Origin of the sequence: Celeribacter halophilus, from assembly GCF_018860305.1 — a bacterium.
Taxonomy (GTDB): Bacteria; Pseudomonadota; Alphaproteobacteria; order Rhodobacterales; family Rhodobacteraceae; genus Celeribacter; species Celeribacter halophilus_A.
Genome location: NZ_JAHKPE010000037.1, coordinates 1 through 55,961, shown reverse-complemented (window position 1 = coordinate 55,961; position 55,961 = coordinate 1). Strand labels below are relative to the sequence as shown.

General features: G+C 58.0%; 47 protein-coding genes, 2 tRNA genes and 1 riboswitch. Of the genes, 34 read left to right on the top strand and 15 right to left on the bottom strand.

Annotation, left to right across the window (positions count from 1 at the left end):
- The first annotated feature begins 363 nt into the window (after positions 1-363).
- The 7 genes from KO492_RS16935 to KO492_RS16905 all read left to right on the top strand — a co-directional run bounded on the left by KO492_RS16935 (position 364) and on the right by KO492_RS16905 (position 8,181).
- Positions 364-1,707: an ABC transporter substrate-binding protein gene (locus KO492_RS16935; protein WP_216046052.1), complete on the top strand. Its 1,344-nt coding sequence runs from the start codon at positions 364-366 to the stop codon at positions 1,705-1,707.
- A gap of 74 nt (positions 1,708-1,781) precedes the next feature.
- Positions 1,782-3,083: a carbohydrate ABC transporter permease gene (locus tag KO492_RS16930; protein WP_216046051.1), complete on the top strand. Its 1,302-nt coding sequence runs from the start codon at positions 1,782-1,784 to the stop codon at positions 3,081-3,083.
- On the top strand, positions 3,080-3,910 hold the full coding sequence (locus tag KO492_RS16925) for a carbohydrate ABC transporter permease (protein WP_216046050.1): 831 nt from the start codon (positions 3,080-3,082) through the stop codon (positions 3,908-3,910). Before KO492_RS16930 ends, KO492_RS16925 begins: the two co-directional genes overlap by 4 nt.
- Positions 3,910-4,953, top strand: a complete 1,044-nt coding sequence (locus tag KO492_RS16920) for an ABC transporter ATP-binding protein (protein WP_216046049.1) — start codon at positions 3,910-3,912, stop codon at positions 4,951-4,953. Before KO492_RS16925 ends, KO492_RS16920 begins: the two co-directional genes overlap by 1 nt.
- Positions 4,950-6,365 carry a glycerophosphodiester phosphodiesterase gene (locus KO492_RS18900; protein WP_216046048.1) on the top strand — a complete coding sequence of 472 codons (1,416 nt, stop codon included), beginning with the start codon at positions 4,950-4,952 and terminating at the stop codon, positions 6,363-6,365. The genes KO492_RS16920 and KO492_RS18900 overlap by 4 nt, the downstream gene beginning before the upstream one ends.
- Entirely contained in the window at positions 6,362-7,393 is a 1,032-nt protein-coding gene (locus KO492_RS16910; protein ID WP_216046046.1) for a LacI family DNA-binding transcriptional regulator, read from the top strand. The genes KO492_RS18900 and KO492_RS16910 overlap by 4 nt, the downstream gene beginning before the upstream one ends.
- A complete protein-coding gene (locus tag KO492_RS16905) occupies positions 7,390-8,181 on the top strand; it encodes an inositol monophosphatase family protein (protein WP_216046045.1) in 792 nt (263 codons plus the stop codon). The genes KO492_RS16910 and KO492_RS16905 overlap by 4 nt, the downstream gene beginning before the upstream one ends.
- Positions 8,182-8,409: 228 nt before the next feature.
- Here KO492_RS16905 and KO492_RS16900 read toward each other — a convergent pair.
- The 6 genes from KO492_RS16900 to gltX all read right to left on the bottom strand — a co-directional run bounded on the left by KO492_RS16900 (position 8,410) and on the right by gltX (position 15,304).
- Positions 8,410-8,485 (bottom strand) — tRNA-Ala (locus KO492_RS16900).
- Positions 8,486-8,543: 58 nt separating this feature from the next.
- Positions 8,544-9,005, bottom strand: a complete 462-nt coding sequence (gene trxC / locus KO492_RS16895) for a thioredoxin TrxC (protein ID WP_216046044.1) — start codon at positions 9,003-9,005, stop codon at positions 8,544-8,546.
- A gap of 114 nt (positions 9,006-9,119) precedes the next feature.
- Positions 9,120-11,966: an aminomethyl-transferring glycine dehydrogenase gene (gcvP, locus tag KO492_RS16890; RefSeq protein WP_216046043.1), complete on the bottom strand. Its 2,847-nt coding sequence runs from the start codon at positions 11,964-11,966 to the stop codon at positions 9,120-9,122.
- Positions 11,967-12,088: 122 nt separating this feature from the next.
- Positions 12,089-12,460, bottom strand: coding sequence for a glycine cleavage system protein GcvH (gcvH, locus tag KO492_RS16885; RefSeq protein ID WP_252735594.1), 372 nt, complete (start codon positions 12,458-12,460; stop codon positions 12,089-12,091).
- A 24-nt stretch (positions 12,461-12,484) separates the two neighbouring features.
- The gene (gene gcvT / locus KO492_RS16880) at positions 12,485-13,612 is read right to left on the bottom strand and encodes a glycine cleavage system aminomethyltransferase GcvT (protein ID WP_216046042.1); all 1,128 of its coding nucleotides are present in this window, start codon (positions 13,610-13,612) and stop codon (positions 12,485-12,487) included.
- Between the two features lie 155 nt (positions 13,613-13,767).
- Positions 13,768-13,852, bottom strand: a riboswitch (glycine riboswitch).
- Positions 13,853-13,981: 129 nt separating this feature from the next.
- The gene (gene gltX, locus KO492_RS16875; RefSeq protein WP_216046041.1) at positions 13,982-15,304 is read right to left on the bottom strand and encodes a glutamate--tRNA ligase; all 1,323 of its coding nucleotides are present in this window, start codon (positions 15,302-15,304) and stop codon (positions 13,982-13,984) included.
- Positions 15,305-15,385: 81 nt separating this feature from the next.
- Between gltX and KO492_RS16870 the strand changes: the two genes are divergently transcribed.
- From KO492_RS16870 to KO492_RS16860, 3 genes are all read left to right on the top strand, one after another.
- Positions 15,386-15,802 (top strand): metallopeptidase family protein, encoded by a 417-nt coding sequence (locus KO492_RS16870; RefSeq protein WP_066605575.1) that lies wholly within the window; start codon positions 15,386-15,388, stop codon positions 15,800-15,802.
- A 100-nt stretch (positions 15,803-15,902) separates the two neighbouring features.
- Complete coding sequence (locus KO492_RS16865; protein ID WP_216046040.1) at positions 15,903-16,847, top strand: MBL fold metallo-hydrolase; 945 nt, start codon at positions 15,903-15,905, stop codon at positions 16,845-16,847.
- Between the two features lie 270 nt (positions 16,848-17,117).
- Complete coding sequence (locus tag KO492_RS16860; RefSeq protein WP_216046039.1) at positions 17,118-18,071, top strand: 1-phosphofructokinase family hexose kinase; 954 nt, start codon at positions 17,118-17,120, stop codon at positions 18,069-18,071.
- A gap of 32 nt (positions 18,072-18,103) precedes the next feature.
- Here the strand turns inward: KO492_RS16860 and KO492_RS16855 are convergent, their stop codons facing one another.
- On the bottom strand, positions 18,104-19,339 hold the full coding sequence (locus KO492_RS16855) for an Hsp70 family protein (RefSeq protein WP_216046038.1): 1,236 nt from the start codon (positions 19,337-19,339) through the stop codon (positions 18,104-18,106).
- 175 nt (positions 19,340-19,514) lie between these two features.
- The gene (locus KO492_RS16850; RefSeq protein ID WP_216046037.1) at positions 19,515-21,173 is read right to left on the bottom strand and encodes an NAD+ synthase; all 1,659 of its coding nucleotides are present in this window, start codon (positions 21,171-21,173) and stop codon (positions 19,515-19,517) included.
- Between the two features lie 215 nt (positions 21,174-21,388).
- Here KO492_RS16850 and KO492_RS16845 point away from each other — a divergent pair, with 215 nt between their 5' ends.
- From KO492_RS16845 to KO492_RS16805, 9 genes are all read left to right on the top strand, one after another.
- Complete coding sequence (locus tag KO492_RS16845; RefSeq protein WP_216046054.1) at positions 21,389-22,819, top strand: 2-isopropylmalate synthase; 1,431 nt, start codon at positions 21,389-21,391, stop codon at positions 22,817-22,819.
- A gap of 290 nt (positions 22,820-23,109) precedes the next feature.
- On the top strand, positions 23,110-24,687 hold the full coding sequence (locus KO492_RS16840) for a 2-isopropylmalate synthase (RefSeq protein WP_216046036.1): 1,578 nt from the start codon (positions 23,110-23,112) through the stop codon (positions 24,685-24,687).
- Positions 24,688-24,814: 127 nt separating this feature from the next.
- Positions 24,815-25,792 carry a zinc-binding dehydrogenase gene (locus KO492_RS16835; protein WP_216046035.1) on the top strand — a complete coding sequence of 326 codons (978 nt, stop codon included), beginning with the start codon at positions 24,815-24,817 and terminating at the stop codon, positions 25,790-25,792.
- A gap of 227 nt (positions 25,793-26,019) precedes the next feature.
- The gene (locus tag KO492_RS16830; protein WP_066605599.1) at positions 26,020-27,057 is read left to right on the top strand and encodes a rod shape-determining protein; all 1,038 of its coding nucleotides are present in this window, start codon (positions 26,020-26,022) and stop codon (positions 27,055-27,057) included.
- A 50-nt stretch (positions 27,058-27,107) separates the two neighbouring features.
- Positions 27,108-28,037, top strand: coding sequence for a rod shape-determining protein MreC (mreC, locus tag KO492_RS16825; RefSeq protein WP_216046034.1), 930 nt, complete (start codon positions 27,108-27,110; stop codon positions 28,035-28,037).
- Positions 28,030-28,569 carry a rod shape-determining protein MreD gene (locus KO492_RS16820; protein WP_216046033.1) on the top strand — a complete coding sequence of 180 codons (540 nt, stop codon included), beginning with the start codon at positions 28,030-28,032 and terminating at the stop codon, positions 28,567-28,569. The genes mreC and KO492_RS16820 overlap by 8 nt, the downstream gene beginning before the upstream one ends.
- The gene (gene mrdA / locus KO492_RS16815) at positions 28,566-30,491 is read left to right on the top strand and encodes a penicillin-binding protein 2 (RefSeq protein ID WP_216046032.1); all 1,926 of its coding nucleotides are present in this window, start codon (positions 28,566-28,568) and stop codon (positions 30,489-30,491) included. Before KO492_RS16820 ends, mrdA begins: the two co-directional genes overlap by 4 nt.
- Entirely contained in the window at positions 30,488-31,636 is a 1,149-nt protein-coding gene (gene rodA, locus KO492_RS16810) for a rod shape-determining protein RodA (RefSeq protein WP_216046031.1), read from the top strand. The genes mrdA and rodA overlap by 4 nt, the downstream gene beginning before the upstream one ends.
- Complete coding sequence (locus tag KO492_RS16805; protein WP_216046030.1) at positions 31,633-32,565, top strand: 2-hydroxyacid dehydrogenase; 933 nt, start codon at positions 31,633-31,635, stop codon at positions 32,563-32,565. The genes rodA and KO492_RS16805 overlap by 4 nt, the downstream gene beginning before the upstream one ends.
- A gap of 100 nt (positions 32,566-32,665) precedes the next feature.
- On the opposite strand, the gene KO492_RS16800 is transcribed toward KO492_RS16805, so the two are convergent.
- On the bottom strand, positions 32,666-33,454 hold the full coding sequence (locus tag KO492_RS16800; protein WP_216046029.1) for an SseB family protein: 789 nt from the start codon (positions 33,452-33,454) through the stop codon (positions 32,666-32,668).
- A gap of 10 nt (positions 33,455-33,464) precedes the next feature.
- On the bottom strand, positions 33,465-34,043 hold the full coding sequence (locus tag KO492_RS16795) for a uracil-DNA glycosylase family protein (RefSeq protein WP_216046028.1): 579 nt from the start codon (positions 34,041-34,043) through the stop codon (positions 33,465-33,467).
- A gap of 100 nt (positions 34,044-34,143) precedes the next feature.
- Between KO492_RS16795 and KO492_RS16790 the strand changes: the two genes are divergently transcribed.
- From KO492_RS16790 to KO492_RS16765, 6 genes are all read left to right on the top strand, one after another.
- Positions 34,144-34,542 (top strand): ArsR/SmtB family transcription factor, encoded by a 399-nt coding sequence (locus tag KO492_RS16790; protein ID WP_216046027.1) that lies wholly within the window; start codon positions 34,144-34,146, stop codon positions 34,540-34,542.
- Entirely contained in the window at positions 34,535-35,560 is a 1,026-nt protein-coding gene (locus KO492_RS16785) for a permease (RefSeq protein WP_216046026.1), read from the top strand. The genes KO492_RS16790 and KO492_RS16785 overlap by 8 nt, the downstream gene beginning before the upstream one ends.
- A gap of 237 nt (positions 35,561-35,797) precedes the next feature.
- The gene (locus KO492_RS16780) at positions 35,798-37,078 is read left to right on the top strand and encodes a Na+/H+ antiporter NhaA (protein ID WP_216046025.1); all 1,281 of its coding nucleotides are present in this window, start codon (positions 35,798-35,800) and stop codon (positions 37,076-37,078) included.
- A 201-nt stretch (positions 37,079-37,279) separates the two neighbouring features.
- Positions 37,280-37,933: an ABC transporter ATP-binding protein gene (locus KO492_RS16775; RefSeq protein WP_216046024.1), complete on the top strand. Its 654-nt coding sequence runs from the start codon at positions 37,280-37,282 to the stop codon at positions 37,931-37,933.
- Complete coding sequence (locus KO492_RS16770; protein ID WP_216046023.1) at positions 37,917-39,725, top strand: capsule biosynthesis protein; 1,809 nt, start codon at positions 37,917-37,919, stop codon at positions 39,723-39,725. Before KO492_RS16775 ends, KO492_RS16770 begins: the two co-directional genes overlap by 17 nt.
- A gap of 196 nt (positions 39,726-39,921) precedes the next feature.
- A tRNA-Gln gene (locus tag KO492_RS16765) sits at positions 39,922-39,996 on the top strand.
- A 665-nt stretch (positions 39,997-40,661) separates the two neighbouring features.
- On the opposite strand, the gene KO492_RS16760 is transcribed toward KO492_RS16765, so the two are convergent.
- Positions 40,662-41,660, bottom strand: coding sequence for a taurine ABC transporter substrate-binding protein (locus KO492_RS16760; protein WP_216046022.1), 999 nt, complete (start codon positions 41,658-41,660; stop codon positions 40,662-40,664).
- Positions 41,661-41,776: 116 nt separating this feature from the next.
- On the opposite strand from KO492_RS16760, the gene KO492_RS16755 reads away from it, so the two are divergent.
- Positions 41,777-43,156 carry an NAD(P)/FAD-dependent oxidoreductase gene (locus tag KO492_RS16755; RefSeq protein WP_216046021.1) on the top strand — a complete coding sequence of 460 codons (1,380 nt, stop codon included), beginning with the start codon at positions 41,777-41,779 and terminating at the stop codon, positions 43,154-43,156.
- Positions 43,157-43,167: 11 nt separating this feature from the next.
- On the top strand, positions 43,168-43,533 hold the full coding sequence (locus tag KO492_RS16750; RefSeq protein WP_216046020.1) for a cupin domain-containing protein: 366 nt from the start codon (positions 43,168-43,170) through the stop codon (positions 43,531-43,533).
- On the opposite strand, the gene KO492_RS16745 is transcribed toward KO492_RS16750, so the two are convergent.
- The 4 genes from KO492_RS16745 to KO492_RS16730 form a co-directional block, all read right to left on the bottom strand.
- On the bottom strand, positions 43,530-44,261 hold the full coding sequence (locus tag KO492_RS16745; RefSeq protein ID WP_289847595.1) for an IclR family transcriptional regulator: 732 nt from the start codon (positions 44,259-44,261) through the stop codon (positions 43,530-43,532). The two genes, KO492_RS16750 and KO492_RS16745, sit on opposite strands and share 4 nt — an antisense overlap.
- Before the next feature lie 105 nt (positions 44,262-44,366).
- Positions 44,367-44,687 carry a hypothetical protein gene (locus KO492_RS16740; protein ID WP_216046018.1) on the bottom strand — a complete coding sequence of 107 codons (321 nt, stop codon included), beginning with the start codon at positions 44,685-44,687 and terminating at the stop codon, positions 44,367-44,369.
- 550 nt (positions 44,688-45,237) lie between these two features.
- On the bottom strand, positions 45,238-46,686 hold the full coding sequence (locus tag KO492_RS16735; RefSeq protein WP_216046017.1) for a hypothetical protein: 1,449 nt from the start codon (positions 46,684-46,686) through the stop codon (positions 45,238-45,240).
- A gap of 138 nt (positions 46,687-46,824) precedes the next feature.
- On the bottom strand, positions 46,825-49,128 hold the full coding sequence (locus KO492_RS16730) for a hypothetical protein (RefSeq protein WP_216046016.1): 2,304 nt from the start codon (positions 49,126-49,128) through the stop codon (positions 46,825-46,827).
- Positions 49,129-49,569: 441 nt separating this feature from the next.
- Here KO492_RS16730 and KO492_RS16725 point away from each other — a divergent pair, with 441 nt between their 5' ends.
- The 7 genes from KO492_RS16725 to KO492_RS16695 all read left to right on the top strand — a co-directional run.
- Positions 49,570-49,806: a helix-turn-helix domain-containing protein gene (locus tag KO492_RS16725; protein ID WP_216046015.1), complete on the top strand. Its 237-nt coding sequence runs from the start codon at positions 49,570-49,572 to the stop codon at positions 49,804-49,806.
- Positions 49,807-49,990: 184 nt separating this feature from the next.
- Positions 49,991-50,791: a hypothetical protein gene (locus KO492_RS16720; RefSeq protein ID WP_216046014.1), complete on the top strand. Its 801-nt coding sequence runs from the start codon at positions 49,991-49,993 to the stop codon at positions 50,789-50,791.
- Positions 50,788-52,941, top strand: a complete 2,154-nt coding sequence (locus tag KO492_RS16715) for a DDE-type integrase/transposase/recombinase (RefSeq protein WP_216046013.1) — start codon at positions 50,788-50,790, stop codon at positions 52,939-52,941. Before KO492_RS16720 ends, KO492_RS16715 begins: the two co-directional genes overlap by 4 nt.
- Positions 52,938-53,882, top strand: a complete 945-nt coding sequence (locus KO492_RS16710; RefSeq protein ID WP_216046012.1) for an ATP-binding protein — start codon at positions 52,938-52,940, stop codon at positions 53,880-53,882. The genes KO492_RS16715 and KO492_RS16710 overlap by 4 nt, the downstream gene beginning before the upstream one ends.
- Before the next feature lie 9 nt (positions 53,883-53,891).
- Complete coding sequence (locus KO492_RS16705; protein ID WP_216046011.1) at positions 53,892-54,407, top strand: TniQ family protein; 516 nt, start codon at positions 53,892-53,894, stop codon at positions 54,405-54,407.
- A gap of 83 nt (positions 54,408-54,490) precedes the next feature.
- Positions 54,491-55,705, top strand: a complete 1,215-nt coding sequence (locus KO492_RS16700; protein ID WP_216046010.1) for a hypothetical protein — start codon at positions 54,491-54,493, stop codon at positions 55,703-55,705.
- Positions 55,706-55,830: 125 nt separating this feature from the next.
- The coding region (locus KO492_RS16695; RefSeq protein ID WP_216046053.1) for a transposase at positions 55,831-55,961 on the top strand (131 nt) is incomplete at its 3' end.

The following is a 55,961-nucleotide window of genomic DNA, read 5'->3' as shown; positions in this document are numbered from 1 at the left end:
CTTGCCGAAACATTTGGAGTGCAGGTTCCATTTCTGGCGTGAGCTTTATTGGACATAAAGCATTCAGTATACGTCTTCTAGCCAGTCGCCGGTCGCGCAGATTCTAGGGCGACAACGCGGACAACCGTTGATCTCGCGCTCGATGTCATAGATCTTGCCAATCCGGTCGATTGCTTCGCGTGAAATGAAGCTATAGGCCTCCGGCAAACTCGGGGCAATTCATGCGACAACAAGCGCCCATGATGTATCTTGTTTTACAAAATCGTCACGCATCTCTCAAACCACTGTTACAGATTTCGCCAAGTCTATGCACACGTGTGCAAATTCCGAGGCACATCCCATAGTGTTTGGAGAAATCGACCCATGAAACAAATGACGTGCGCCCTTGCGCTGGTCTCCGCCATGGCCGCAACGCCAGCTCTGACCGAAGACATTACCATCACAGTCTGGGCCGGCGGGTCCAATGACAGTGATCATTACCGCATTGATAACATCAAAATTGCCGCCGACCTTCTGTCCCGCGAAGCCGCCATCCGTGGCGATGAGTTGAACATCACCGTCGAAGGCAAACGCGACTTCGACGGTTGGGACGGGTTCAAACAGGCCGTGACGCTCGGCGCCGAAGCTGGCAATGCACCCAATATTGTAGTGACCTCGCATCTGGACATCGCCCCTTGGGCCAGCGCGGGATATATCGTGCCAGTCGAGGATTACGTTGATCTGGACGCATGGCCCTTGAACAACGTCTATTCCAACCTCATGGAAATCGCCGCTTTTGACGGGATGCAATGGGGCGTGCCGCAAGACGCCGAAAGCCGCCCGTTCTTCTTCTGGAAAGAAACCATGAAGAAGCTCGGCTATACTGATGACGACATGGATGCCATGGCCGCCCGCGTTGAATCTGGTGAATACACGCTGCGCGACATGCTCGCAGACGCCAAGAAGGCCGTGGACATGGGCCTCGTCGAAGAGGGCTACGGTTTCTATCCCCGCGTCTCCAACGGTCCGGACTATGCACAATTCTATCAATCCTTCGGTGGCGAGCTGATGGACCCTGAAACGGGCAAACTGGTGTTTGACCGCACCGCTATGACCGAGATGTATCAGTTCTTCGTCGATGCCGTTGAAGCGGGCGTGACACGCAAGAACCACATCGGCACCGAATGGGACCAATGGTATTCCGAAGTCGCCAGCGGCAAGGCAGCGTTCTGGCATGGCGGCACGTGGCACTATGGCCGCTACACCGGCAAGGAAGGCAACGACGACTTCTTCGGCACCATCGGCTTTACCCTTATCCCCGCAGGCAATGAGGCGGGGCGTGCCAACACGATCACCCATCCGCTGGTCTATCTTGTGACCGATCAGGAAGACGATCGCGCCGAAGAGATTGCCGCGCAGCTTGTGGCCATCGCCTCCGAACCGCGCCTGAACACGCTGCACGCCATTGAATCCTCGCACCTTGCCATCGGAAAAGCGGAAGCGGCGCTCGACCTTTACGCGGGCGACCGCTGGGCCTCTGAAGCAACAGAGGTTCTGCTGCCCCACGCCAACGCCCAACCGAACCACCCGTCCTACGGCGCCTTCTCCGAGGCGATGTTCAAAGGGCTCGAAGCGGCATGGACAGGCGTCCAGTCGCCTGAAGAGGCCGTGGCCGAAGTCGAAGCGCAGCTCACCGCCACACTCGGTGACGAGTTGATCATCCGCTAACCCGCGCGACGATCCCCTCGCGGCGGCGCGCCTTTCCCGCGTGCCGCCGCTCCCATTCAATCACGAGGTGCGACATGAACCGACAGACCCTTTTGGGCTTGGGCTTTCTCAGCCCCGCGCTCTTGGCGGTGGTGATGTTCTTTTTGCTGCCGGTCGTTCTGACCGTGGTGTTTGCCTTCACGAACATGAGCACCTCCACCGGAATTCTGGGCGGTGAATACCAGATTAGCGAAAGCGACCTGCGCCGTCTGCCTACGGCGGGTGTGCGCGAGGAAGCCGTCGAGATGCTGGCGGGGGCCGGCTATGCCGTGCGCGCAGATACGCTGGCGCTGTTTGCCGCAGAGTTCGGGGACAAGCGTGCGCAAGAGCTTGAGGCGCTCCACGGTGGGGACAGCTTTAAAGACAGGCGGGCGATGGAACGCGCGCTCAAAGACCTGCGCCGCGACCCGATCCGCTCCGTGCGCGAGCGCAAGACCGCAGCCGAATTGTTCCGCATCTCGATCCTCGGTCAGCGTTTCCCGACAGAGGCCGCATTTGTCGAGGCAATCACCGCGCTTGGCATCCCCGAAGCCGATCAAGCCGCGCTGACCGAAGCCGCCTATACCGGCTGGACCTTTACCACGCAAAATTTCGAACTGCTTTGGGAGCTTCCCGCCACATGGCGCTATGCGCTGAACTCGGCGCTCTATGTGGTTCTCACACTGGCGTTCAATGTCGGTTTCGGCCTGTTTCTGGCGCTCTCAACCTTTTACCTGCCGACACGCACGGCGCAGACCTTTCGCGCCATCTGGTTCCTGCCACGCATCCTCCCGCCTGTTCTCTATGTGCTGATGTGGCAATGGCTGACGTGGGATCAAGGGTTCATCTCCGCCATTCTGCGTCCTTTCGGCATCGAGCCGATCAACTGGATGCGCCACACGGCCACGCACGCGTGGACCTTTATCGTGCTGATCAACGGATGCGTCGGCGCTTCACTGGGGATGATCCTGTTTTCATCGTCACTGCGCGCGATCCCCGAAACGCAACTTTTTGCCGCGCAGGTCGACGGGGCCAACCGCTGGCAACAGGTGCGCTTTGTGCTGCTGCCACAGATGCGCTGGCCGATCCTGTTCATCACCTCCTATCAAACCCTCTCGCTGCTGACCTCGTTTGAATACATCCTGCTGGCCACCGATGGCGGGCCGGGTCGTCAGACCGAAGTCTGGGCGCTCGCGGCCTATCACACAGCCCTGTCGAACTACGGCGGCAATCTCGAATACGGGCTGGGCGCGGCCTATGCGCTGGCGCTGGTGATCATCGGCATCCTGCTCTCCGCGCTCTACCTGCGGTTCTTCAACTTCCGCGACCTCGTCGCCAAACCGAGGATAGAACAATGACCACATCGCTCAAGGACAACTGGCTGCTGATCCTCGCGCTGTCGCTGATCTCGGCACCGCTTGTCATCATGTATGGTTTCCAACTGATCGACAGCGTGTCGCGTCCCGCACCGGGAGGGATCATCCCGCAAGAATGGGAGCTTACGAACTGGCGTTTCCTGTGGGAGCGGATCGACAGTGCGCGCCCGTCAATCTGGCGGGTGACTCTGAACACTTTCGTCTTTGCCGCCGCCACCGCCCTGCTGGTCTGCGCCTTCTCCACCACAGCGGCCTATGCGCTCTCGCGCCTGAACTTCCCCGCGCGGCGGTTCTTTCTGGCGGGGCTAATCATGTTGCACGCCTTCCCGACGATCACACTCATCATCGCGATCTTCATCGTGCTGCAATTCCTCGGCCTCTATGACAGCCTGATCGGCGTCATCCTCGTGAAGGCCGCTCTGGAACTGCCCTTCGGCATCTGGATCATGAAAGGTTTCTATGACTCCGTGCCATGGGAAATCGAGATGGCAGGGGTGCAGGACGGCGCGTCGCGCTTCCGCGTCTGGCGGGAGTTGATCCTGCCGCAAGTCAAACCGGGCCTCTCGGCGCTTCTCATCTTCTCTTTCCTCGCGGGCTGGTCGGAATTCATCCTGCCGCTCGTGCTGGCCCCCGGTGCGGATGCGCAGGTGCTGGCCACCTATATGAACGCGGTCATCGCGGATGACACACGCCCCGACTACGGGCTCTTCAAGGCGATCGGCATGTTCTACGCATTGCCCGTGATCGCCGTTTACCTGCTGTTCCAGAAACGGCTCATGAACATTTATGGCGGAGGCACGAAAGGCTGATGCGGATCGAACTGCAAAACTTTACCAAACGCTTCGGTGACACGACCGTCATCGAGGATATGTCGCTCTCGGTCGACTCGGGCGAGATGATTGCACTGCTGGGCCCGTCAGGCTGCGGAAAGTCCACGACGCTCTTTGCCATCAGCGGCATCCACCGGATCGACGGCGGCACGCTGCACTTTGGCGACCGCGACGTGACCCGCCTGCCGCCACAGGACCGGCCCGTGGGCGTGGTGTTCCAGAACTACGCGCTTTATCCGCATATGAGCGTGGCCGAAAACATCGGGTTTCCGCTCAGGGTGCAAAAGTTGAGCGCTGCGGAAATCAAGCGCCGCGTGGGGGAGATGGCGGAACTTGTCCAAATCGGCAATCTGTTGAAGCGCAAACCGCAACAACTCTCGGGCGGACAACAGCAACGTGTGGCCTTGGCCCGTGCGCTGGTGCGCAAACCCGACGTGTTGCTCCTCGACGAGCCGCTTGCCAACCTCGACGCCAAGCTACGCCTTGAAATGCGTTCGGAAATCCGCCGCCTCCAGCGCGAGACAGGCATCACCGCGATCCTCGTGACCCATGACCAGATCGAAGCCATGTCCATGTGTGACCGCATCGCCTTGATGAAAGACGGGCGCATCGAACAGATCAGCACCCCCGCCGAGATGTATGAACGCCCCGCCTCGCGCTATGTCGCGGGCTTCCTCGGCAATCCGCCAATCAGCTTTGTACAAGCCGAAGCCAACGGGCGGCTGGCATTTGGCAACAATACGTTGCCCCTGCCCACGGGCATCATGGCGCAAGGGGCGATCACCCTCGGCATCCGCCCCGAACATTTCGGCCCGCAGCACCAAGGCCCCGCCGTGAGCGGACAAGTGAGTTTCATCGAACCACAGGGCCGCGAAGACCTGATCGACGTGACTTTGCCCGACAGCCAGCGCCTGCGTGCTATCGTCCCTGCAGGTCATGACGTTGCCTTGGGTCAAACGGTCAACTGGCAGGTTGATCTCTCCCGCATCCACCTGTTTGACGCCGAAGGGGTACGCCTGTGACCGCATCAGACTGGACCCGCCCCGCACGCCCCTACGCCATCGCCCACCGTGGAGCCGCCGCCTATGCGCCCGACAACACGTTAGAGGCCTTCCGCATCGCCAGTCGCATCGGCGCGGATATGTGGGAGGTCGATATTCGTGTGACCTCCGATGGCGAAATCATTGCCTTTCACGACAAAATCCTTTCGGACGGGCGCAAGATCATCGACACGCCCTTTGCCGATATCCTCGCCCACACCACCGCCGAACACCGCCCCTGCCCGCGGCTGCGCGATGTGGTGGCGGAGGCGGCCAAGCTGGGCGCGGGAATTTACGCCGATATCAAGGACACAAATGCCACCCTGCCGACCCTGCACATGCTGCAAGAGCACGGCATCACCCGCGCGATCCTCGGGGCCTTTGATCCGCAAGCGGCGCAAATATTGGCTGAGGCAAACAGCCCCTACCCACGTTCCGTGCTTGTGCCCTTAGGGGCCGAGCCGTTCTCCTATGCGAAAGGGGCCGATGTGATCCACCTGTGTTGGGAACGGATGGAACGCCCGCAAGACACCTTGACGGATGAGCTATTCGAGCGTGCCTTTGCCAATGGTCAAACCATCGCTATCTGGCATGAGGAAGACCCCGAACGTATGGCCGCAATCCGCACGCGCCCGGTGATCGGCATCTGTTCCGACCGGCCCGAACTGGTCAACCAACCCGGACGCGGACTGCCGTTCCAGACGGTCTGCCATCGCGGGGCGAACAAGATTGCGCCCGAAAACACTCTGCCCGCCTTTGAATGCGCCTTGGCGGCGGGGTTTGACTATATCGAATGCGACCTGCAAGAGACCGCAGATGGCGAGATCGTCATCCACCACGACCCGACACTGGAACGCACCACAAACGGTCACGGTCCCATCACCGCGCACACGCTCGGCGCTCTACGCGACCTCGACGCAGGCCACTGGTTCAGCCCGCATTTCACGGGCACCAAAATCCCGACGCTGGCGGAGGTGTTTGCTCTGCTGAACCGCTACAACGGGCAAGCCTATCTGGAGTTGAAATCCGCACCACCTGCGCCGGCCTGGCAAGCGGTCTGCGATGCAGGTCTGCAAGAGCGCGTGTTCTTCTGGTCGTTCAATCACGCAGCGCTCAAAGAGTTGCGCGCACGCGCACCGACCGCGCGGATCATGGCACGGCGGCAGGATTATGCGACATTGCAAGAGACGCTCGACGACCTCGCGCCCCAGATCGTGGAATTCATATTGCCCGAAGGCACCGAAGATTTCGCTGCCGTGCGTGACGCTGGGGCACAAGTCATGGTCGCCGCGATGGAGGGGGATCCATCTACATTGGCGCAGGTCATCGCCGCCGCCCCCGATCTTGCCAATGTGGACCATCCCTATGCATTGGCCCGACAGGTGCGCGCATGACAGAGCGCCGTCCCCCTGAACACCGTCGCCCCACCTCGCATGACGTGGCCCGTCTGGCCGGAGTGTCCCGCTCGGCTGTGTCGCGCTGTTTCACACCGGGAGCGAGTATCTCGGAAGAAACCCGAAACCGGATCATGTCAGCTGCGACAGAATTAGGCTATCGCGCCAATGCGTTGGCCCGAAACCTCAAATCACAACAATCGCAACTGGTTGCGATTCTCGCTTCGCGTCTGGACACGCCCTTCCGCGCGCGTCAGGTGAAACATCTATCACGAGCACTGATTGCAGAGGGATTCCGCCCGCTGCTCCTTACCGCCGATCACAGAGATGATCTGGAGCCGCTTCTCTCCTCCATGCTCGATTACAATCTGGCGGGGATGATCGTGACCTCCGACACACCGCCCGTCGCCGTAGTTGACGAATGTAAACGGTTGCGCGTGCCCTTGGTGCTCATCAACCGCAACCCCGAACCCGATGGCGGCGACCGTATCCAGCTTGATACCCGTGCAGCCGCCGAGACAGTCTTTGACATGCTCTACACAGCCGGCGCGCGGCGCTTTGCCGTGCTGCGCCCCGAGGACCGGACCTATACGGTGATGGGGCGGGTCAGCGCCTTTTGCGAACTGGTGCGCTCCAAGGGGTTAAACTGTCATCAACTGTCCTGCGACACCCAGTCCTACGCGGCAGGACGCGCCTCCATCCGTCAACATGCCGAGCTTATACAAGGGTGTGACGGGCTGTTTGGCACCACCGATTTGCTCGCCTGCGGAGCGCTGGACGGGTTGAAACACGACCTTGCCCTACGCGTGCCCGAAGATATACGCGTCGTCGGCTTTGATGATATAGAACAGGCGAGTTGGGCCCCCTATGATCTGAGCACCGTGCGTCAGGATGCGGGCGCCCAAGCCGAGCTGGCTGTCGCCATGATGCGGGCGCGGCTACAAGCCCCCGACGCCCCGATACGACGGGAACACCCGCCACTGCAGCCGATCCTGCGCGGCACCACCGGAAAGACCGAGACAAGATGACTATACACGACCGACTGTCCTTTGCCGAAAACCTCGCCCGCGGAGCAGGCGAGCTTGCCACCACCATGCGCACCGCCCGTGGAGGGTTGGACGTGCAAGCCAAAGGGCCGCAGGATTTCGTGACTGCCGCCGATCTGGCCGTTGAAAAACTAATCCGCACGCGCATCGCTGCACAGTTCCCCGAGGATGCTGTTATCGGTGAGGAAGGCGGGCGGCACGGCAACACTGCCGCCGGTGCGGTCTGGATCATTGACCCAATCGACGGGACAACGAATTTCATGCGTGGCCTGCCCGATTGGGCGGTCTCCATCGCTTGCGCCATTGACGGGGAAATCGTGCTGGGCGTGATCTGCGCGCCCGACTATAGGCAGACGCTTGTCGGACATTTGTCCGACAAGCCCGAAGCGCGCAAAAACGGCAAGGTTTTGAAAACATCTTCGGATGGCTTGGCAAAAAATGCGCTGGTTGCCGTCGGCTGGTCCCCGCGCACAGACTTCAAGGAACATGCTGACTTGTTGGAGGCAATCATCTCCAAAGGCGGGGAATACCGCCGCTCAGGAGCCGCAACAATTGGCCTGATCGGCGTCGCCTCCGGTTCTGTGGACGCCTATTTCGAGCGCCAGTTGAACCTGTGGGACGCCGCAGCCGGAATCGCGATTATCCGTGCGGCAGGCGGCGTTGTGGAGGCGCCTGCGTTCACTCCTGAGCTCAAAACTCCGGCTCCCTTTGTGGCACTAGCCCGTGCGGATCATGAGTTGGCGGATTTTTTGCGCTTAGCTGTTGTTTAGGAGTGAAAACGTTGCGCCCAATTAACGCCCGTCCAACAAGCGGCGCTTTGTGTCTGATTTATTTCTTTGTGCCGGCGCATAATAATGCCTGACAACAAAGACCTTCCGCGAAAAGTCAGAGACGGAGCGCGTTTGTTCTGAACCTGCAAAACTGCCACCACACCTTGTATTTCAGAACATACTTGACCCTAAGATGAACTCTTATGGTCCAATAACAAAACGGGAAAATGGTGGAGTTGATCGGGATCGAACCGACGACCTCGTCATTGCGAACGACGCGCTCTCCCAACTGAGCTACAACCCCACGCTGGTGCAAGATTTGAAAGTTTCGGGCCGAAAAGTCAAGCGGCCCGAAACAGGTTTCAGGCGGGCATTTTGCCGTTTTGCTCGACAAAGGCCACAATGTCGCGGGCCGGACGTGCGCCTGCGATGCGCGCGACTTCCTTACCGCCTTGATAGAGGATCAGCGCGGGAATGCCGCGGATGCCGTTTTTCATCGACACGGTCGGATGGTCCTCGGTGTTGATCTTGGCAAAGCGCGCGCGGCCTTTGAGGTCTTGCGCGGCCTTGGCGAATTCCGGTGCCATCATCCGGCACGGGCCGCACCACGGAGCCCAGAAATCAACGAGAACCGGCAGATCATCTTTGGTCGACAAAGCCTTCAGCCCTTTCGGGTCAAGCTCTGCCACTTTGCCTGACATCAAAGGCTCGCCACAGGTGCCGCATTTCGGACCGGCAGAGAGCTTTGCCACGGGCACGCGATTCACCTGACCACAGGTCGGGCAAGCGAGTTTGACATCCGTTTTATCAAGAGTAGCGACCATTGCGGTGGCCTCCCATTCACATTCGTATTGCAGAATATATGTGCCCGAATGGCCTCCAGTTCAAGAGGTCAGAATGACGCTCTTTCCGCAAACACCTTCGGACACACTCTCCCGCTATTCTGCCGCTTCGACATAGTGTTCCGGCGGCGGACAGAGGCAGATCAGGTTGCGATCACCATAAGCGTTGTCCACCCGTCCCACAGGCGGCCAGTATTTGTCCACGCGGAAGGCCCCCGGCGGGAAACAGCCCTGCTCACGCGGATAGGGCCGGTCCCACTCTGCCACCAGATCGCCCACCGTATGCGGCGCGAGTTTCAGCGGGTTGATGTCCTCGGGGAGTTCCCCGCTTTCGATCTGCGCGATCTCGGACCGGATCGACAGCATCGCCTCGCAGAACCGGTCAAGCTCCGCCTTGGTCTCGCTTTCCGTCGGCTCGATCATCAAGGTGCCGGGCACGGGGAAAGACATGGTCGGTGCATGGAAACCACTGTCAATCAGCCGCTTGGCGATATCGTCCACGGAGACACCTGTGGTCTTCTCGAAAGCACGCGGGTCCACAATGCACTCATGCGCCACACGCCCCTGTTTGCCCTTGTAAAGCACAGGGAAGGCCTCATCGAGACGGGCGGCGATATAATTGGCGTTGAGGATTGCCACCTTCGTCGCCTGCGTCAGCCCTGCGCCGCCCATGAGCATGCAATAGGCCCATGAAATCGGCAGGATCGAGGCCGAGCCGTATTGTGCACCGGACACAGGGCCGACCTCGCCCGATCCGTCGGGCGCGCCGGGCAGGAACCGTGCAAGATGCGCTTTGACGCCGATGGGGCCCATGCCCGGACCGCCGCCGCCATGAGGGATGCAGAAGGTCTTGTGCAGATTGAGGTGGCTCACGTCGGAGCCGATCTCGCCGGGTTTCGCCAGCCCGACCAGCGCGTTCAAATTCGCCCCGTCGAGATAGACCTGACCACCATAGTCATGGGTGATCTTGCAGACCTCTTTCACCGTCTCCTCGAATACCCCGTGGGTGGAGGGATAGGTGATCATACAGGCGGCGAGCTTGTCGCCTGCCGCTTCGGCTTTGGCGCGGAAATCTTCCAGATCAATGTCGCCATTCTCCGCCGACTTCACCACCACGACCTTGAGCCCCACCATCTGCGCAGAGGCCGGATTGGTGCCATGGGCCGACATGGGGATGAGGCAGATATTGCGCCCGCCCTGCCCGTTTGCGCGGTGATAGCCCATGATGGTCAGAAGTCCGGCATATTCGCCCTGCGCACCGGAATTGGGCTGCATCGACATGGCGTCATAGCCGGTGATCTCGCAAAGCTTCGCGCTCAGGTCCTCGATCATGTAGCGATAGCCTTCGGACTGGTCCACAGGAGCATAGGGGTGGATCGCATTGAACTCCGGCCATGTGATCGGCATCATCTCAACAGCCGCGTTGAGCTTCATCGTGCAGGAGCCGAGCGGGATCATCGCCCGATCCAGCGCCAGATCACGGTCCGCCAACCGCCGCATATAGCGCATCATCTCGCCTTCCGCGCGGTTCATGCCGAAAATCGGATGGGTGAGATAATCACTCTCGCGCAAAAGCGTTTCGGGGAAACCGAGACCGGGGAAGCCCTCCGGCACCTTCGCCTCATGCCCGAAGGCGCGCCAGACCTTTGTGATGACCTCGTCATCCGCCATTTCATCCATCGAAATGCCGATCCGGTTCTTACCCACCTTGCGCAGGTTGATCCCCTCGGCCACGGCGGAACGCAGGATCACGCCCTGCATCGCGCCAACCTCAACCGTGATCGTGTCAAAGAACGCATCCGGCGAGACTTTGAACCCTTCGGCCTTGAGCCCCTCGGTCAGTTTCACCGCCTTGGCGTGGATTTGTTCACCGATTGCGCGCAGCCCCTGCGGCCCGTGGAACACCGCATAAAACGACGCCATAACCGCCAGCAAGGCCTGCGCCGTGCAGACATTGGAGGTGGCTTTCTCACGCCGGATATGCTGTTCGCGGGTCTGAAGGCTCAGGCGATAGGCGCGGTTGCCGTTGGCATCGACAGAGACACCGACAATCCGGCCCGGCATGGCGCGTTTCATCGCATCCTTGCAGGACATGAAGGCCGCGTGCGGGCCGCCAAAACCCATAGGCACGCCAAAGCGTTGCGCCGAGCCAACCGCGATATCGGCATCCATCGCGCCCGGATCCTTGAGCATTGTCAGCGCCATGAGGTCCGTCGCCATGATCGCGACTGCCTTGGCGGCGTGCAGCGCGGCGATCTGGTCGGTGAAGTCCGAGACATGGCCGTAGGTGCCCGGATATTGGAAAATCGCACCAAAGACATCTTCCGGCTCCAGCGCCGCCGGATCACCGATGACAATCTCGATGCCCAGAGGGGCCGCGCGGGTTTTCATTACTTCGATATTCTGCGGATGGCAGTTCTCATCCACAAAGAACCGTGCCCCTTTCGACTTCGACACACGTTTCGCCATAGTCATCGCCTCGGCGCAGGCGGTGGCCTCGTCCAGAAGCGAAGCATTGGCGACCGGCAGCCCTGTCAGGTCGCTGACCATCGTCTGGAAGTTCAACAAGGCCTCCAGACGCCCCTGCGCAATCTCCGGCTGGTAGGGCGTGTAGGCCGTATACCATGCGGGGTTTTCAAGGATGTTGCGCTGGATCGCGGGCGGCGTGGCCGTGCCGTAAAACCCCTGACCGATGAGCGAGGTCATCACGAGATTGCGCTTGGCCACCTTGCGAATATGGCCCAGCACCTCATGCTCCGTCATCGGCGCCCAGTTCAAAGGCTCCATCTGCCGGATGCCCATCGGCACGGTCTCGTCGATCAGCGCATCCAGAGAGGACACGCCGACCACGTCGAGCATCTCCTCCATCTCCGCCGGAGAGGGGCCGATGTGGCGGCGGTTGGCAAAATCATAGGGATTATAGGATGAGGGTGTATAGGCCACGATTGCGTTCCTTGACGCGTGTCCACACAAGGGTAAGGCGGGCTTGTGCGGACACGCTATGCGACGGTTGAACAGTTGGGACGTTTCGAGAAAATCTTGCCTCACGCTTTTCCCGAAAGGCGTTAGCCGATGTAGGCTTTGTATTCCGCTTCGGACATGAAATCGTCGAGCGCGGACATATCCTCGATCTTCATTTTGAAGAACCACGCATCCCCCAAGGGATCTTCGCCCACCTTGCCCGGATCTTCGGTCAAAGGTTCGTTCACCTCGACGATCTCGCCATCCAGCGGCGCCAGAATGTCGGAGGCGGCCTTGACGCTCTCGATCACCACGACCTCGTCGTCTTTCGACACGGTCGCGCCTTCGTCCGGCAGTTCGACGAACACCACATCGCCCAGTTGTTCTGCGGCGTGTTCCGTGATGCCGACGACGACCAGATCGTCCTCGACGCGGAGCCATTCGTGTTCTTCGGTAAATTTGATATCAGCGGCCATTTCAGTGGTCCCTTTAGATCAGTATCAGCGTTTGTAAGTTGAAGGGCGGAAGGGCATCGGCGCCACCGTAACCGGCAGGCGTTTGCCCCGCAATTCTGCGAAAACTTCGGTATCATAGGCGCAATAGTCAACCGGCAGGTAGCCCATCGCCACAGGGCGGGCGACCGAAGGGCCGAAGCCGCCGGAGGTGATCTCCCCGATCTGCACGTCACTCTCTGCCGTGGCGAACAGCGGCGTGCCTTCGCGCATCGGCGCACGACCTTGGGGCAACAGACCTACACGTTTGCGCGCGGCTCCCTTGTCCAACTCGCTCAGGATACGCTCCGCGCCGGGAAAGCCCCCTGCCCGTGCGCCGCCTGTGCGCCGGACCTTCTGGATTGCCCATGCGATATTGCCTTCGACCGGTGTGGTGGTCGTGTCTATGTCATGACCATAAAGGCACAGCCCCGCCTCAAGCCGCAGACTGTCGCGCGCGCCAAGGCCGATAGGTTCAACCTCCTCCATCGCCACAAGCGCTTCGGCAATTTCCGCAGCGCGGGCGGCAGGGATCGAGACCTCGAACCCGTCCTCCCCCGTATAGCCGGAGCGCGAAATCCACCATTCGTCCTGACCGACCTTGAGCCGCACACTGTTCATGAATTTCAAATCCGCGACCTGAGGCACCAGACGGGCCAAGGCCGCCTCCGCCATCGGCCCTTGCAACGCCAGAAGCGCGCGGTCGGTGATCTCCTGCACCGTCACATGATCCGGCAGGTTTGCACGCAGATGGGCAATGTCCTCCGCCTTGCAGGCCGCATTGACCACAAGGAACAACCCCTCCCCCGTGTTCGAGATCATCAGATCGTCAAGAATACCGCCCGCGTCATTGGTGAAAATCCCGTAGCGCTGCCGCGAAGGTTTCAGGCCCAGCACATCAACCGGCACGAGAGCCTCCAGCGCAAGGGACAAGGCGTCGTGGCCCTCCTTGGAGGTCAGCATCACCTGCCCCATATGCGACACATCAAACAATCCGGCCTGAGCACGGGTGTGCAGGTGCTCTTTCATCACGCCCAGTGGATATTGCACAGGCATTTCGTAGCCCGCGAAGGGAACCATCTTGGCCCCGTGCGTGAGGTGGAAGTCATAAAGCGGCGTGCGCAAAAGTTCGGTCATCAACGAGCCTCCAAGGTTTCTCGCCCGACGCAAACACGCCCGGCATCACAAGGCGGGTTCCCCCGCTGGATGCCCCCTCTGTCTTGGTGCCTGAGATCGTTATCCCTTCGGCGGAGGTCCGGCCCGATGGGCCAACCCCTCTCTCCAGAGTGTTTGACCGTGCGAAGGTCCGTTTACCTGAGAGTTTCCCGGGGCGGTTGCTCCTTCGGTAGGGGTGGCCCCTTCTCCCGACGCACGATGTTGAGGCGACGTTAGTGGAGCTGTGGATTCGGGGCAAGGGAGAAAGTTTCCTATCGGAAACCTAAGACGAAAAAACCGCCGCACGGAGATTCCGGCGACGGTTTTCTGTTAATTTTTGAACAAGTCAGATTAAAGAGAGGGCTTTTTCTGCAAAAGCGGCAGAACGTGGGACATATCCGGTCCGCGTTCCATGCCGGTCACAGCCTTGCGTAGCGGCATAAACAAGCCTTTGCCCTTTCGACCCGTCGCTTCTTTCACCGCACTGGTCCACTCTTTCCAGCTCTCGGCGGTATAGGGCGGCTCCGGCAACATGGCGAAGGCTTGCGCCACAAACTCTTTGTCCTCGTCCGCCACCAACGGTGTCGCACCGTCGCGGAACAACTCCCACCAGCCTTTCATATCGGCTTTCACGGTGATGTTCTCGCGCACAACGGTCCAGAACGGTTCCGCAATCTCGGCAGGAACGCCCAGCGCGGCCACATCGTCAGCCACATCCGCGAAGGGTTTGGTGTGGTTGATCTGCGAGGTCAGGGCGAACAGGTCCTGCGTATCGAATTTCGTCGGCGCGGACCCGAAGGTGGAGAGATCGAACCCTTCGATCAACTCTTCCATAGAGGTGCGCAATTCAACCGGCTGGCTGGAGCCCAGACGCGCCATCAGCGACAAAAGCGCCATCGGCTCGACGCCCTGTTCGCGCAGATCGCGCAAAGACAGCGTGCCGAGACGTTTCGACAGCGCCTCGCCTTGCGGTCCGGTCAGAAGCGAGTGGTGGGCGAAGGTCGGCACCGTGCCGCCCAGCGCTTCGATGATCTGGATTTGCGTGGCCGTGTTGGTCACATGGTCGGAACCGCGCACAATATGGGTCACACCATAGTCCACATCGTCGCAGACAGAGGCGAGCGTGTAGAGGAACTGGCCATCGGCACGGATCAGCACCGGATCGGAAACGGAGGCGGCATCAATCGAGATGTCACCCAGAATACCGTCAGTCCATTCGATGCGTTTCTGATCCAGCTTGAACCGCCAGACCCCGTCGCCCCGCTCGGCGCGCAGGGCGTCTTTTTCGGCGTCGGTCAGCTCCAGAGCGGCGCGGTCATAGACCGGCGGCTTGCCCATGTTGAGCAGTTTCTTGCGCTTGAGGTCCAGTTCTGTCGGCGTCTCGAACGCCTCATAGAAGCGGCCTTTGGCGCGCAATTCATCGGCGGCGGCACGGTAGCGATCCAGACGCGTGGACTGTTTCTCAAGCCGGTCCCAAGTGAAGCCCAGCCATTCGAGATCTTCCAGAATCCCGTCGGCATATTCCTGAGTCGAGCGTTCCTGATCCGTGTCGTCGAGGCGCAGAATGAACTGCCCTCCGGCCTTTCGGGTAATCAGATAGTTGAACAGCGCAGTGCGCAGGTTGCCGACATGAATAAAGCCCGTGGGCGAAGGCGCGAAACGTGTGACGATCATCGTAGGTCTCCTGTTGCGCTTCCTCTTTCATATCGTGACCGAAGAGTCCATATCGGAGCAAGCCCCAACCGGAGTTCTATGATGACATCACCCCTTCTTGATGCAACCGCGCCCGATCTCGACCTAATCGAGGACATCGCCCGCGCCACAATGGCGGATCTTCCGCCGGCTTTCAAAGTGCTGGCCGCGAATGTCGCGCTGACTGTGATGGATTTCGCGCCGGAAGATTTGCTGGCCGAGATCGGCATTGCCGACCCGTTCGAACTCACGGGGCTTTATACAGGCATCCCGATGACCGAGAAATCCACGATGGATCAGGCCACTGCGCCGGACACAATCTGGCTGTTCCGCAGGCCCATTCTCGATGAATGGTGTATGCGTGGGACTGTGACGCTGCAACAGATGGTGGCCCATGTCACCGTGCATGAGCTGGCGCATCATTTCGGCTGGTCGGATGACGACATCGCCACGATCGACAAGTGGTGGGAATACGACTGATCCGTGAGGTCGGTCAGGCATCTGCGATCTGACGAAAATGTCATGCGATCTTTTCCCTTCCCGTGCTATCCTTGGTGACAACAACATCGGGAGATCACAGATGAAAATTACAGCACAACCGTCCAGCCCCTACCTGTCACGTCGCCACCTTCTTTTGGGGGCCGCCGCCCTACCCGTCGCTTCCAGCCTGCCTTTTGGCGCATCGGCAGAGGCGCCGATAATGGGGGCTTCGCTTGCGCCCTATCGCCGTTTTGCGCTCGGAAATTTCGAGGTCACGACGCTTTTGGCAGGCACCCGCACCGTCGCGGAGCCGCACAAGATCTTCGGGCTGAACGCCACGGATGAGGATTTCGCCGCCGCCTCCGAAGCCGCCTTCATCCCCGCAGATGCGGCCCAGTTTTTCTTCACCCCCACGCTGATCAACACCGGCGCGGAACTGATCCTGTTCGATACAGGGCTGAACCCCGCAGGCATCACCGCCGCGCTGGAGGCTGCAGGCTATACCGCCGATCAGGTGGATCGCGTGGTGATCACCCACATGCATGGCGACCACATCGGTGGCATCTATGACGGCACGCCGACCTTTGCCAATGCGGCCTATTCCACGGGCTCTGTTGAAATGGGCCATTGGGAAAGCACCGGCAACGAAGGGTTCGAAGCGAAAATCCGTCCCCTTCAGGAACAGTTCGACCTGCTCAAAGGCGGCTCCGAAGTCGCCCCCGGCATCACCGCGATGGAAGCCTTCGGCCACACGCCCGGCCATATGGCGTTCCACATTGAAAGCGAAGGAGAGCGCCTGATCCTTGCGGTCGATTTTGCCAATCACTACGTCTATTCGCTCGCCCATCCCGATTGGGAGGTCAGCTTTGACGCCGACAAAGCCGCCGCCGCACAAACCCGCCGTAAGATGCTCGACATGATGGCTGCGGATCGCGTGCCCTTCATCGGCTACCACATGCCCTTCCCCGCCATCGGCTATGTCCGCGCCGTTGACAGCAGTTTTGAATATGTGCCCGCGAGCTATCAGATGATGATCGAAAGCTGACGGAACGCCGTCACGGATTTACTTTCGACGGCCTCACTCATCACGGTCGCAGCCCCTCCGCTGCGGCCGTTTTCATGTCCCGAACATGCAACATGCCGCCTCAGCCGCGCAAATTCTGCCTGAACCGCCGTTCCAGCCGATGAATTTCCATGCCAATTCTGAAAAATCTTCACAGATCCGGCGTTGATCCTGACCTTGATCAAAGTTGTTATCGCTACCGCATGTAAGCTAGGCTCCGGATTGACTCGCTGGCGAACGGGATACACGCACATGACACATATTCTGACAATCACGCTGAATCCGACGGTGGATATTTCAACCGCTACGGCTCGTGTCGAGGCAGGACCGAAACTGCGATGTCAGACGCCGGAGGCCGATCCGGGCGGCGGCGGGATCAATGTGTCTCGCGCGATCAAGTTTCTGGGCGGCGACAGCACGGCGTTTATCGCGGTGGGTGGCGAGACGGGAGCACAGCTTTTGCGGCTTCTGGCTGAAGAGCGCGTGCGCTTCACCGCGTTTTCCGTCAATGGCGGGGCAACGCGGCAATCCATGGCGGTCACAGAGGAAGATACCGGCAAGCAATACCGTTTCGTGATGCCGGGGCCGCATTGGGATCAGGAAATGGTCGAGGAATCCCTCAACGCCATCGCACAGGCCGCGCCGTCCAGCGGAGTGGTCGTGCTCTCCGGTTCCCAACCGCCCGGCGTGCCGCTGGATTACACGGCCCGCCTGTCCCGCAGGCTTGAGGCCAAAGGCGTGCAGCTTTTCGTTGACACCTCCGGCCAGCCTTTGCGCGAACTGGTGAAACATCCGGCCAACCCTTCTGTGCTGCGCATGGATGATGTCGAGGCCGAGGATGTGGTGGGCCATGCCCTGCCCTCCCGCGCCGCGACAGCCGATTTTGCCTCCGATCTGGTGGCGAAAGGCGTGGCGCAGACGGTCATCGTAGCGCGCGGCTCGGACGGGTCCACACTGGCCAATGCCGAAGGGCGCTGGCATGCCTCACGCGCCATTGATCCCGCCGAGGTAGTCTCCGCCGTTGGTGCAGGGGACAGTTTCGTGGGCGCTTTCTCTCTGGCGCTCACGCGCGGCGAAGAGATGCAGCAAGCCCTGTGTTACGGAACCACCGCCGCAGCCGCCGCCGTTCTGACCGCAGGGACACAACTTTGCACTGCTCAGGATGTCACACGGCTCTTGTCCGGTTGCGAGTTGATCGCGCTCTGATCCGGCGCGGGTCTCTGGCGTGGCCCCCGACCTCAGGCACCTTGCGCCGAGGCAATCGCCAGACCGTCCACCACTGCCGTGAACGCCTCGCCACGCAGGGCGCGGGCTTCCGGCAGGACGGCGCGACAGGCCGTTTCCACCACATGCATCAGGCTTGATCCGCCAACATAGACCACGGCCCCCACCGCCTCCGCAGACAGGCCCGCAAGCGTCAGGGTCTCACTGATCGCCTCCGACAGTTCCGCCCGATAGCCCGCCAGATCATCGGCCAGAGCTTGCGAGACCAAAGGCGCGGACAGGCCCTTTTCGATCAGCGCCAGATCAATCTGCGCATCGCGCCCGCCATTGGCCACAATCTTTGCGGCCTCGACCGCAAAGGCCAGATCATGCCCCAACTCGGCCTCGATCACCTCCACAAGGCGGGAAAGCTTGTCCGGCTCCACCGCGTGGCGTTCGAGATCGCGCACCTTGCCCAGCGTCTCGCGCGTGTAGAGAAAGGGGATTTTCTGCCATGTGGCCAGATCGTTGAACAATGTCGCAGGCATGGGCAAAAGCCCGTCGCCCAAGGTCCGGCGCAACTGCGTCCCCGCCCCCAGCAGAGGCATGGCATAGGCGAGGCTCAATGCGCGGTCGAAATGCGTCCCGCCCAGCCGGATGCCGTGGGAGGCCAGAACATCGACCTTGCCACCCTCCTTGCGAAACAGGGTGAAATCCGATGTGCCGCCGCCGATATCGACCACAAGGCCGATTTCAGAGGGCTGCAAATCCTGCGCTGCCAAGGCTGCCGCCTCAGGCTCTGCAAGGAAGCGCACGCGCTGGAACCCCGCCATTTCATAGGCTTCGCGCAGATCGCGTTCGGCCTGCGCATCGCGTTCGGCATCTTTGGAGTGGAAATGCACCGGACGACCGGAGACCACCCCCGTCACGGATTGGCGCAACTGGTCTTCTGTGCGGGCTTTCAGGGTAGCGAGGAATAGCGCGATGACTTCCAGAAGGCTCTGGCGTTTGGCCCCGATGGGGCGGGTCTCGCGCAGAAGCGGGGTGCCCAACACGGATTTGAGCGCCCGCATATAGCGCCCTTCCTCTCCGTCGATGAGCGCGCGATTGGCGGCCGATCCGAGGCGCATTCCGCCTTTGGCATCAAAGAACACGGCGGTGGGCAGGGTCTTTTCTCCCGGCTCCAGCTCGACCAGCCACGGCGTGCCGTTCACCGCCAGTCCAAGCGCGGAATTGGAGGTGCCAAAGTCAATGCCAACGGTGAGTTCCATGCGCGCCCTTTCCGGTCCGAAAGCGCGTTCTCTAACGGTCTGTGATGCAGGGGGCAAGAGGCTTTGCCGCGAGAAATCCATGCGCCTTCACCTGACGTTCTTTCTCCCCGCGTTAAGGTTAATCATATTAAGGTTAACGCTAAGAGAGTGAATGCAGAGGAGAAGGCAGAAGGGATCAGCTCGGGTCGCGCCAACGGCTGGCAATCGGGTAGCGGCGATCCAGCCAGAAGGCCCGCGGCGTCAGGCGCGTGCCCGGCGCGGATTGGAAGCGTTTGTATTCCGAAATATAGAGCAGATGCTCGATCCGTTTCACCGTATCACGGTCGAACCCTGCCGCGACCAGATCGGCCACGCTTTCGTCACGGTCCACCAGCCCTTCGAGAATTGCATCCAGCACCTCATAGGGCGGCAGGCTGTCCTCGTCCTTCTGGTCGGGGCGCAATTCGGCTGAGGGTGGTTTGTCGATGATCGATACGGGGATGACCTCACCCTCCGGCCCCTTCATCCAGTCGCGGTGATTGGCATTGCGCCAGCGGCATTGCTCGAACACCCGCGTCTTGTAGAGGTCCTTGATCGGGTTATAGCCGCCGTTCATATCACCGTAGATCGTGCAATAGCCCACCGCGACCTCGGATTTGTTGCCAGTGGTAAGAAGCATGGAGCCGAACTTGTTCGACAGCGCCATGAGCAACAGCCCGCGCAGGCGCGACTGGATGTTTTCCTCGGTCGTGTCAAAGGGCAGATCGCCAAAGATCGGCGCAAGCGTGTTGGTGATGGCGTCGCGGCCTTCGGAGATCGGCACGAAGTCATAGCGACAGCCCAGACGGGTCGCGATGTCCTTGGCATCGTCCAGCGAGCTTTCCGACGTGTATTCGGAGGGCAGCATCACGCAATGCACATTCTCCGCGCCCAGCGCATCTGTGGCAATCGTGGCGACAATGGCCGAGTCGATCCCGCCGGACAGGCCCAGAACAACCTTTTTGAAGCCGGTTTTGCCCAGATAGTCACGCAAAGAGTCGACCATCGCGCGGTAATCCTGCTCCCACTCGTCGGGCTGCGGCGTGATCTCGCCATCGGTCGCCCACCAGCGCCCCTCGGATTTCTCGAAATCCACATGACGCAGCGCCTCGTCAAAGACCGGCAGGATATGCGCCGGCTTGCCGTGCCGGTTGAGCACAAAGGAGCCGCCGTCAAAGACCTGATCGTCCTGTCCGCCGACCATGTTAAGATAGACCAGAGGCACGTCATTCTCGACCACCCGCGAGACCATATGGGTCAACCGCGTGTCGAATTTGTTGCGGTAGTAGGGCGAACCGTTGGGCACCAGCAGAATCTCCGCCCCGCTTTCCACCTGTGCCTCGGCCACATCCTCGTGCCACGCATCTTCGCAGATGGGCGAGCCAATGCGCAGCGGGCCGATGGCATAGGGACCTTCCAGCGGACCTTCGGCAAAGAGGCGTTTTTCGTCGAATACCTTGTAATTCGGCAGATGATGCTTGCGCAGCACCTGTTTGACGCGGCCCTCGGCGAGAATCCAGTAGCCGTTGTAAAGCGCATCACCATAAGAATAGGGCGCACCGACACCGATGGCCGGACCATCGGTCGTCAGGGCCGCCAGTTCCTCCACTTTGGCCATGGCCGTGTTGACCAGAACCGGCTTCATCACCAGATCCTGCGGCTGATACCCGATCAGGAACAGTTCGGGAAAGGCGATCATATCGGCCCCTGCGGCCTTCGCCTGCGCATGGGCGGCCCGCACCTTGTCCGCATTGGCATCTATCGCGCCCACGGTCGGGTTGAGCTGGGCAAGGGTAAGGCGGAATTTCTCGGTCATGGCACTCATGCGTCCTGATATCTCGGGCCAAGGTTTAGCAGAATGACGCCCAAGGGAAAGACGTTCATGCCAAAAACATTTGAAGCCCGCGACCCAAGCCCCTAGTCTGGCGCGCGACAGGCTCTCTACGGGCCAAGGTCCACCTAAGCGCCACGGACGCCACAGGCAGACCCCGACAGCAACTCATCTGGAATGGGACAGACATAGTGACACGGATGCGCATTACGCTTTTCGCGGCAACAATGATCGGGGCCATGCCCCTGACCATGAACGCACAGGACACGGGAGCGGTCGAGACCCACCAGTTCGAAGACGGCGGCATTTACGAAGGGACGTTCAAAGAGGGGCTGCGCGACGGCGTCGGCACCTACACCCTGCCCAACGGCTACGAATATACCGGCGAATGGGTCATGGGCGAGATCAAGGGTCAGGGGATTGCGCGTTTCACCGACGGATCGGTCTATGAAGGCGCTTTCGACAAGGGCAAACCCCACGGCTATGGCAAGATCACCTATGCCGATGGCGGCACCTACGAGGGCGACTGGGTCGAGGGCGAGGCCACCGGCTCCGGCGTTGCGGTCTATGCCAATGGCGTGAAATACGAGGGCGGCTTCCTCTCCGCCAAACATCACGGGCAGGGCCGACTGGAAAGCCCCACGGGCTATATCTACGAAGGCGGCTGGGTCAATGGCGTCAAGGAGGGCAAGGGCAAGATCACCTACCCCGAAGGCGCCACCTATGAGGGCGAACTGGCCCGCGACCAGCGGCACGGCCAAGGCGTTCTGGTCACGGACGAGGGCATGATTCTCGATTGCCAGTGGGTCGACAACCAGTGCAACGGCACAGGCACGATCACCCAGCCCAACGGCGATGTCTATGAGGGCGAACTGGTCGGCGGCAAACGTCAGGGCACGGGCAAGGTGACCTATGCCAATGGCGATGTCTATGAGGGCGAATTCGACGACGACAAACGCGACGGACAAGGGACTTTTACCGGTGCGGACGGCTATCTCTATGTCGGCGAATGGACCCAAGGCCGGATCGAGGGACAGGGGCAAGTGACCTATCCCGACGGCTCTGTCTATATCGGGGAATTCCTTGACGATCTTTCCCACGGGCAGGGCAAGATCACCTACCCGAACGGCACGACCTATGAGGGCGAATGGAAATACGGCGTGATCGACGGCACTGGCGTGGCGCGCTATGCGGGCGGGCTGGTCTATGAAGGCGAATTCCAGAACGCGCAGAACCACGGCAAGGGCAAGATGACCTATCCCGACGGTTACATCTATGAGGGCGACTGGGTCGATGGCCAGCGTCAGGGCAAGGGCAAAGGCACCTATCCCGACGGCACTGTTTACGAAGGCGATTACGTTGCCGGCAAACGCGAAGGCATCGGCACGATCACCATGTCTTCCGGCTTCACCTACACGGGTGAATGGAAAGCGGGCGAAATTCAGGGACAAGGCAAGGCAACCTATGCCAATGGCGATGTGTTCGAGGGCATGTTCGTCGCGGGCAAATCCAATGGCCACGGCACCATCACCTATGCCGACGGCAAGGTGGTCTCCGGCGAATGGGTGGACGGGGCGCTGGTCTCCGAGGACAAACCCGAAGCTGAAGCCGACACCACACCTGCGGAGTAAGGCTATATTGTAAAACGTTTTTTCTACGGAAGGCGGGTTTGCACCGCACCGCCTTCCGGCAAGAAATGCCTCTGACAGAGAATTTGGGGTTTTCAACCGGACCTCAGACAGTATATTCCACCCTCATGACGAATAAGGCACATATCTCCACCCTGCCCCTGCGCACCCGCGCAGCCCTTCGTCGTGAGCTTCTTCTCCTTAGCTGCCTCTGAGCGTGCCGTCGGCGCGATGCTCAGAGGTGACCAGATGCGCCGGATCGCAACGCTAAGGACCATAAGAGAGATTTCAAAATGACCAATACATCCAAACAGGACCGCGTCCTGATTTTCGACACGACTCTGCGCGACGGCGAACAAAGCCCCGGTGCCACGATGAGCCATAACGAAAAGCTCGAAATCGCGGCCATGCTCGACGAAATGGGCGTGGACATCATCGAAGCGGGCTTTCCGATTGCCTCCGAAGGGGACTTTGAAGCGGTCAGGGATATTGCCAAGAACTCGAAGAATTCCGTGATCTGTGGTCTGGCACGCGCCAGCATCCGCGACATTGACCGCTGTATGGAAGCGGTCAAACACGCCGCCCAGCCGCGCATTCACACCTTTATCGGCACCTCGCCCCAGCACCGCGAAATCACCGCGCTCTCGATGGACGAGATGGCCGACAAGATCCACGAGACCGTGACCCATGCCCGCAACCTGACGGACAATGTGCAATGGTCTCCGATGGATGCGATCCGCACGGAGCATGACTATCTCTGCCGCGTGGTCGAGATTGCGATCAAGGCCGGTGCCACCACGATCAACATTCCCGACACTGTGGGCTACACCACCCCGCGCGAATCCGCCGCGATCATCGAGATGCTGCTCGAACGTGTGCCCGGTGCCGACGAGATCATCTTTGCGACCCACTGTCACAACGATCTGGGCATGGCGACCGCCAATGCTCTGGCGGCTGTCGAGGCCGGCGCACGCCAGATCGAATGCACGATCAACGGTCTGGGCGAACGTGCGGGCAATACCGCGCTGGAAGAAGTGGTCATGGCGCTGAAAGTGCGCGGGGACATCATGCCCTATACCACCGGCGTCGATACAACCAAGATCATGAACATCTCGCGGCGCGTCTCGCAGGTCTCCGGTTTCCCCGTGCAGTTCAACAAGGCCATCGTCGGCAAGAACGCCTTTGCCCACGAGAGCGGCATTCACCAGGACGGGATGCTGAAGAACAAGGAAACCTTCGAGATCATGCGCCCGCAGGATGTTGGTCTGACCGGCACCTCCCTGCCTTTGGGCAAGCACTCGGGCCGTGCCGCCCTGCGCGCCAAGCTCGAAGATCTGGGCTATCCGATGGAGGACAACCAGCTCAAGGATGTGTTCGTCCGCTTCAAGGATCTCGCCGATCGCAAGAAAGAAGTGTTCGACGACGACCTGATCGCGCTGTTGCGTGACGCGGGCGCGGCGGACCAGAACGAGCGCATCAAGGTCAAGTTCCTGCGCGTGATCTGTGGCACCGAAGCCCCGCAATCCGCCGATCTGATCCTCGAAGTCGATGGCGAGGAAAAACAGGTAACCTGTCAGGGCGACGGTCCGGTGGATGCGACCTTCAAGGCAATCAAGTCCATTTTCCCGACGACCGCACGCCTGCAACTCTATCAGGTCCACGCCGTGACCGAAGGCACCGATGCGCAGGCCACGGTCTCCGTGCGTCTCGAAGAGGATGGCAAGATCGTCACCGGTCAAAGCTCCGACACGGATACGGTTGTGGCCTCGGCCAAAGCCTATGTGAACGCGGTCAACCGGCTTCTGGTGCGGCGCGAGAAATCCGCACCGGACGCGGATGTGAAAACGGTCAAATACACCGACGCAAGCTGATCACAGCTTTCTGAACTCTCTGGTTCACTTTTCGAGGGGCGCGCCTTGGTGCGCCCCTTGTCTTGTGCGGGCAAGGCCTTAGCTCTGCTCACAAGACACAAACACACCAAGCCCACTGGAGCCACCTATGCGCAGCGCAACCCATGCCACCTTTGGCGATCCCGCCGAAGTCATCACCGTCACCGAAACCGACACGCCCGCGCCCCAGACCGGCGAGGTGCTGGTGCGCACGATCCTCTCCGCGATCCACAACCACGACCTCTGGACGGTGCGCGGCGAATATGGCGTCAAACCGGACCTGCCTGCCACCGGCGGCACCGAAGCCGTGGGGGTGATTGAAGCCGTCGGCCCCGAGGTCGACAGCGCGCTGGTCGGCAAACGTGTCACCGTTGCGGGCACGATGGGCACATGGGCCGACTATTTCACCGCCCCCGCCGCCTCCGTCCTGCCCCTGCCTGACGCCGTGTCGGACGAAGACGCCGCCCAACTCGTCGCCATGCCCTTCTCCGCCATCTCGCTGCTGGAATTTGCCAAGGCGAAAGCGGGCGACTGGATCGTGCAAACTGCAGCCAACGGAGCGGTGGGCAAGATCATCGACGCGCTCGCCAAAACGCGCGGCATCCATGTGGTCAACATCGTCCGCCGCCAAGCCGCCGCCGAGGAATTACGCGCCAGCGGTGTGCAAAACGTGGTCTCGACCGATCAGTCCGACTGGAAGGATCAGGCCAAATCCATCATCGGTGAACAAGGGGCCCAAATCGCCATCGACAGTGTCGGCGGCAGCACCGCCAATGATCTCGTCGACCTGCTGGGCTGGGAGGGCCTTCTGGTGACCTTCGGCACAGCCGACGGTGGCGATATGATCCTGAATTCGGGCCAGCTCATCTTCAAACACATCACGGTCAAAGGCTTTTGGGGCGCGAAAGTCTCGCAACATATGGCTCCCGAAACGCGCAAGGCGCTGATCTCCGAACTGGTCACACTGGCCGCGCAAGGCAAACTTCCGCTGGATGTCGACGCCATCTTTGACCTTTCCGACGCCCCCGCCGCGATGCAGGCGGCCCAGACGCCGGGACGCAAAGGCAAGGTGCTCTTGCGCGCCTGAGAACAGGTGCCGGACCACACGACCCGAAAAGACAAGCCGGAAACGGCTCTGAAACCTGCGCAAAGACCCGCGCAGGTTTCACAAACCGGTCATCACAGGCGGAAAGTGGCGGTTCCTTGCCATCTCGGACTATGCCGCCCCTTTTCCCCCAGCCCCGCGCCCCCTATAAGTCTGCCGATACGGGGGATTCTCCCCTTTTTGCGGCTTGATGGGGCATCGGGAACACAATGGCGGGATTTGCGGGTTTATTCTCTTCTGACATGGCAATCGACTTGGGAACAGCGAACACGCTGGTCTACGTCAAAGGCAAAGGCATCATTCTCAACGAACCGTCCGTGGTGGCCTATCACGTCAAGGACGGGCGCAAACAGGTGCTCGCCGTGGGCGAAGACGCCAAGCACATGCTGGGCAAGACCCCCGGCTCTATCGAAGCCATCCGCCCGATGCGCGAAGGGGTGATTGCCGACTTCGACACCGCCGAAGAAATGATCAAACATTTCATCCGCAAGGTTCACAAACGCACCACCTTCTCCAAGCCGAAAATCATCGTCTGCGTGCCGCACGGGGCCACCCCCGTTGAAAAACGCGCCATCCGTCAATCCGTGATGTCCGCCGGTGCACGCCGCGCAGGTCTGATCGCGGAACCGATTGCCGCCGCCATCGGCGCAGGGATGCCGATCACCGACCCGACCGGCAACATGGTTGTCGACATCGGCGGCGGGACCACCGAGGTGGCCGTGCTGTCCTTGGGCGACATCGTTTATGCGCGCTCCGTACGCGTCGGTGGCGACCGGATGGATGATGCCATCATCGCCTATCTTCGCCGCCAGCAGAACCTCCTGATCGGGGAAGGCACCGCCGAACGGATCAAGACCACCATCGGCACCGCACGGATGCCCGATGACGGGCGCGGCGCGGTTCTGACTATTCGCGGTCGCGATCTTCTCAACGGTGTGCCGAAAGAGATCGAAATCAACCAAGCACAAGTGGCCGAGGCTCTGGCCGAACCCGTGCAACAGATCTGCGAGGCGGTGATGACCGCTCTGGAAACCACCCCGCCGGATCTGGCCGCCGACATTGTGGACCGTGGCGTGATGCTCACCGGTGGCGGGGCGCTCTTGGGCGAGTTGGATCTGGCCCTGCGCGAACAGACCGGACTTGCCATCTCGGTCGCCGACGAGTCACTGAATTGTGTGGCCTTGGGCACTGGCAAAGCGCTGGAGTATGAGAAACAACTCCGGCACGTTATTGATTACGACAGCTGAGGGCCTGCGCCGATTAGGCGCGCCTCGGGCGGCCTGAACCGGAGGACAGTTTGGCCAGAGACAGGGGCAATGCGGAGACCTACGTCCGCCCGATCCGGCGTTTGCTGATCGGGATCATGTTGTTGTGCCTAATGGGTCTGTTCATCCTCTGGCGCATCGACAGCCCCCGCGTCGAGCGGCTGCGTGCCAATCTCGTGGACAGGGTTGTGCCCTCCTTTGAATGGGCCTTGGTGCCGGTGACGAAAACCGTCGATATGATCGAGAATTTCGAGAGTTATCAACGACTTTACGAACAAAATCAGGAATTGCGCAACGAATTGCGCCAGATGCAGGCGTGGAAGGAAGCGGCCCTCCAGCTTGAGCAGAAGAACGCCAAGCTCCTTGATCTGAACAAGGTGCGGATCGACCCGCGCTACACCTATGTCACCGGCGTTGTGATGGCCGACAGCGGCTCGCCCTTCCGCCAGTCCGTGCTTTTGAATGTCGGCGCACGGGACGGGATTCGCGACGGTTGGGCGACGATGGACGGGATCGGTCTGGTGGGCCGGATTTCCGGCGTGGGCCAGAATACGGCGCGGGTGATTCTGCTTACCGACAGCAATTCACGCCTTCCGGTGACGATCCAGCCCTCAGGGCAACGCGCGATCCTGTCGGGGGACAACACCATCCGCCCCTCGCTCGATTTCATTGAAACGCCCGAGCTTGTCCGTCCGGGCGATCGCGTGGTCTCGTCCGGTGATGGCGGTGTCTTTCCGCCGGGGCTGTTGATCGGTCAGGTGGCCAAGGGTCCGGATCGGCGTTTGCGCGTGATCTTGGCGGCCGATTATGAACGGCTCGACTATCTGCGCGTTTTGCGGACCCATGAGAGCGAGCGCATCACCGATCCGGGTGGCCTGATTGCCTCTGACCCTGTGGATGCCGCAGCGGAGACCAGCGCGGGCGCCGAGCCGGAGCAGGACGGAGCGCCCGAAGATGGTTGATCCACGCACGGTTCGCACATGGTCTTTCCGCGCAGGGTTTCTGCTCGTCGCTGCTTTGGTGACGTTTTTCTATCTTCTGCCCCTGAAAGTCGGTGCGGCAAGCTGGCCGGGGCCGGATCTGATCCTGTCCGTGGCGTTTGCATGGGTGCTCCGGCGTCCCGACTATGTGCCGGTGTTTCTGGTCGCGCCGGTGATCCTTCTGGCCGATTTCATCTTTCTGCGCCCGCCGGGTCTGTGGACAATGCTCAGTGTGCTGGGGCTGGAATTCCTGCGTCGGCGCGAGCAGATATCGCGCGATCTGCCTTTTGCGATCGAATGGGCGATGGTGGCCGGTGTGATGCTGGCCATGGCGCTAGGCTACCGGCTCTGCCTCGCGCTGTTCATGGTGGACCAAAGCTCGCTGGGGCTTGCCATTATGGGACAGGTCTCGACACTTCTCAGCTATCCGGTGGTGGTGGCCCTGTCGCGCTACGGATTCGGCATGACCAAAATCAGCCCCGCCGAAGCCGATGAAATGAGGTATGTGCGATGAAACGTTCCCCCACAGAAAATGCCGCCTCAGCGCGCAAGGTCACGCGGCGCGCACTGTTTCTTGGCGCCTCCCAGCTTGCCTTCATGGGGGTTCTGGGGCTCAGGATGCGCTTTCTGCAGGTCGATCAGGCCGACCAGTTCCGCCTTCTGGCCGAAGAGAACCGCATCAAGATCCAGCTTCTCCCCCCCGCGCGCGGCCTGATCTATGACCGCAACGGCACCGCTCTGGCGGAGAACGAACAAACCTTCAAAGTCGTGATCCGCAAACAGGATGCGCAGGAACTCGACAAGGTGCTGGCCGAACTGGAGCGCCTCATCGGCCTGACCCCCGCCGAACAGGCCCGCGTGCGCGACGATCTCAAAAACCGCAAGATCGGCCCCTCCACCCCGATCACCATCGCGGACCGGCTGACATGGGAACAGTTCTCCGCCGTCGCCGCCAACGGCCCGGCGCTTCCCGGCATCACGCCGGAGGTCGGCCTGTCGCGCCACTACCCGCTCAAAGGCGATTTCGCGCATCTGGTGGGCTATGTCGGCCCCGTCTCCGACTATGCCCTGTCACAGATGGAAGAGGTCGACCCGATCTACCACATCCCCGATTTCCAGCTCGGCAAATCCGGCGTCGAACACCGGATGGAAGACGTGCTCAAAGGCAAAGCCGGCATCTTGCGCGTGGAACAGAACGTCCACGGGCGGATCATCCGCGAGATCGACCGTCAGGAAGGCCAGCCGGGCGCCAATATCCAGCTGACCCTCGACCACAAGGTGCAGAACTTTGTGCAGGCCCGATTGGGTGGCGAAAGTGCCGCCGCCGTGGTGCTGGACGTGGAAACCGGCGACATCATCGCGGCCGGATCGACACCGTCCTTTGACCCGAACCTCTTCGTGCGCGGCATCTCGGTGGCCGATTACAATGCGCTGCTGGAAAACGACCACCGCCCCCTGCCCGGCAAAGCGGTGCAAGGCGCCTATCCGCCCGGCTCGACCTTCAAACTGGTTACCGCCCTTGCCGCTCTCGAAGCGGGCGTTGTCACCCCCGACGAAACCGTGCGCTGCCTCGGCCATGTCGAGGTCGGCTCCCGCCGCTTCCACTGCTGGAAACGCGCAGGCCACGGCAATATGAACCTCGCCGCCTCCCTGCGCCACTCCTGCGATGTCTATTACTACGAAATGGCGCAACGGACCGGAATCGAGAACATCGCCAAAATGGGACGGCGGCTCGGACTGGGCGAATCCTATGACCTGCCCCTGTCGGGGATCAGCTCCGGCCTCATGCCCGACAAACAATGGAAACTCGCCAATCGCGGTGCGGAATGGGTGGTCGGCGACAGTCTTAACGCCGCCATCGGACAGGGCTTTGTCCTGACGACTCCCTTGCAACTGGCTGTGATGACCGCTCGCGTTGCCACCAATCGCGAAGTTGTGCCCCGCCTCGTCCGCTCCATCGACGGGATGGAACAACCGATCCGCGGCGGCGGTGAGTTGGGGATCAACGAAAACATGCTGCGCTCCGTGCGTCAGGGCATGTTCGAAGTGCTCAATTCCAACAGAGGCACGGCCTATGCCTCCCGCATCGCGGATGAAACCCAGCGCATGGCGGGCAAGACAGGCACCTCTCAGGTCCGCAACACTGTGGTCAACAACAAGAACGTCCCGTGGGAAGAGCGTGACCACGCCCTCTTCGTCTCTTACGCCCCCTATGATGCGCCGCGCTACGCCGTCTCCGTTGTGGTGGAACATGGCGGCGGCGGTTCCTCCGTGGCTGCCCCGATTGCGCGGGATGTGATGCTCTTTGCCCTGCACGGGGCCGTGCCGCCGCTCGACGCCTACCCGAGCTCGCAACGCAACACCATCCGCGAACGCTTCCGCACCCTGCCTCTGGTGGGCAAGGAAGACGAGAGCACCGAGAGGAGCCGCGCATGAGCTATCTCGAAAGCACACTCAAAACCGTCCCGACGGGCATTTCCAAAGTGCTCTATGTCAACTGGGCGCTGGTGCTGCTGCTCTCGGCGGTGGCCTCTTTCGGCTTTCTCATGCTCTATTCCAACGCGGGCGGCTCGTTCCAGCCTTGGGCCGAACCCCAGATGAAGCGGTTCGCCATTGGCATGGTCGCCATGCTGATGATCGCCATGGTGCCGATCTGGTTCTGGCGCAACATCGCGGGGCTGGCCTATATCTTTACCTTTATCCTGCTGGTTTTCGTGGAGTTTTTCGGCCACGTCGGCATGGGCGCACAGCGCTGGATCGATCTGGGCTTCATGAAGCTCCAGCCCTCCGAGTTGATGAAAATCGCCTTGGTCATGCTGCTGGCGGCCTATTACGACTGGCTGCCTCTGGAGAAAGTCTCACGCCCTTTGTGGGTCGCCATTCCCGTGGCGCTGATCCTGCTGCCGACCGTTCTGGTGCTCAAACAGCCCGATCTCGGCACCTCCATCCTTCTGGTGGCGGGCGGGGCCATCGTGATGTTTGCCGCTGGCGTCAGCTGGATCTATTTCGGCGTGGTCATTGCCATGGGCGTGGGGCTGGTCTCCGCCGTGTTCGCCTCGCGCGGGACCGGCTGGCAGTTGCTCAACGACTATCAATACCGCCGCATCGATACCTTTCTTGATCCCTCCGCCGACCCACTGGGTGCGGGCTATCACATCACGCAGGCCAAGATCGCGCTCGGCTCCGGCGGCTGGACAGGGCGCGGCTTTATGCAGGGCACGCAATCGCGGCTCAACTTCCTGCCCGAAAAACACACGGATTTCATCTTCACCACGCTGGCCGAAGAATTCGGCTTCATCGGCGGGTTCTCCCTTCTGGCGCTCTATGCGGGCATCATCATTTTCTGCCTGATCTCCGCGATGAACAACAAGGACCGGTTCGGCTCTCTTGTGACCATCGGGATCGCGGCGACGTTCTTTCTGTTCTTTGCGGTCAATATGTCGATGGTCATGGGGCTGATGCCCGTGGTCGGCGTACCTCTACCGCTGGTGTCCTATGGCGGCTCGGCTATGCTGGTGCTGCTGGCCGCGTTCGGCATCCTGCAATCGGCCCATGTCCACAGACCGCGAGGCAAACGATGACCCTGACCCTATTGTTTTCCGCACCCGACCGGATTTGGCCGCTCTACGAAGCCGCCCTGCCGCGGGCCTTGCAACAGGCGGGCATTGACGCCCGTCTCACCCGCGAGGCCGCACCCGAAGAGGTCGATTACATCATCTATGCGCCTAATGAGACGCTGCGGGATTTCTCGCCCTTCACCCGCGCCAAAGCGGTGTTGAGCCTCTGGGCCGGTGTCGAGAAGATCGCCCCGAACCCGACCCTCACGCAGCCGCTGTGCCGGATGGTCGATCCGGGGCTGGCGCTGGGGATGCGGGACTATGTCACCGGCCATGTGATGCGCTATCACCTCGGAATGGACCGCTACATCCTCGGTCTCGACGGGGCATGGGATCAAACCGCCCCGCCCTTGGCCAGAGATCGTGCGGTCACGGTTCTGGGGCTGGGCGCTTTGGGCAAGACCTGTGCTCTGGCGCTGGCGGAGCTGGGCTTTGATGTCACCGGATGGTCGCGCACTCTCAAGGAGATCGACGGGATCACCTGTCTTGCAGGGCCGGAAGGCTTGAAGAGCGCGCTTTCAACGGCGGAAATCCTTGTGCTGTTGTTGCCCGACACAAGTCAGACACAAGGCATACTCAATGCCGACAGTCTGAAACACCTCCCCGAAGGGGCGCGGATCGTGAATCCGGGGCGAGGCACATTGATTGACGATGACGCGCTTCTGGCAGCACTCGACAGCGGTCAAGTCGGTCATGCCACGCTTGATGTCTTCCGCATCGAACCCCTGCCGGAGAGGCATCCCTACTGGTCCCACCCCAAGGTCACGGTCACGCCCCACATCGCCGCAGAGACGCGCGAGGACACGGCCTCAGAGGTGATTGCAGAGAACATCCGGCGCGGCGAAGCTGGCCTGCCATTCCTGCATCTTGTGGATCGGTCCGCCGGATATTGAGCCGGAAAATACTCTAATATTCAATGCGTTGCGCAGATGAAAGAGGCCGGTCCGAAGTGACACGGTCCGGCGCTCTCCTTTGCTGCTGAAAATACTCAAATCACCGCAGTTTCGGCGGTGTATTCGGGTCCATCCCCGGCGCGGAAGGTCCGGTCGGAAGCGGCTCCGGTTCCGGCAGGTCAAACCGCAGGCCGAACCGCGCCAGAGGGGCACACAGGGCATCGGAGGATTTGAAAAACGCCACATCCAGCGCACCTGCCTCCACACCGGAAAAGATCAGCGCCTCGGAGACCAGCTTGGCCAAGGCGTCCTCGGCCCCCGGCACATGATCGACAAAAGCCAGCAAATGCGACCGCACCCCATCCTCGTATTTAACCCCCGCAAGATACACCAGTTTCGCCAACCCGCCCGCAATCGCGAGCTTGGCGTCCAGCGCCGTGATCAGCACTTCGGGAAGTCCCGCCGGTGGGAAAATTTCTTCAGCTTTTCCATGGGTTTCCGCAGGCGCATTGCCCAAAGTCGCGTGCAGCCAGTCCACCGCAGCGCCGGGCAAAAGCATCTCCGAAGGCGCCACGGTCAGGTTCAGCCCGAGGCCATAGCCCGAACCGGCGAGCATTTCGGCCAGAACCCGCCCCGACATCGCCGCATAGGGCGCATGTCCTGCAAACTCTGCCAGACGCTGTTCGCGATCAAAGGCCAGCACAAACTTGTCCTCTTCCACCGGAAACACGCGCGGAGTGATCGGGCCTTCGCCGTCATGTTCTTCTTCGAGCAGCAAGAACCACTCGCCATCCGCGACACGTTCAAAGAAGCGTAAACGCGCGGTGTCGTCTTGGGGCGCGGCCTCCATAGTAGCATGGGCGAGATCGATCGGGGTTTCTTCGGTCATAGCAGGTCTTTCACAGCAACTCTTGGATACGGGCGCGCAGGTCGGGCAGAAGGTCGGCCTCGAACCACGGATTTTTCCTGAGCCAAGCCGTATTGCGCCAGGACGGATGAGGCAAGGGGTAGAGACGCGGCGCATGGGCGCGCCAGTTCGCGACCGCCTCGGTCAGACTGCCCTTGTGGCCCAAATGGTAACGCAGCGCGTGAAGGCCGACAGGCAGGATCAACTCGACCTCACCCAGTTCCGCCATTACCCGCTCATGCCATGTGTTACGGCACAGCGCAGGGGGCGCGATATCCGACCCTTTGGCATCATACCCCGGAAAACAGAACCCCATTGGCACAATCGCAATACGATCTTGGTCGTAGAATGTGGCTTCATCCAGCCCCAGCCAGTCGCGCAGCCGCTCTCCGGAAGGATCCGTGAAGGGCCGCCCGCTCTGATGCACCCGTGCGCCGGGCGCCTGTCCCGCGATCAGAATACGCGCACCGGGACGGAACCACACCACCGGACGTGGGCTGTGTGCGGTGGCAGTGGCTTTGAAACGCTCCGCACAAAGGCGGCAGTTTTTGATCTCTTGGGCAAGACTCATTCGATCAATCTAATACGGGGGCCGCGAAAACACCACTTGACTCATTTTGATATTTTTAGAAATATAGAAATTAATCGCACAACAGCCGACAGGAGTCCCCATGTCCGCGCCACGAAATGCCTCGCAATTTGAACACATCCACCTTGCCGAAGCCGCCAGCCTGTTTTCCGCACTGGGATCGGAGCAACGTCTCCTCGTCCTGCGCACGCTTTTGCGCGCAGGTCCCAAAGGCCTCTCTATCGGAGAGTTGGGCAATCGCACTGGTATCACAGGGGCCACACTTACCCATCACATGAAAACACTCGCCGCCGTGGATGTGGTGAAACAGGAAAAACAGGGGCGCTCGGTCATTTGCATCGCAGCGGATTATGACACGTTGCAAGGCCAGCTGACCGCCCTGCTCGATGAATGTTGCGCCGATTGCACAGATGAGGCCTGCACACCAGAGCATCATTGTCATGAGGCGCCAATCACGGATCAGGAGGCCCGCCATGACTGATCTCACACAAACCCCGCCCCGTCTGCCGCAGCTCTGGAAGAAACTCGACAAGGCGTTGCTGGTCACGGGGCTTGTCCTGCTCGCCGTGGCGATCCTCGATCCGGCCAACCTGTTCCCGACCTTCAAATTCACCTTGGCCGCGCTTTGGCATGCCGCCCCCTTCCTACTCTTCGCCATCCTTGCCACGGCCTATGTGCAGGCTTCCGGCGCGGAGACGTTGTTGTCCAAAGCATTTGAAGGCCGCGAAATCCACATGATCATGGTTGCCGCCATCGTGGGCGGGATTTCACCCTTCTGCTCCTGTCAGGTCATCCCCTTCATTGCCGCCTCGCTTGCAGTCGGGGTGCCGCTTTCTGCGGTTATGGCCTTTTGGCTGGCCTCGCCGCTCATGGATCCTGCGATGTTCTTTGTCACCGCAGGCGAGTTGGGCATGGATTTTGCCATCGCCAAAACCGTGGCCGCCGTGGGTATCGGGCTTCTGGGCGGGTTTGGCGTCAAGCTGCTGGGCGGGTCTGCGCTTTTCGCCGATCCTCTCAAGGAATTCACCAAGCCCTCCTGCTGCGCCACATCAGGGCTGCGCGGAAAGCCCGAATGGCGGTTCTGGCGCGAGAACAGCCGGATTGACGCCTTCAAATCCAGTTTTGTGAAAAACCTGCTGTTCTTGGGCAAATGGATGGTGGTGGCCTATGTGCTGGAAAGCGTGATGCTCTCCTACCTGCCGGCTGACGTGATCGCCAATGTCATGGGCGGCGAAGGCATACGCCCCATCCTCATCGGCGCTTTGGTGGGAGCACCAGCCTATCTCAACGGCTTTGCCGCCGTGCCGTTGATGTCCGGCATGATCTCGCAAGGCATGGCCGAGGGGGCGGCGATGTCCTTCATGGTTGCGGGTGGCGTGTCTTGCATCCCCGCAGCGGTCGCGGTCTGGGCCTTGGTCAAGCCGCGGGTCTTTGCCGCCTATATCGGGTTTGCCCTCACCGGCGCGGTTCTGGCGGGATTGATCTGGTCGGCCTTCTAAGAAGCCCCGAACAGCATACAACACTTTGGCAAGCGCGGCACATCCTGCCTGCGCTTGCCCTGTGAGCCCGGTTGAATTATCCCGACAAGAGCGCTTATAAAATTTTCCTACGGGACTATCGCTTTACAAGCGCGAAACGGGACGGCCTGTTTTCATCAAATCTGCGAACACCCTTGCGTGTTCAAATGATGAAACCGGCGTCGGGAGGAAACTGCATCGGGCTAAGAGGGGCTGAGAATGTACAAGGTCTGGAACTTTATCGCCAACTATTCACTGTTGCTGATCATCGGTGCGATTCTGGCGCTGATCTGGGCCAATGTGGACCCGCACTCCTACCATGCTTTCGTTGAATATCCGATTGCAGACCAGTTCTTCATCGGGCACGCCCATGTGGATGAACACGGTCATGTCCACCGCACCCTGACCTTGCACTACCTGTTCAACGATCTGTTCATGGCGTTCTTCTTTGCCATTGCCGCGAAAGAAGTCTGGGAGGCCGTGATCCTCAAAAACGGTAGCTTGCGCGGGAAAAAGGCCGCCACGCCGCTGGTCGCGACCTTCGGCGGGATGCTCGGGCCGATTGCGGTCTATCTGGGGCTGGCCATGCTTCTTGGCTCGGATACGTTTGACGCGGTCAAAAACGGCTGGGCCGTGCCGACGGCAACCGACATCGCCTTTTCCTATCTTGTGGGGCGCATGGTTTTTGGGGCCGGACACCCTGCGGTGCGGTTCCTGTTGCTTCTTGCCATTGCTGATGATGCGGCGGGGCTTGTGATCCTCGCGATCTTCTACCCGACCGGTGCGCTTGCGCCGCAATGGCTGCTGCTCTCCCTGATCGCAGCGGGCACGGTGTTTCTTCTCGCCAACTGGCTCCCGCGCAAGCTTGATGTCGGCAACCAGCTTCGGCCCAATTCGACATGGGTACGCAAACACCTGTCCTTCTGGCCCTATCTGATTGCGGCCTGCCTGTCGTGGTATGGTTTCATGCGTGCGGGGATTCATCCGGCTCTGGGCCTGCTGCCCATCGTTCCAACCATCCCACACGCGGATCGGGCCTTCGGGATTTTTGCCGCCGCCGAGGAGCATCTGCACGATCTTCTCAACGACATCGAGCACAAGCTCAAACTGCCTGTCGAAGTGATCCTCTTTTTCTTCGGTCTCTTGAATGCGGGCGTCGAGTTCAATGCCATCGGCTCGCCGACCTGGCTGGTGCTTGGAGGGCTGCTGATCGGCAAGCCGCTTGGTATCTTGCTTATGGGCGCTCTCGCAGCGCATGTCTTCCGCCTCGGCCTGCCTGCGGGCATGCGGACGATTGACCTCTTCGTGATCGGCTGCGTGGCGGCCATTGGCTTTACCGTCTCACTGTTCATCGCAGCCGTGGCCTTCGACGCAGACGCCATGCTGGGCAGCACACCGGTGCAGGCCGCAGCCAAGATGGGGGCGCTCTTCTCCTTCTTTGCTGCGATCGTCGCGATTGTTGCTGGCAAACTGTGTGGCGTGAAGAAACAATCCGCGTAGTCATCACCCCTGACCCCGCAACTGTTTCCTGTTTGGAGCCAAATTTCGAGGGTTGGCCCCATTCTTGCCACATTTTCAGGGTGAAAAAGGGATTTGCCGCCGCTCCGGCGACATAATATAGCCGAAATGGTCTATTAACACTGTTCTCACGCAATTCTGTTTGGCGGTTTGCGTGGTGAGGCAGTATCAAGGCGCGTAACGATGCTCGAGTTTGACAATGTCAGTAAATCCTTCTGGACAGGCAAGCAGCGCAAGGTAATCCTTGACCGCGCGTCTTTTCGCGTGGAGCTCGGGAACTCTCTTGGCATCCTCGCGCCCAATGGCACCGGCAAGACCACAATCATCAACATGATGTCCGGCTTGGAGAAGCCCGACGAAGGCGAAATCCGTCGCAGTTGTCGTGTGTCCTTCCCGCTCGGTTTCATGGGCGGATTGATCGGCAAACACACCGCCCGCGAAAACGTCCGCTTCATCGCGCAGCTCTATGACCTTGACCCCGATTATGTCGAAGCGTTCTGCCGCTGGCTATGTGAACTGGACGAATATTTCGAAATGCCCGTATCGACATTCTCGTCAGGGATGCGCTCGCGCCTGTCTTTTGCACTGCTTCTGGCGCTGGATTTCGATATATATCTGATTGACGAAGGCATGCCTTCGACCGCTGACGTCAATTTCAACCGCAAAGCGGGGAGCATCCTGCGCGAGCGGCTTGAACGCACCACCATTGTCGTGGTCTCGCATCAAGCCGCCACACTTGAAAAATTCTGTCGTTCTGCGGCCGTATTGAGAAACGGTCAGCTTCATATGTTCGACACGCTGGAAGAAGCAAAGGCACTCTATGACTACCAAGGTTAAAGCCCAGAAATTCCGCGTGCGCCGCAAAGCCCGCAGCACCAAAGACGCGCAGGGCGTGGCCGCATCTGCCAGCACGGCGAAGGTAGAAAAGATTGTAAAACCTGCCGCAAATCAGGCCACACTCGGGCCGGATGACAAGCTCTTTGACACGGATGCCAGCGCCGATGGCTTTGGCGACGCCCCCTTCCCCGGCTCGGCTGCCGCTGCGGTGGCCTCTGGACCTGCGGGCAAGGGCGCAAGCAAGCGCGGCAAAGTCGCCCGCTCTCTGGACCTGAGCGCCGCGGATGGAGACACCACACAGGACACAGCCGTGCAGGGTGAAGTCACCCCCGCCGACGAAGCCGCAATTGATGCCGAAATTGATGCGATCCGGCGCGAGGGTCTCACCGGACGACAATTGCGTCTGGCGCGGCGCGTGGCGCAGAAACACGGGCTAGCCGTCACCTCCGATTTCGACGCTGTCCGGCTTTTGCGCAAAAAAGGCATTGATCCCTTCCAGCGCAGCACCGTGCTTGACCTCGTGACCACAGAGGGCAAAGCGCCTTCGCGTGAATTGGCCCCAACAGGCGAGGCCAAGCTGCCGAAAACGGTCGACAACAAATCCACCCTGCCCTCGAAAGACATCCTTGAGCGCTTGACCCGCGACGGGGAGATTTCGCAAATCCAGCAGGACATCGCACAAAGACGCCGCCGCAAGATGCTTTTGCTGGCAGCACGTCTGGCCGTGTTTGTGGGCATCCCGACAATTTTGGCAGGGATCTATTTCTATACGATCGCTACTCCGATGTATGCCACCCAATCAGCCTTCATCATTCAGCAATCTGAATCGCCCTCGGCGGCAGGCGGCGGTCTCGGCGGGTTGTTGTCAGGCACATCTCTGGCCACCTCGCAGGATTCGATTGCCGTGCAGGACTACCTGACTTCGCGCGACGCCATGCTCCGGCTTGATGCCGATGCGGGGTTCAAAGACCATTTCTCCTCCGATGCCATCGATCCGCTTCAGAGGCTGCCGAAAAATCCGACCAACGAACAAGCTTACAAGGTCTTTCTCGACCGCGTCACCATTGGTTACGATCCGACCGAAGGCCTCTTGCGCATGGAAGTCGTCGCGGCTGATCCGGAGACCTCTCAGGAATTTTCCGATCACCTGATCAAATATGCCGAGGAACAGGTCGATCAGTTGACCCAGCGTCTGCGCGAAGATCAGATGAAAGGCGCGCGCGAAAGTCTTGAGGACACCGAGGCCAAAATGCTCGCCGCGCAGGAAAAGATCGTGCAGTTGCAGGAGCAGCTTGGGATCATCTCGCCGGATGCGGAAACTTCTTCGATCATGGCGCAGGTCTCCACGTTCGAAACGCAATTGCAGCAGAAGAAATTGCAACTGCAACAGCTCCTCGACAACGACCGCCCGAACCAGGCCCGCGTGGAAGGCACGCAAGGGGACATCCGTCGTCTGGAGACCCTGATTGCAAGCCTGCGCGCACAACTGACACAGGCAAACGAGGGCGCCGACTCTCTGGCCCGCATCACCGCAGAACTGCGCATGGCGGAGGTCGATTTGGCAACACGACAGGCCATGGCCTCAGCCGCCATTCAGGCGCTCGAAGCGGCCCGTGTCGAAGCCAACAGACAGGTGCGCTACCTCTCGCTCTCCTCGCGCCCTGTGGCGCCCGACGAGCCGACCTACCCGCGCAAATTCGAGAACACGCTTCTGGCCATGCTGATCTTCTCCGGCATCTATCTGATCGCCTCGCTCACCGCAGCCGTGCTGCGCGAACAGGTCTCTGCGTAACTTCGCGGGCCTAAAAAGCAGTGCCCGGAAGCACTTGAAGGCTTTCGCAACTGTCCGAAAACACTGGACGATTGCGAAAGGCCGCCCCTCTTTCACGCAGCGCGCCATTTTTTCAGAACCATTTCAGGTTTTTTCAAAAAACATCTCAAAAAGGGGTTGCGCAGACAGCGGGCTCAGACTAAATACCGCTCCACGTTGGGATGTAGCCAAGTGGTAAGGCAACTGTTTTTGGTACAGTGTACCGTAGGTTCGAATCCTACCATCCCAGCCAATGACCTCAAATATGATGTTCGGTCAAAATTGGAACCTAATCGGTCCAACTTGAAACCTTGACCGGGCAAGACTGAGGTCTTGGGCTAGACTGCCCATTCTCTTCTATTAACTGTTGAGTTTCTGCCGTACTGAGGTGAAATACCAAAATTCACACATTCTGAATTCAAGCTACCGCGCGATCAGCTTAAATTGCGCAGCCTTACGAGAATCACAAACCTCTAACGCCCTGAGCCCTTCAGGCAACCAATTGAACCTGTAGAGCCGTTTCGACACCACATAGATCGCTAAGTTTCTCTTCAGTGTGTCACTCACGGCCCTGAGCGGACCTTGCGGTTTTTGGCCGCGAATGCGGGCTCTTAGCCCATACTACCGATTTTCAATTCCGCAGCTAAGGTCCGTTTTAGGGCTGCCTGCACTTCTGGGCAGGAACTACACCTACAAACACCGACGTTTTGCTTTGCTTGCCTCGGAAGCGAAAACTTTTCAGACGTTTCAGCTTAATTGTTCAATATGATCAGCAATGAGTGGCCAAGATGCCCGAAGCAATTGGAAACAAAAACAGGCTGAGGCCAAAGGCTCAGCCTGTTGGAGGCGCCCCGAGGAAAGCGAGCCAAGTATTCTAATGCGCCTCAGCCAGCGTGAACTGGCGGGTGGGAAATCGCATTACATGGCAGCTGCGGCCTTGAGTGGGCCTGTGTTCACTGCACCCTCATAATTGTCCAGCGACGCATCAATAGAACCGGAATCTACGAATACGTCGGCGACACCTTTCATAAAGATCGCGGCGTTTGCCCCCAACCAAGCATCTGAAAGCTGCGCTTCGATTGTTGGGAACTTCATAGTGGCAATCGCAGAGCGTGCGCTTTCGACATCCATACCAGCCTCTTGCGCAATCACAGCAAGCATTGCATCGGATGGGTTCGCAGCCCATTCGGCGTTTGCGGCAGCCGTCACAGCCAGGAATTTGGACACAACATCAGAGTGTTCTGCAATGTAGCTTGCTGGCGAAGACGTGACGTCAAATACCAAGATGCCAAGCGCTTCTTTTTCGTCGCCAGTCAACAGCACATTGCCGCTCTCCTTCATGCGCGCAAGACCGCCGCCGTAGCCGCAAGCAAAGTCAACGGCACCTTGGCTGAGCACCGCCGCACCGGAAACGGGGTCCATGTCCAGAACTGTCAGTGACTCCACTGGGATTCCGAAGTGGTCCATTTGACGCAAGAACCCATAGTGCGCTGCGGTGCCGAGTGGAACGGCAACCTTTTTGCCTGCCAATTCAGACGCATTCGAGGCATCAATTTCCAGATTGGTCGCAACGACGCAGTTATCGTTGTCGGAGTAGCTTACGGCGACATCAACGACTTGAAGATCCTGACCGCTGGAGACTGCAACAACGAAAGGTGGCAAGCCTTGGGATACGGCGATTTGGACATCGCCAGCGGCCATGGCTGCCGACATTGCTGTGCCCGTGTCGAACGAAACCCAGTTCACTTTCATGCCTAGAGCTTCGTCGTATGTGCCCGCATTTTTCGCGGCCATCATTGGCATCGGCCATTCGAGGAAATAGCCAACGGTGAGTTCTAGACTTTGAGCGATTGCAGCAGGGCCGTTGACCATCAAAGCAGTGCTTGCTGCAACAGCCATAAGTGTTTTCTTTAGCATTTCGTTTTCCCTATTGTTCCGTATTGTGAAACTTTGTTTTTGTATGATGATCGTAAAAGAAATTCGCCTAATCCGTCAAATGGATTGTGAACGCACTTGGGCACCCAAAGGACGCCTTGACCAAATGGTGGCCGCTTTCTATGTTTCTTTTTACAAAATATAAGTTTCGCAATGTGAAACTAGAAAGTGAGATCAAGATGCCCCAGTCTTCTACTGAAACCATTCACTGGCACCGCACTGCAGGGAGGGCACCACAGGTGTCTCGGCTCGAGCGGGACATAACCTGCGACTTTGTCATTGTGGGCGGCGGTCTCACTGGGACTCGCACCGCGATCGGTCTCGCAGAAAGTGGGGCAAAAGTTATTTTGCTTGATGCTCACGACATTGGCTGGGGCGCTTCTGGGCGCAGCGGCGGCCAATGCAATCCGATGTGGCGTGCGACGCCAAACCAGCTTGCGCAGCGCGTTGGCGATGCCTGCGCTGCTCGATTGGTTAACACGACGATTGGGTCTGCGGATGCCTTGTTCGCCGACATTGCAAAATACGAGGTGGATTGCGATCCGGTCCAAAATGGCTGGGTGCAAGCGGCGCATAACACCCGAGCGCAGCACAGGTTAGAGGCTTTGGCCGAAGCGTGGAACGCGGTTGGGGCCAATATCACGGTGCAAGATCGCGCGGCCACCTTGGCACGCAGCGGGTCCAGCGCTTATCGATTTAGCCTGTTCCACCCGAACGGCGGACATGTGCAGCCGCTGTCCTTGACCCGTGGTTACGCCCGCGCGGCACAGCGCCTCGGGGTTACGATTTATGCGCAAAGTCCGGTCACAGGAATGGAGCGCACTGGCAAAAACTGGAAAGTGAAGACCTTAGGGGGAACTGTTTGTGCGCCGCAGGTCATCTTAACGACGAACGCCTATACCGATGATTTATGGCGCGGCCTGAAGCAAACGTTTTACCCGATGACGAGTATTTCGCTGGCGACTGCGCCCCTCTCGGCTGAGCAACGCAAAACCGTCCTTCCCGAGAGTGTAACGATCGCCGACAGCCGTCGTGCCATTTTCTATTCGCGGTATGATCGTGATGGTCGGCTCGTCTTTGGTTGCGTTGGCAGCGGCGACGATCCCGATCTTCTTGGCGGCGTTGGGCGCTTAAAGAATGGCCTGCACACAGTCTTCCCGCAGCTTCGTAATATCGAGATCGAGAGAACGTGGGCGGGGCGCATCGCGGTCACACCCGAAATGATGCCACATCTTCACGAACCTGCGTCGGGTGTCTTGGCCGGTGTTGGATTTAGCGGGCGCGGCATCGCGATGACCTCTGTGATGGGGCGCAGTTTGGCACGCAAGGCGCTTGGTGCCGATGATCATGATTTGCCATTTCCCGTCTCACCAATAGCACCCGCGCCGTTTCATTGGATTGCCAATAAGATGCTACCTTTGGCCGCCCCTGCGATGACGCTGCGCGATAAACTCGACACAATTGTTGACCCGCTTTGAGGACTAACCTGATGAAATTCATAAAATTTAGCGAAATGAACCCGCCTCGCATCGAAAAAGACCTGACGGGCAGCGTCGTCGCCGGCAGCCCCGTGCAACACAGCCAAATGATCTATGACGGCCATGGGGGCGCGATCAAATCCGGGATATGGGAAAGCACCGCAGGTGTATTCACGGCAACAATGACCGATTTCGTTGAGTGTTGCCACATTCTCGAAGGGTCTGCTGCGATCAAGGCCTCGGATGGCAATACTTACACTGTCGAAGCTGGCGACGCGTTTGTAATGGAAGCAGGGCTCCGGACCGAATGGACGGTCGAAACCTATATCAAAAAGCACTTTGTTATAACGTCCATTCCGAAGTTAGGGCCCGCCTAGGGCGCCTTGCCACCGATCAACCCTGTGACGCGCGCTGCCGCCGCCATCAATGATGGTGCCCACGAAAGCAATTCGTCGGTCGCATGGGTTTGGACCAAAGACCATATGTTCAACACCGCAGCGGGTTCTCCGAGGTGGTTGAAGATGGGTGCTGAAATGCCGTGGAAATGGTCGTATTCTTCGCGGTCATTATAGGCGAACCCGTCGACGCGGACCTTTGCCAAGGCGGTTTTAAACGTGGCCAGATCCGTGATTGTCCGGTCAGTGAACTTTGTGAATTCGTAACCCTGTAGTTTCGAGGCGACGATCTCTTCGGGTAAAAACGCCATGAGCACTTTACCTGAGGCAGAGCAATGCATCGGTTCGCGCATTCCGGGGCGTTGGGTGCTGCCAAGGGCAAATTTTCCCTCAATCACCCGCAAATAGACCACCTCAAATCCGCTTGGCACACCCAGTGTCACGTTTGCGCCAAACTGGTCGTGAAGTTGGGTCATTTCACCCAAGGCAATCGTCTGTATGTCGTAACCGCTATAGGCGTTACGCACGAGATCGAACACTTTGGGGCCGAGCAGGTAGACTTTATTGGTCTTGTCAAACTGGACCAATCCCTCTTCGGTGCAGATCGCCAAGAGCCGATGCAGCGTGCTTTTGTTCAATCCGCTTTTCTGGACCAATTCCGAAAATGACATTGGGCTCCGCGTCTCGCTGATGACGGTCACAAGAGACATGATTTTGGAGACGATTGAGCTTTGCATATGGTGAGAAGTATTCGCTTTCTATTGCAGGGACAAGCCGTGCGTTTATGGTTGAAGGCCAGATTGACAAGGCGGCAATCACTCAATCGCCGCAATGCAAAATATATGTTCCCAAAAGCAAAACAAAAGAGTCACGGCACGTGAAAGCTGGGGAATGCCGCTGTCAACTGTGTGGTCGAGATCTTGAACGGCATGCAGCAAGCGCCATCCCCCTGCACTGTCCTTATGCTTGTCGAGGGCTAGGCGCACAGCGATGTGGTCGCTGAAAAGGGTTTTCAGGGGGACAAGCGGCTTTGCATTCACCTGCAGGGTGTGAGTTGGCTTCCCCGTGAAATCGCCCTCATCACGTTCGGCGACACGGAAATCTGCCGTTTTTGTGGTGTCGTCGCAGTGCGGCACAAAGGCTCGTTTCCGCCTCACCCAGGCGGCACTCGCGCTCGCACGATCTGTTGGCACTCAGACCCGCGGTCGCGGATAGCGTTCTGGCACAGTTGTGACGCTTGGTCATTTTCCGGACTCTGGGCGCCCCCCTGACGATCTGACCAATTGCCGTAGGTTTGTTTCGCTAACGGTCTGTAAGGTGCCCTCCTGCGATTGTGTGGGGTTATATGGGCTCTGTTTTATCTGCCCGGACCAGAGCGGGCTTGGTTTTGTTATTGCCGGTTCCAAAGCCGTGGCATTCACCCACTCTCCGGCCTAGCAATCGGCGGCGACTTGGGTCCCGCGCCGTCATCGTCAGGTGGCCTGCTTTTTGTGCCTCAAGCATCTTCGACCCAAGCCGGACTGCAGGCGCGGTGCGGCTCAAGGTCAGATATTGACAGGCACGAGGAGCCTTGCCGCTCCACGGTCGGGTGCCAAATGGAAGGAACGGCCCTTTCCTGCCATTCAAACACCACAGGGTGTGTAGCCGCTTCGGTTCCAAAAGCAGACATAATACATCTAAGGAATGCTAACCTCGTAGCTCTGCTTCCCGATTTGCTTCCCTTCTTTCTTCTTGCACAATACTTGTGGTTAGGCTCCTGACGCATTCGTTGGCCCATTTTCTTACTGTTGAGTTTTTGTTGTTCCTAAGGCTTTGAAAAAGCGGAGCCAACGGTTTCAATCGAGAAGAAAACGGACCCCAACTTACTCCGGAAAGCAGCCTACTATAGATTACTCCAAGCTGAGAAACGTCGGACGCGTAGGTTTCGATCAGCGAAACAAACTGAGAAGCCCAAAAGAGACGGCTTTCGTCTTCTTGCTCGACCAACTCGATCCATTCAAGCACGAATTCAAGCCGCTCGTTGGGCTTCTCACTTATCCAATTCAGATATATCTCCTCAGGAAGATCATTCAGAATTCCAGCTTGACCCAGCGTTCGATCCGAACCTTTTAGAAGGTTATGTAACCGCCACTCTGTTAGGGTATCTGCATTGTCAAATGCTACCAGCACTCTGTTCCACACCAGGGCGGGATCGTACTGCACAGCGAGTAATAAAACCTTGCACGCTGCATCATCCATTTCCAGCTGAACGTCATGTTCCGCTTTGGTTGCCAGTTCCAGCGAGCGATCACAAATGGCTTCCACGAACGCGTCGTCTACCTGATCCGAACTAAAGAGTTTTTCAATGCTTGTTTCCCAATGATGGGCGTCCATTACCCTGATAGCCTCAACGGAGAAAATGTCGGGATTAGAGCAAAGTTCCTTCACATAAGAAGCTTTTTCCACAAAGCTTTCGGGTTGTCCGTATCTGTACATAAAAACCAAGTCCAAGGCGGACCATATTCCCTCTGGGCCAGTTTGTTTGATTGCATCTGCAAGCGGCTGTACAACCTCAAAGTCAAGATCATCAAAACCGCGGCCACAACTCAGCGTTGCAGCATATCGTGGATCGCACAGACCATCCGTAACCAACTGTGCAACGCGTGATGCAATTTCAGAATCCATTTGAGCCGCTGAAATCAACGAAATTGCGTGACCGTCTAGTTCAGGCGCGTTCAGAGCGATCTCCAAGCAGGCCATTCCGGCATCGCGCGATTTAGCAAAGCCCCCAGATATTATGCCACAAAATGTTTTTAGGCATATTGCCGTTTCTGTTGGGGGGCGAAGCGCCTCACAAGCCAAACCCATCAATGCTTCGGGATCCTCAACATGGCTGGCCAGCGCATGTCCAAGCGCCCAAGCGCTGTTGAATTCGCCACGGACAATCTTGCCAACTAACTCTGAGTTGTCGTTCGCATCTCTCGAAAGAGTGGAGACAATCTCGCGAATGCAATTTGTTGCATACTCATGGTCTGTGTCGCTCTCGCGATCATACGGGGCACTAATATCGTGGAAGTCGCCGGACCACCCTCCGGACAAAAGCAACAGCTGGTCCACTTTGGAGTCTGGAAACAACTCTTCATACCAGTCACGCACCTGAGTGACATAGTCCGTCGGAGCTTCTTTGCTGTCGAAGAATAACCATTGGTTTATAGACTTGATTGGTTCGGTCCATGCAGGATTTTTCTCAATAACTTTAGTTGCTTGGCTTCGTAGATTATCGAAAATATTGGGTTACGAAAGCAATCCACGAATACTGCCTCCAAGATGCGAAGTAATCCTTTCATAAGTCTCGACGTTCGCTTCCAACGCGATATCTGTAAGTCGATCAATTGCTGCGTTATAGAAATCGAAAATATCTTGATAGATTGCGGGTTGCCAGTCTTGGAGGGCTGGTCCTGCGCCAATCCGTTCGTTGCCAACAGACCTTGAAAACTGCCCCGTGTCCAGCATCTTGCCGAGCGCATCGATACAAACCGACCTTACTCTGGCATCTTCATGCTTCAGCCCAGAATCTAAGATCGCTAGTCGTCTTGCAGGTTCAACCTCAGTGCCTGATAGGTGCAGTTGAAACAGTCCAACAAACTGTTCGTGAGCATTGTTCCCCCAGTTTTCGTTCTCTGCTGCAGCCAGACTTAGCAATAATTTGGCCGCCGACTCAAAACTATCATTTCGAAAAACAAGCTTTTCTAACGCCAAAACCGTATTGCGGCGACCGTCTCTGAACTCCAAGAGCTCATCGATTGATAAGTGGGAAAGGAATTTCTCAAATGTAGCTATTGCCAGATCGGGTTCCAGATGAACGAGCCGATCCATGAATTTGGAACCTTCGTCTGTGTTGAGCGCATCGATACTTGGGATAACCGTTTCGACAATACTCAATGCAAGATCGGCAACACGATGATCGAAACTTAGCCACCTCAGCCGACTGAGCAATCTGAAACGCAAGTCGGTGCCGATCTTTTCAAAAAGCCGATTGAGTTCGCCCTCCGGCGAAGCGTCAAGCAATTGAACGGCTAGCCTTACTGCCAGCGGCTGTGGACGCGCTTCGGCAAAGTCCCCCACTTTTCCAACAATACCACGATCACCAAAAGCTGCCAAATTGCGAAAGATGTCTTTGGCCGGTGTTTCCATAAAGCTTGCCAATTGCTCAAGCTCAAATTGCATATCTCCTTCCACGCCGACAAGCGTGAATAAGCTCAAGAACTGCAGCGATCGAAGGGCTTCCGCATTTTCCTGTTCTTTACCCCAGACAATCCGATTCACCAATGCGTCAACCGAAACCAGCGCTGTGTCTCCGTTCTCCGCCGCTTCTGCTGCCACTAGAGCCATTCTGGGAAAACCTTGAGCTAGGTCGCGAATGAAGCCAACGTCATTCTTCGCGTTGGAATAAGGGCTGCCTTCTACAATCCTTTTAATAAGGTCATCTGAAGCGGGTAGTAGTTCGATGACAAGGTTTCCAAAGACACCCTGAGACTGGGTTTCCACATCCAAAGTGATCAGTCTTACTTTGGCCCCCTTTCTTTGAGCTTTTTTGAATAGATCATTGTGGGAACTGTCAGGACAATCGTCGACGATCAGGATGCTTTCGGCTCCGCTTGAGACTAGATTTAAGGCAAGGCTACCAAGGCGCTGAGAGACATCTTCAAAATCACAAAATACAACTGACGAAGTATCGAGTGTTGGGCAGCTATCACCTGTCTTCGAGAATAGTTCATGAACGACGCGCGTCTTCCCAAAACCAGACGGACCAACAACGCGAACGGAGTTTCGGCCAGATGCAAAGAAGTGCTCAATCACTGCCTGAAGTTGTTCAAAATTGATCGCCTCTTGATCGATCCCTAACTCAGATCTTAAAGCTCGGGCTGTGTTGCCTATCAGGCGAAATCGTGGCTCTTCGCTGCTCTGGAACGGCACCTGCGATATGTCGCCATCTTGCGACCATAGGTCAAAAGACTGCAGGCCCCCAAGATCGACTTCTTGCAAAATGCTATTTAGCCACAGTGCAATTGCCGGGTGGGTGGAGGTCCAGTCAGATAACTTATTTGCGTCATAAATTCTAATACTTGATAATAAATCAGGGTTTTTACCTGCATCCCTAATGCCTTCTTTGATTTTGCTGATCCGGTCAGTAACTTTGGTGCCGACTACGGCGCTGCCGGTAACGATGATGTAGGATCCACTAGCGGCTAAGGCCTCATCCAAAGCCTCGTTTAGTTCTGCCGGATGGTCTGCGGTTCCTGTTCCCTTTTTCCAAGTTTCTTTCTTGCAACCCGCAGGCCCAGGATCACTTTTTTTGCATTGAAAAATCGTATGCCTACTAGGGAGAAAGTCTGTCTCGTTAACACCGCCGCTCCATGAGACGCGGCCGTCTTCACCCCCATCGGGTATATGTATTTGCGTTGGGACATTTACATCCCTCAAAGGGATTTCGTTTTTCAGCATTTCAGCTTTGGCAAGCCTGCGGAGTAGCTCCACTAGCAAGTGTTCGTCTAGGCGTTGGATTTGTTCCGGTGAAATCTCTAGGAAAGAAACCATAGATGTATGCCTATTCTGCCAAACTATAAAAGACGTGTTATGCGCGCCGTTCTCACTATCTTTGCCTTAATGGCTGCCTTCAACCTGAAGCTGACACGAGCATAAAAAATTTTCGATGAAGAAGCCAAGTATGGGCTTCGGTCTGGGTCTGCTGAAAGGCTGGCAATGATGTTCCAGCTACCTGCCATTGGTGCAGGCCGCAGCGAACGACCGCAATCCGCCCACATCACATTAAAGCCCCTCATGATATGCACACTTCGAGCGCACCGGTTCAAGTGGTTCAACGTTCCCCGCACCACGACGACCCAAATGTTAAAAGTCAAAATGACACTAGACATTTCAATTAAATCAATAGGTTACCCCCCATTTTTGATTGACTTGCGATTCGCGAAGACACATGATTCGGAGTATCCGTAAATCAAGATTGCCTGGAATTCGCATATGAAAATTCGCAACACGGCAGAAGTCATCAAGTTCCGTTTGCGGACCGAGGTCGGGCTGACGATCAAAGATCTTGCTAAAGACTTGGGGCGCAGCCCATCGACGATCAGCCTTGTAATATGCGGGCATCGGAAGAGTTTTCCGGTGATCTCTGAGATCGCGCGATTGCTTGGCGAAGACCCAGAAGAGCTTGCAACGCTCCTCGGCGAAACCGAAGGAGAGACGTTGATGACATAAACAAACCTACCTGATGAAAGAACAAAGGCCCCGCAGCGCGAAGCGTGCAGAGCCCTTGAGAAGGTTTAAGCACCTCTTTCATCCCACCACAGCAAAGAAAAGTCAACAGGCATGCGCGAGCGGCTTGCTCCTGCGTGTCCTTATCATCCGGCCTTGGAAGGCGCGGAAACAGGGATGCTTTGCAATGAATATGCCAATTGAACGTACACTTAACGGGGTCAACAAATTGATACCCCGTGATATCTCGGGAATGCCTGAGGCATTCAGGCGTGCTTATGGACCGACAGAGGCGTTTTCCAGTACGCTTGGAGAGCTTGAACGAAACGATGTTGCTGTCGCGAGTTATCAAGGGAACAGGACGATCAATCCAAGATCGCGTGGATCATGTCGCATTTTTGCGGTTTGGCCAGACCTGGAAACGACCTTCCCGCGTGTCTATGGCTTGGATAGCCTGCTCGAGTACCATCACTTAGCACTTACGCTCGTCGATAAAAATGTCCGGCAGGTACAGGAACAGTATGGTCCTATTCGTTACCGAAAAGAAGACGGGTCATGGGGCTCCCATTTTTTCGACCTACTCAAAACTAACAAGTGTGGCCGCCGCGAAGCTGTCGCCATCAAACCTACATCAAGATTATTGTCGGGCCGCTTTTTCACGGAAATCAGACGGATTTGCAGCACTATGCCAAAGGGGACGGCCGACGAAGTCCGCCTCGTTACCGAAAAGAGTTTTTCGCGGGTAAAAGCCACGAACGCGGCAACTTATCTGCGATTTGCCCTCTGCCCGGATTTGGAGGCTGACGCGCTCATTGATGATGCGGTGCAAAAACTAGCAGGTGAGCTGACAATATCAGACCTGATACAGATCAGCCAAACAGGACCACGCGGTTTTCGCGCTGCGTTTCGAGCCATTTACGAAGAGCGCATCACTCTCGTCAGCACAGGCCACATTAACCTCCACTCGATCGTTAGGAGGCCACAATGACCATCCGCATGAATTTTGACAAAGTCACGAAATATCATATTAACGGCGCTCCCTATATTTATGAAAATGCTGACGGCGAATATGCCTATTTTCGTAGAGATGACGGCTTAGACGTAGTCGAACGTTTCGACTGGGAAACACTCCAAGAAATCGTCAACAGTCCGCGCTGGAACTACGAAAAACTCAATAAATCCGTTGCCGAGGCAAAGGCGCAGCCAGTGTCTTACGCCTGCCTTGAGGGTGCCTCGCAGACGCAAAAAACACTCGTATGCAACAGGTGGTTTTTCGTGTGTGGCATCAACCGCCTTTATGCCGAAGGTGGTCTAATTTTAAAGCCCGAGTACGTGGCCGAACAGTATCAAACTATCAAAGCCTATGCCGCTGAAGAATGGGCGGCATATCACGAGATCTACGAAAAACGCTATTTTAGCTCGAAAAACGAGGGCTTTTCTTGCGACGCATCTCCGCAAAGCATCCTTAGGTGGCGTCGCGCAGTCGAAGCTGCCGGGGGTCGCATCGATGCCCTCTTTGATCGGCGGGGCCGCGCGTCAAAAATCGACATTGATCAAGACAGCTACTTGTTCATTCAACAGCACCTAAGAGAGTTCCTGCTGAATCAGCGACACTCTGGGCGAGAGGTGGTCGAAAAAACCATCCAGGCCGTCCGAGAAGAAAACAAACGCAGGGCAGCTGGGGACAAGAAACAGCTGGAAACTCGCGGAAAGACGGCTCTCACCGATTGGCTCGGCCGATTTGATCGCTTTGAAGTCGATGCTAGCCGTAAAGGCCTAGCCTTCGCGAAACACAAATATCTCGGGGTCGGGAAAACGGGCCGCGCGACTCGACCCGGGCAAGCATTCGCAATGGACGAGTGGGAAGTCGATGGGCGGACGATCTGTTTAAATGGACCGATACGCGAAGGTCTGGATCAGAAAACGATCGACCAGCTACCACGGGGGCGGCGCTGGCTATACGTCGTAATTGATGTTGCCACACGTTATATCGTTGGCCTCGTGGTTGCATCGTCCCAAAATTCAGAAGCCGCCATACGCGCCCTCGAAATGGCGACGAGAGACAAGCCAGATTTAGCTGCAGCGGCTGGTGCGCAATGCGATTGGCGAGGCTTTCCTTTCGAGTGTATTGAAAGCGACACAGGTCCGGCATTTCGAGCTGGCGCTACACACCGCGCCGTTAAGGAAATTCATGCGACATATACACATGCAACTGTGGGAGAACCTCATTTTCGGGCCGTTATAGAGCGTGTTTTTGGCACAATATCCAAACGTGCAATGCCCTACATTCCAGGTCGGACCTTTTCCAACCCGAAAGAGCGTGGTGATTATCCAACCGAAAAAACCGCCGTTTTAACGGACGATCAGCTCGCGCTGATCTTTATCCGGTATGTCGTGGACGTATACCATCAGACCCCCCATCGTGGTCTCTTTGGCGAAACCCCAGCGGACGCATTGGAGCGCTTGGGCGGCACCGTAGGGCTACCGCCCCAGTTACCCCGCCCAATGCGTCGTCGCGCATTTGGCATTCCGCTTGAGCGCACCGTGACAGCGCGGGGCATCACCGTTCTTGGCATATCCTACAATTCAGAAATGCTACAAACGGTGCGCCGTCGGCCAAAAAAAGAAAAAATCCTATTTTACCTCGATCCAAGAGATTTGGGGACAATCAGTGTCCAGATGGGAAGCGAATGGTTGGAGGTTGATTGCAGCATCGAAAACTTTCACGGAGTGACCTTGGATGAATGGATCGAAGTCGGCCATATCCTCCGCCCCAGATATGCCGCAAGCGCCGCCCTGAAAACCGACATCATTGCAGATGCCTTGGCTGCCATGCGTGCCCGCGCAAACGAAGCGATGCGGATCATGGGTGTATTGCCACAGCAAGCCACCTCTGAGGATATTAAACGACTGGAGAGCGAGCTCTACCTTGGGATTTCGGTTGTCGAAGATGACACATGCGACCTTGCCGGTTTCGGAGAGACCGATGACGGAATTGGCTACGTCATCACCGGCTTTGAAACTGAACCGAATGAACCTGCCGACGAAGCCACCCAACCAACGTTACAAGCGGATCAGGGCGACACTGACAATCAAGATGACGATCCTACATGGTGGATGGATGGGGATGACCTATGAAAAAACCTCTTTCAATCACCGAAGTCGACATTCGTGTTCAACAGCTTCGAGGAAACATTTTTATCGAATATTCAGACACGCGCAGGGTCGCGTGTCTGATCCAAAACGCGGTAAGCGAATTTTTAGCGGCTAAAGAGTTGGGCTATGAACATGATGCCCGAGGCATCGTGGTCCTCGGGCGCAGCGGGACAGGGAAAACCGCGAGCGTTCAGCATGCATTGGTAAATTTGGGACTACCTCCATCTTCAATCGGAGATAGCCCCCGCCACCAACTGTTTGTTCCCCTTCGAGACGATGTCACTCTCCGCCGGTTACGCATGCTGATTTCGCTAGAATTTGGTTGGACACCTAAAGCACGGGAGTCTGCCGAAGAAATTTGGCAATACGTCACCCAGTATATCGATCGCCTGCAAACGCATGTCATCGTGCTGGACGAAATTCAGCACGTTCGAGCTGCTGGCCCGAAAGATAAGAAATCCATGCGTGATGCGCTCAAGTCTCTGGTTCAGCCGCAACGAGGTCAGGTCGTACCTATTCTAATCGGCATGCCGGAATTTGAAGAGCTTTTGAACTCTGACCAACAATTCAAGCGCCGCTATAGCGTGGTTCACATGACGACTTTAGATGCCGCCGCGGATGCAAAAAAAGCAATCCAAGTTCTTGCTCGCTACTGCAAAGAAGTGGGGATTGAGCTGGGCGGCAGTGTGAAGACAAGGGATTTTGCGGAAAGGCTTTTGCACGCCTCGCACTATGCCTTTGGGGAAATGTGCTCGATTTGCATCTTAGCGATAAAAACAGCGTTGATCGCACAGGCTGATGAAATAACCATCGAACACTTTCGCGAGGCGCACGCGCTACGTTTTGACTGTGTCGGTGACATGAATCCGTTTTTGGCGCGGGATTTTTTACGCATTCCTGCTAGCATCGAATCGGGTTTTTGAGAACACGCTATGTCGCTAAAATTTCCAACCATTTCAAAACTGCCCATCGCGTTGGCCGCGATGCCGGGCGAGCCAGGTTTTTCTGTCCTTTCCCGGAACGCAGCGGTCAATGCTTCGCTTTCCTCTGCCACGTTTTGCACGGCAACCGGCTTAAGTAAGGCTGGCATATGCGCAGGTGATGCCAAACAACTCGATGGCTTGGCGAGACTTACCGGCTCAGATCTCCCAGAGCTTTTGCGCAGCAGCCCATCCAAGGTGAGCGGAAAGTTTACTCAACTGAACAAGCAGCAGTTCCTCACCCGCTCGATCAGAAAACAGGACCTATCAATTTGCCCCGTGTGCTGGATCGAAGATTTGGAAAAAGGCGCGCAACAGGTCGATGGCTGTGTTCAGCGGTGGCAATGGCTGCCGCGCTTGGCAAGCTGTTGTGCGCAGCATTGCGTGGCGCTTTGTGAATTGCCCTATGCCGACTACACGACCTGCTATGATCATCTCTTGCGCATCGCCCCTGAGCCGGCTGGATAAGGTCTCTTGAGGCCCGAATAATACCGCGTGCACCGTCGGCCTTTGAAACCGCCGCCCTGAAACAGGTGGAAGATCAGGCGCCGATGATCAAGTGGCTGTCCGAGGTCCAAATCGATGTGCTTGAGCGGTGGTGCCTAGGGCTGGGCGCGTTCATCGCGTCAGGAACTCTCAGGCCCGACACAGCGCCACAGCAGCAACAGCGAGAGTTGATCGACTTAGGGCTTTCGGTTTCGCGCGACGGACATGGCAAAATTTTTGATGAGATCGACAAGGCGTTGGGACGACATTCGATCCGACTTAGTAACACATGGCTGCACGGTTGGGCCCTGCAATCTAGCAGCCCAGAAGAACGCTCCACCTTTCGAAAACTCATGCAGGAACTGAGCCATGATCAAGGAGATTACTATTTGGTGAGCAGACAGCGCCAGTCTAGCGACCAAGCCATGATCGATGCCTGGATCAAAAAAATTTCACACGCAACAGGACGGCAATCGAGATGGGTCAAGTCCGCACTCACCGCAGACGGATTTCTACCCTACGATGCGAATGTGAAACGAGCGCCGGTCAAACCATTCGTCAGAAGCTGCCAAACCCACATAAGGTCACTAGCTGCGAGCAAAAGCCTTGAACAGAGCGCGGATCACCTTGGCGTCGGCATCGTCATGTTTAAGGGTCTTATCGTTGGTGGGACGGTGTCTCCCATGAAGACTAGGGCTTTCAAAAAGCCGCGTTTCAGCGCCGCTGAACTGGACAGGGTTCTCGATTTGATCTCACAAGCAACGACGCGATCAGGCGAAGATCGGCCCTCGGATATGATCAGCATTGGACAGGCCGCTTTCATCTACCGTTGTCCTGCAAGCCAAATTCTTCAATTCCTTGAAGCAGGCGATCTACCCAGTTCGTACGTCGAGGCCCCAGGATTGCGAATGGACGCCCTGCACATCAGTCGGCAAGAGCTATCGAGCGCCATGCATCGGCATGCAAGCAAAGACATCCTGCTAGGAGAGGCGAAGCATCGATTGGGTCTCAGTTCACTTGAGATGAGAATAATAATAACAAACAAGCTGCTTCCGACTCATTTTAAACGCACGACCCCCAACGGAAAAGCACATGAGTTCATCAAACATTCTGATCTGATCGCGTTTCTCAAAATTTATCAAACGCCGAAAACAGCGAGGATAAAACTGGGAGTCTCGCCCTCTGAGCTGGCACATAGGATCAGGGCCACCCAACTCGCACCCGAACCCGCCGCAGGAGGCGCGAGGGTTTATAATCGGGTGGATATTCTGAACCTGTGAGCTTCAGTTGCAGCCGACATTTTGCATATCAGAGACACGTTGTTTTCCACAGAAAGGGCGGAATGAGGCGCCCCTAGATTTGTAGACGCCTTGCTTGGTAATTTGGGAAGCAAGGAGAGACGGTTATGAACAAAAGAGTTCGGTTTACGGATGAGTTTAAGCAGGATGCCGTGGCGCAGGTTGTTGAGCGCGGATATTCAGTCAGCGAGGTTGCTGAACGACTGGGGGTCAGCACCAAATCTCTGTACTCTTGGAA

Coding starts and splice junctions, on each gene's coding strand:
- KO492_RS16935 (WP_216046052.1), top strand. CDS start 364: ATGAAACAAATGACGTGCGCCCTTGCGCTGGTCTCCGCCATGGCCGCA.
- KO492_RS16930 (WP_216046051.1), top strand. CDS start 1,782: ATGAACCGACAGACCCTTTTGGGCTTGGGCTTTCTCAGCCCCGCGCTC.
- KO492_RS16925 (WP_216046050.1), top strand. CDS start 3,080: ATGACCACATCGCTCAAGGACAACTGGCTGCTGATCCTCGCGCTGTCG.
- KO492_RS16920 (WP_216046049.1), top strand. CDS start 3,910: ATGCGGATCGAACTGCAAAACTTTACCAAACGCTTCGGTGACACGACC.
- KO492_RS16910 (WP_216046046.1), top strand. CDS start 6,362: ATGACAGAGCGCCGTCCCCCTGAACACCGTCGCCCCACCTCGCATGAC.
- KO492_RS16905 (WP_216046045.1), top strand. CDS start 7,390: ATGACTATACACGACCGACTGTCCTTTGCCGAAAACCTCGCCCGCGGA.
- trxC (WP_216046044.1), bottom strand. CDS start 9,005: ATGGTCGCTACTCTTGATAAAACGGATGTCAAACTCGCTTGCCCGACC.
- gcvH (WP_252735594.1), bottom strand. CDS start 12,460: ATGGCCGCTGATATCAAATTTACCGAAGAACACGAATGGCTCCGCGTC.
- gcvT (WP_216046042.1), bottom strand. CDS start 13,612: ATGACCGAACTTTTGCGCACGCCGCTTTATGACTTCCACCTCACGCAC.
- gltX (WP_216046041.1), bottom strand. CDS start 15,304: ATGATCGTCACACGTTTCGCGCCTTCGCCCACGGGCTTTATTCATGTC.
- KO492_RS16870 (WP_066605575.1), top strand. CDS start 15,386: ATGACATCACCCCTTCTTGATGCAACCGCGCCCGATCTCGACCTAATC.
- KO492_RS16865 (WP_216046040.1), top strand. CDS start 15,903: ATGAAAATTACAGCACAACCGTCCAGCCCCTACCTGTCACGTCGCCAC.
- KO492_RS16860 (WP_216046039.1), top strand. CDS start 17,118: ATGACACATATTCTGACAATCACGCTGAATCCGACGGTGGATATTTCA.
- KO492_RS16855 (WP_216046038.1), bottom strand. CDS start 19,339: ATGGAACTCACCGTTGGCATTGACTTTGGCACCTCCAATTCCGCGCTT.
- KO492_RS16850 (WP_216046037.1), bottom strand. CDS start 21,173: ATGACCGAGAAATTCCGCCTTACCCTTGCCCAGCTCAACCCGACCGTG.
- KO492_RS16845 (WP_216046054.1), top strand. CDS start 21,389: ATGCGCATTACGCTTTTCGCGGCAACAATGATCGGGGCCATGCCCCTG.
- KO492_RS16840 (WP_216046036.1), top strand. CDS start 23,110: ATGACCAATACATCCAAACAGGACCGCGTCCTGATTTTCGACACGACT.
- KO492_RS16835 (WP_216046035.1), top strand. CDS start 24,815: ATGCGCAGCGCAACCCATGCCACCTTTGGCGATCCCGCCGAAGTCATC.
- KO492_RS16830 (WP_066605599.1), top strand. CDS start 26,020: ATGGCGGGATTTGCGGGTTTATTCTCTTCTGACATGGCAATCGACTTG.
- KO492_RS16820 (WP_216046033.1), top strand. CDS start 28,030: ATGGTTGATCCACGCACGGTTCGCACATGGTCTTTCCGCGCAGGGTTT.
- mrdA (WP_216046032.1), top strand. CDS start 28,566: ATGAAACGTTCCCCCACAGAAAATGCCGCCTCAGCGCGCAAGGTCACG.
- rodA (WP_216046031.1), top strand. CDS start 30,488: ATGAGCTATCTCGAAAGCACACTCAAAACCGTCCCGACGGGCATTTCC.
- KO492_RS16805 (WP_216046030.1), top strand. CDS start 31,633: ATGACCCTGACCCTATTGTTTTCCGCACCCGACCGGATTTGGCCGCTC.
- KO492_RS16800 (WP_216046029.1), bottom strand. CDS start 33,454: ATGACCGAAGAAACCCCGATCGATCTCGCCCATGCTACTATGGAGGCC.
- KO492_RS16795 (WP_216046028.1), bottom strand. CDS start 34,043: ATGAGTCTTGCCCAAGAGATCAAAAACTGCCGCCTTTGTGCGGAGCGT.
- KO492_RS16790 (WP_216046027.1), top strand. CDS start 34,144: ATGTCCGCGCCACGAAATGCCTCGCAATTTGAACACATCCACCTTGCC.
- KO492_RS16785 (WP_216046026.1), top strand. CDS start 34,535: ATGACTGATCTCACACAAACCCCGCCCCGTCTGCCGCAGCTCTGGAAG.
- KO492_RS16780 (WP_216046025.1), top strand. CDS start 35,798: ATGTACAAGGTCTGGAACTTTATCGCCAACTATTCACTGTTGCTGATC.
- KO492_RS16775 (WP_216046024.1), top strand. CDS start 37,280: ATGCTCGAGTTTGACAATGTCAGTAAATCCTTCTGGACAGGCAAGCAG.
- KO492_RS16770 (WP_216046023.1), top strand. CDS start 37,917: ATGACTACCAAGGTTAAAGCCCAGAAATTCCGCGTGCGCCGCAAAGCC.
- KO492_RS16760 (WP_216046022.1), bottom strand. CDS start 41,660: ATGCTAAAGAAAACACTTATGGCTGTTGCAGCAAGCACTGCTTTGATG.
- KO492_RS16750 (WP_216046020.1), top strand. CDS start 43,168: ATGAAATTCATAAAATTTAGCGAAATGAACCCGCCTCGCATCGAAAAA.
- KO492_RS16745 (WP_289847595.1), bottom strand. CDS start 44,261: ATGTCTCTTGTGACCGTCATCAGCGAGACGCGGAGCCCAATGTCATTT.
- KO492_RS16730 (WP_216046016.1), bottom strand. CDS start 49,128: ATGGTTTCTTTCCTAGAGATTTCACCGGAACAAATCCAACGCCTAGAC.
- KO492_RS16725 (WP_216046015.1), top strand. CDS start 49,570: ATGAAAATTCGCAACACGGCAGAAGTCATCAAGTTCCGTTTGCGGACC.
- KO492_RS16720 (WP_216046014.1), top strand. CDS start 49,991: ATGAATATGCCAATTGAACGTACACTTAACGGGGTCAACAAATTGATA.
- KO492_RS16715 (WP_216046013.1), top strand. CDS start 50,788: ATGACCATCCGCATGAATTTTGACAAAGTCACGAAATATCATATTAAC.
- KO492_RS16710 (WP_216046012.1), top strand. CDS start 52,938: ATGAAAAAACCTCTTTCAATCACCGAAGTCGACATTCGTGTTCAACAG.
- KO492_RS16705 (WP_216046011.1), top strand. CDS start 53,892: ATGTCGCTAAAATTTCCAACCATTTCAAAACTGCCCATCGCGTTGGCC.
- KO492_RS16700 (WP_216046010.1), top strand. CDS start 54,491: ATGATCAAGTGGCTGTCCGAGGTCCAAATCGATGTGCTTGAGCGGTGG.